The organism is Clavibacter sp. B3I6 (assembly GCF_030816895.1).
GTDB lineage: Bacteria > Actinomycetota > Actinomycetes > Actinomycetales > Microbacteriaceae > Clavibacter.
Map to the genome: position 1 here is coordinate 626,929 of NZ_JAUSYL010000001.1, position 56,475 is coordinate 683,403.

Annotated in this window: 46 protein-coding genes, 2 tRNA genes and 1 pseudogene (2 of these 49 cut by a window edge); 23 read left to right on the forward strand and 26 right to left on the reverse strand. The window is 74.1% G+C overall.

Annotated elements, in window-relative coordinates; all coding sequences use genetic code 11:
- From ileS to QFZ62_RS02940, 5 genes and pseudogenes are all read right to left on the reverse strand, one after another.
- A protein-coding gene (gene ileS, locus QFZ62_RS02925) for an isoleucine--tRNA ligase (RefSeq protein WP_307501458.1) crosses the window boundary here: on the reverse strand, positions 1-3,138 show its 5' portion. Its footprint begins 183 nt before the window's first position; only the first 3,138 of its 3,321 coding nucleotides appear in the window; its start codon is at positions 3,136-3,138; the stop codon falls past the left edge of the window.
- Positions 3,139-3,427: 289 nt separating this feature from the next.
- Positions 3,428-4,039, reverse strand: coding sequence for an L-lactate permease (locus QFZ62_RS15565; RefSeq protein ID WP_373425933.1), 612 nt, complete (start codon positions 4,037-4,039; stop codon positions 3,428-3,430).
- Between the two features lie 91 nt (positions 4,040-4,130).
- A pseudogene (locus QFZ62_RS15570) lies at positions 4,131-5,132 on the reverse strand (L-lactate permease); the annotation flags it as partial.
- A 5-nt stretch (positions 5,133-5,137) separates the two neighbouring features.
- Positions 5,138-6,091: an L-lactate dehydrogenase gene (locus QFZ62_RS02935; protein WP_307501460.1), complete on the reverse strand. Its 954-nt coding sequence runs from the start codon at positions 6,089-6,091 to the stop codon at positions 5,138-5,140.
- Between the two features lie 2 nt (positions 6,092-6,093).
- Entirely contained in the window at positions 6,094-7,032 is a 939-nt protein-coding gene (locus QFZ62_RS02940; RefSeq protein WP_307501463.1) for a universal stress protein, read from the reverse strand.
- Between the two features lie 109 nt (positions 7,033-7,141).
- On the opposite strand from QFZ62_RS02940, the gene QFZ62_RS02945 reads away from it, so the two are divergent.
- The gene (locus QFZ62_RS02945) at positions 7,142-8,785 is read left to right on the forward strand and encodes a GAF domain-containing sensor histidine kinase (protein WP_307501465.1); all 1,644 of its coding nucleotides are present in this window, start codon (positions 7,142-7,144) and stop codon (positions 8,783-8,785) included.
- A 99-nt stretch (positions 8,786-8,884) separates the two neighbouring features.
- Positions 8,885-9,526: a response regulator transcription factor gene (locus tag QFZ62_RS02950; RefSeq protein ID WP_307501468.1), complete on the forward strand. Its 642-nt coding sequence runs from the start codon at positions 8,885-8,887 to the stop codon at positions 9,524-9,526.
- Positions 9,527-9,569: 43 nt separating this feature from the next.
- Here QFZ62_RS02950 and QFZ62_RS02955 read toward each other — a convergent pair whose 3' ends face one another.
- Positions 9,570-10,220, reverse strand: coding sequence for an FMN-dependent NADH-azoreductase (locus QFZ62_RS02955; protein ID WP_307501471.1), 651 nt, complete (start codon positions 10,218-10,220; stop codon positions 9,570-9,572).
- Between the two features lie 104 nt (positions 10,221-10,324).
- Here QFZ62_RS02955 and QFZ62_RS02960 point away from each other — a divergent pair, with 104 nt between their 5' ends.
- A complete protein-coding gene (locus tag QFZ62_RS02960; protein WP_307501473.1) occupies positions 10,325-10,759 on the forward strand; it encodes a helix-turn-helix domain-containing protein in 435 nt (144 codons plus the stop codon).
- Positions 10,760-10,806: 47 nt separating this feature from the next.
- Here QFZ62_RS02960 and QFZ62_RS02965 read toward each other — a convergent pair whose 3' ends face one another.
- Positions 10,807-11,535: a GDSL-type esterase/lipase family protein gene (locus QFZ62_RS02965; protein WP_307501476.1), complete on the reverse strand. Its 729-nt coding sequence runs from the start codon at positions 11,533-11,535 to the stop codon at positions 10,807-10,809.
- 578 nt (positions 11,536-12,113) lie between these two features.
- Between QFZ62_RS02965 and QFZ62_RS02970 the strand changes: the two genes are divergently transcribed.
- Positions 12,114-12,494, forward strand: a complete 381-nt coding sequence (locus tag QFZ62_RS02970) for a hypothetical protein (protein WP_307501479.1) — start codon at positions 12,114-12,116, stop codon at positions 12,492-12,494.
- Between the two features lie 34 nt (positions 12,495-12,528).
- Here QFZ62_RS02970 and QFZ62_RS02975 read toward each other — a convergent pair whose 3' ends face one another.
- On the reverse strand, positions 12,529-13,014 hold the full coding sequence (locus tag QFZ62_RS02975) for a MarR family transcriptional regulator (RefSeq protein ID WP_307501481.1): 486 nt from the start codon (positions 13,012-13,014) through the stop codon (positions 12,529-12,531).
- A 608-nt stretch (positions 13,015-13,622) separates the two neighbouring features.
- Between QFZ62_RS02975 and QFZ62_RS02980 the strand changes: the two genes are divergently transcribed.
- Positions 13,623-14,069, forward strand: a complete 447-nt coding sequence (locus tag QFZ62_RS02980; RefSeq protein WP_307501483.1) for a hypothetical protein — start codon at positions 13,623-13,625, stop codon at positions 14,067-14,069.
- A gap of 121 nt (positions 14,070-14,190) precedes the next feature.
- Here QFZ62_RS02980 and QFZ62_RS02985 read toward each other — a convergent pair whose 3' ends face one another.
- Positions 14,191-14,796 (reverse strand): DoxX family protein, encoded by a 606-nt coding sequence (locus QFZ62_RS02985; protein ID WP_307501485.1) that lies wholly within the window; start codon positions 14,794-14,796, stop codon positions 14,191-14,193.
- A gap of 192 nt (positions 14,797-14,988) precedes the next feature.
- Here QFZ62_RS02985 and QFZ62_RS02990 point away from each other — a divergent pair, with 192 nt between their 5' ends.
- The 3 genes from QFZ62_RS02990 (at position 14,989) to QFZ62_RS03000 (ending at position 17,350) form a co-directional block, all read left to right on the forward strand.
- Positions 14,989-16,158, forward strand: a complete 1,170-nt coding sequence (locus QFZ62_RS02990) for an acetate/propionate family kinase (protein WP_307501487.1) — start codon at positions 14,989-14,991, stop codon at positions 16,156-16,158.
- Positions 16,159-16,396: 238 nt separating this feature from the next.
- Positions 16,397-16,780 carry a hypothetical protein gene (locus tag QFZ62_RS02995; protein WP_307501490.1) on the forward strand — a complete coding sequence of 128 codons (384 nt, stop codon included), beginning with the start codon at positions 16,397-16,399 and terminating at the stop codon, positions 16,778-16,780.
- Between the two features lie 63 nt (positions 16,781-16,843).
- On the forward strand, positions 16,844-17,350 hold the full coding sequence (locus QFZ62_RS03000; protein ID WP_307501492.1) for a universal stress protein: 507 nt from the start codon (positions 16,844-16,846) through the stop codon (positions 17,348-17,350).
- A gap of 216 nt (positions 17,351-17,566) precedes the next feature.
- Here the strand turns inward: QFZ62_RS03000 and QFZ62_RS15575 are convergent, their stop codons facing one another.
- From QFZ62_RS15575 to QFZ62_RS03020, 5 genes are all read right to left on the reverse strand, one after another.
- Entirely contained in the window at positions 17,567-17,962 is a 396-nt protein-coding gene (locus QFZ62_RS15575; RefSeq protein ID WP_373425968.1) for a BON domain-containing protein, read from the reverse strand.
- Positions 17,959-18,786, reverse strand: coding sequence for a universal stress protein (locus QFZ62_RS03005; protein ID WP_307501494.1), 828 nt, complete (start codon positions 18,784-18,786; stop codon positions 17,959-17,961). Before QFZ62_RS03005 ends, QFZ62_RS15575 begins: the two co-directional genes overlap by 4 nt.
- Before the next feature lie 170 nt (positions 18,787-18,956).
- Positions 18,957-19,490, reverse strand: coding sequence for a universal stress protein (locus tag QFZ62_RS03010; protein ID WP_307501496.1), 534 nt, complete (start codon positions 19,488-19,490; stop codon positions 18,957-18,959).
- Positions 19,491-19,612: 122 nt separating this feature from the next.
- Positions 19,613-20,461 carry a universal stress protein gene (locus QFZ62_RS03015; protein ID WP_307501500.1) on the reverse strand — a complete coding sequence of 283 codons (849 nt, stop codon included), beginning with the start codon at positions 20,459-20,461 and terminating at the stop codon, positions 19,613-19,615.
- Between the two features lie 129 nt (positions 20,462-20,590).
- A complete protein-coding gene (locus tag QFZ62_RS03020) occupies positions 20,591-20,767 on the reverse strand; it encodes a hypothetical protein (RefSeq protein WP_307501503.1) in 177 nt (58 codons plus the stop codon).
- A gap of 151 nt (positions 20,768-20,918) precedes the next feature.
- Between QFZ62_RS03020 and QFZ62_RS03025 the strand changes: the two genes are divergently transcribed.
- Positions 20,919-23,432: a phosphoketolase gene (locus QFZ62_RS03025; protein ID WP_307501505.1), complete on the forward strand. Its 2,514-nt coding sequence runs from the start codon at positions 20,919-20,921 to the stop codon at positions 23,430-23,432.
- A 207-nt stretch (positions 23,433-23,639) separates the two neighbouring features.
- On the opposite strand, the gene QFZ62_RS03030 is transcribed toward QFZ62_RS03025, so the two are convergent.
- Positions 23,640-24,242 (reverse strand): class I SAM-dependent methyltransferase, encoded by a 603-nt coding sequence (locus tag QFZ62_RS03030; RefSeq protein ID WP_307501508.1) that lies wholly within the window; start codon positions 24,240-24,242, stop codon positions 23,640-23,642.
- A gap of 55 nt (positions 24,243-24,297) precedes the next feature.
- The gene (locus QFZ62_RS03035) at positions 24,298-24,903 is read right to left on the reverse strand and encodes a TetR/AcrR family transcriptional regulator (RefSeq protein ID WP_307501510.1); all 606 of its coding nucleotides are present in this window, start codon (positions 24,901-24,903) and stop codon (positions 24,298-24,300) included.
- A 104-nt stretch (positions 24,904-25,007) separates the two neighbouring features.
- On the opposite strand from QFZ62_RS03035, the gene QFZ62_RS03040 reads away from it, so the two are divergent.
- Genes QFZ62_RS03040 through QFZ62_RS03055 form a run of 4 tightly spaced genes read left to right on the forward strand, consistent with a single transcriptional unit; the run spans position 25,008 to position 30,284 of the window.
- A complete protein-coding gene (locus QFZ62_RS03040; protein ID WP_307501513.1) occupies positions 25,008-26,654 on the forward strand; it encodes an ABC transporter substrate-binding protein in 1,647 nt (548 codons plus the stop codon).
- Positions 26,651-27,706 carry an ABC transporter permease gene (locus QFZ62_RS03045; RefSeq protein ID WP_307501515.1) on the forward strand — a complete coding sequence of 352 codons (1,056 nt, stop codon included), beginning with the start codon at positions 26,651-26,653 and terminating at the stop codon, positions 27,704-27,706. Before QFZ62_RS03040 ends, QFZ62_RS03045 begins: the two co-directional genes overlap by 4 nt.
- The gene (locus tag QFZ62_RS03050; protein WP_307501518.1) at positions 27,703-28,563 is read left to right on the forward strand and encodes an ABC transporter permease; all 861 of its coding nucleotides are present in this window, start codon (positions 27,703-27,705) and stop codon (positions 28,561-28,563) included. Before QFZ62_RS03045 ends, QFZ62_RS03050 begins: the two co-directional genes overlap by 4 nt.
- The gene (locus QFZ62_RS03055) at positions 28,560-30,284 is read left to right on the forward strand and encodes an ABC transporter ATP-binding protein (RefSeq protein WP_307501522.1); all 1,725 of its coding nucleotides are present in this window, start codon (positions 28,560-28,562) and stop codon (positions 30,282-30,284) included. Before QFZ62_RS03050 ends, QFZ62_RS03055 begins: the two co-directional genes overlap by 4 nt.
- An 18-nt stretch (positions 30,285-30,302) precedes the next feature.
- Here the strand turns inward: QFZ62_RS03055 and QFZ62_RS03060 are convergent, their stop codons facing one another.
- Complete coding sequence (locus QFZ62_RS03060) at positions 30,303-31,730, reverse strand: helix-turn-helix domain-containing protein (protein WP_307501525.1); 1,428 nt, start codon at positions 31,728-31,730, stop codon at positions 30,303-30,305.
- 111 nt (positions 31,731-31,841) lie between these two features.
- Here QFZ62_RS03060 and QFZ62_RS03065 point away from each other — a divergent pair, with 111 nt between their 5' ends.
- From QFZ62_RS03065 to QFZ62_RS03080, 4 genes are all read left to right on the forward strand, one after another.
- On the forward strand, positions 31,842-33,809 hold the full coding sequence (locus QFZ62_RS03065; protein WP_307501528.1) for a phosphoenolpyruvate carboxykinase (GTP): 1,968 nt from the start codon (positions 31,842-31,844) through the stop codon (positions 33,807-33,809).
- A 136-nt stretch (positions 33,810-33,945) separates the two neighbouring features.
- Positions 33,946-36,585 (forward strand): valine--tRNA ligase, encoded by a 2,640-nt coding sequence (valS, locus tag QFZ62_RS03070; protein ID WP_307501531.1) that lies wholly within the window; start codon positions 33,946-33,948, stop codon positions 36,583-36,585.
- Entirely contained in the window at positions 36,582-37,034 is a 453-nt protein-coding gene (locus tag QFZ62_RS03075) for a GNAT family N-acetyltransferase (RefSeq protein ID WP_307501534.1), read from the forward strand. The genes valS and QFZ62_RS03075 overlap by 4 nt, the downstream gene beginning before the upstream one ends.
- Positions 37,034-37,297 carry a hypothetical protein gene (locus QFZ62_RS03080; protein ID WP_307501537.1) on the forward strand — a complete coding sequence of 88 codons (264 nt, stop codon included), beginning with the start codon at positions 37,034-37,036 and terminating at the stop codon, positions 37,295-37,297. Before QFZ62_RS03075 ends, QFZ62_RS03080 begins: the two co-directional genes overlap by 1 nt.
- A gap of 87 nt (positions 37,298-37,384) precedes the next feature.
- On the opposite strand, the gene QFZ62_RS03085 is transcribed toward QFZ62_RS03080, so the two are convergent.
- Positions 37,385-38,188, reverse strand: coding sequence for a methyltransferase domain-containing protein (locus QFZ62_RS03085; protein WP_307501540.1), 804 nt, complete (start codon positions 38,186-38,188; stop codon positions 37,385-37,387).
- A 39-nt stretch (positions 38,189-38,227) separates the two neighbouring features.
- Between QFZ62_RS03085 and QFZ62_RS03090 the strand changes: the two genes are divergently transcribed.
- Positions 38,228-40,291, forward strand: a complete 2,064-nt coding sequence (locus QFZ62_RS03090; protein ID WP_307501543.1) for a M3 family metallopeptidase — start codon at positions 38,228-38,230, stop codon at positions 40,289-40,291.
- A gap of 84 nt (positions 40,292-40,375) precedes the next feature.
- On the opposite strand, the gene clpX is transcribed toward QFZ62_RS03090, so the two are convergent.
- Complete coding sequence (gene clpX, locus QFZ62_RS03095; protein ID WP_307501545.1) at positions 40,376-41,656, reverse strand: ATP-dependent Clp protease ATP-binding subunit ClpX; 1,281 nt, start codon at positions 41,654-41,656, stop codon at positions 40,376-40,378.
- A 151-nt stretch (positions 41,657-41,807) separates the two neighbouring features.
- Here clpX and sfnG point away from each other — a divergent pair, with 151 nt between their 5' ends.
- Entirely contained in the window at positions 41,808-42,950 is a 1,143-nt protein-coding gene (sfnG, locus tag QFZ62_RS03100) for a dimethylsulfone monooxygenase SfnG (RefSeq protein WP_307501548.1), read from the forward strand.
- Between the two features lie 64 nt (positions 42,951-43,014).
- On the opposite strand, the gene QFZ62_RS03105 is transcribed toward sfnG, so the two are convergent.
- The 4 genes from QFZ62_RS03105 to QFZ62_RS03120 form a co-directional block, all read right to left on the reverse strand.
- On the reverse strand, positions 43,015-43,695 hold the full coding sequence (locus tag QFZ62_RS03105) for an ATP-dependent Clp protease proteolytic subunit (RefSeq protein WP_307501550.1): 681 nt from the start codon (positions 43,693-43,695) through the stop codon (positions 43,015-43,017).
- A gap of 36 nt (positions 43,696-43,731) precedes the next feature.
- Positions 43,732-44,319, reverse strand: a complete 588-nt coding sequence (locus QFZ62_RS03110) for an ATP-dependent Clp protease proteolytic subunit (protein ID WP_307501553.1) — start codon at positions 44,317-44,319, stop codon at positions 43,732-43,734.
- Positions 44,320-44,563: 244 nt separating this feature from the next.
- Positions 44,564-46,018 carry a trigger factor gene (gene tig / locus QFZ62_RS03115; RefSeq protein WP_307501556.1) on the reverse strand — a complete coding sequence of 485 codons (1,455 nt, stop codon included), beginning with the start codon at positions 46,016-46,018 and terminating at the stop codon, positions 44,564-44,566.
- 65 nt (positions 46,019-46,083) lie between these two features.
- Positions 46,084-46,159, reverse strand: a tRNA-Pro gene (locus QFZ62_RS03120).
- Between the two features lie 191 nt (positions 46,160-46,350).
- Here QFZ62_RS03120 and QFZ62_RS03125 point away from each other — a divergent pair.
- The 3 genes from QFZ62_RS03125 (at position 46,351) to QFZ62_RS03135 (ending at position 52,850) form a co-directional block, all read left to right on the forward strand.
- Positions 46,351-46,421: transfer RNA gene (locus QFZ62_RS03125), tRNA-Gly, on the forward strand.
- 638 nt (positions 46,422-47,059) lie between these two features.
- The gene (locus QFZ62_RS03130; RefSeq protein ID WP_307501558.1) at positions 47,060-52,159 is read left to right on the forward strand and encodes an SCO7613 C-terminal domain-containing membrane protein; all 5,100 of its coding nucleotides are present in this window, start codon (positions 47,060-47,062) and stop codon (positions 52,157-52,159) included.
- Positions 52,160-52,364: 205 nt separating this feature from the next.
- The gene (locus tag QFZ62_RS03135) at positions 52,365-52,850 is read left to right on the forward strand and encodes a Dps family protein (RefSeq protein ID WP_307501561.1); all 486 of its coding nucleotides are present in this window, start codon (positions 52,365-52,367) and stop codon (positions 52,848-52,850) included.
- 84 nt (positions 52,851-52,934) lie between these two features.
- Here the strand turns inward: QFZ62_RS03135 and QFZ62_RS03140 are convergent, their stop codons facing one another.
- From QFZ62_RS03140 to QFZ62_RS03150, 3 genes are all read right to left on the reverse strand, one after another.
- Positions 52,935-53,924, reverse strand: coding sequence for an Fpg/Nei family DNA glycosylase (locus tag QFZ62_RS03140; RefSeq protein WP_307501563.1), 990 nt, complete (start codon positions 53,922-53,924; stop codon positions 52,935-52,937).
- Positions 53,925-53,929: 5 nt separating this feature from the next.
- Positions 53,930-54,418 carry a ribose-5-phosphate isomerase gene (locus QFZ62_RS03145; protein ID WP_307501565.1) on the reverse strand — a complete coding sequence of 163 codons (489 nt, stop codon included), beginning with the start codon at positions 54,416-54,418 and terminating at the stop codon, positions 53,930-53,932.
- A 114-nt stretch (positions 54,419-54,532) separates the two neighbouring features.
- Positions 54,533-55,159: a DsbA family protein gene (locus tag QFZ62_RS03150; RefSeq protein ID WP_307501567.1), complete on the reverse strand. Its 627-nt coding sequence runs from the start codon at positions 55,157-55,159 to the stop codon at positions 54,533-54,535.
- Between the two features lie 150 nt (positions 55,160-55,309).
- Here QFZ62_RS03150 and pepN point away from each other — a divergent pair, with 150 nt between their 5' ends.
- A protein-coding gene (pepN, locus tag QFZ62_RS03155; protein WP_307501570.1) for an aminopeptidase N crosses the window boundary here: on the forward strand, positions 55,310-56,475 show its 5' end (the start). It continues 1,378 nt past the right edge of the window; only the first 1,166 of its 2,544 coding nucleotides appear in the window; it begins with the start codon at positions 55,310-55,312; the stop codon falls past the right edge of the window.

The window sequence follows — 56,475 nt, forward strand, 5'->3', positions numbered from 1 at the left end:
GTCGCTCACGTCGAGCCCCGCGCCCTTGCGGGCGTCCTGGACGTTGCGCACGACGTCGCGCGCGAGGCCCTCGGCCTCGAGCTCGGGCGTGAGCGCGGTGTCGAGCAGCAGGAAGCCGCCGCCCGGCAGGAGCGCGAGCGCCTGGTCGGCGCGGTCGCCCGCCACCTCCAGCACGAGCTCGTACTCGCCGGCCACGAGCGGCACGCCGCCCGCGACGACCTCGCCGTCCGCCTCGGTCCAGTCGCCCTGGCGCGCGGCCTGGATCACCTGCTGCACGCCCTTGCCGAGGCGGGGCCCCGCGACGCGCGCGTTGACGGTGAGGCGGCGCGTGATCCCCGCGTCAGCCGCGCTCGTGGGCGTCAGCTCCTCGACGGAGACGGCCTTGACGTTGAGCTCGTCGCGGAGGATGTCCTCGAACCGGGCGAGGCCCTCGGCGTCGTCGCTCACGACCGTGAGGCGCGCGAGCGGCTGACGCACGCGGAGGCCCGACTGCTTGCGGAGCGACAGCGCGGTGGACGCCACCTGCCGGACGCGGTCCATGACCTCGACGAGGCGGTCGTCGGCGGGCAGCTCCTCGGGATCCGGCCAGTCCTCCAGGTGGACGCTGCGCCCGCCCGTGAGGTCCTTCCAGATCCGCTCGGACACGAGCGGCAGGAGCGGCGCCGCGACGCGCGTCACGGTCTCGAGGACCGTGTACAGCGTGTCGAACGCCTGCGTGCCGCGGACGGTGCCGTCGGCCCGGGCCTCGACGCCCGCCCAGAACCGGTCGCGGCTGCGGCGCACGTACCAGTTGGTGAGCACGTCGGCGAAGTCGCGGAGCGCGGCGGCCGCGAGGGTCGAGTCGAGCGCGGTCATGTGCTCGGTGACCTCGGTCACGAGGCGACGGGTGCGGGCCAGGATGTAGCGGTCGAGCACGTCGTCGCTCGTCGTGTCGCGGCGCGCGTCGTACCCGCCGGGCGCCGCCGAGTTGGCGTAGAGCGAGAAGAAGTACCAGGTGCTCCAGAGGGGCAGGAGGACCTGGCGGACGCCCTCGCGGATGCCCTCCTCGGTGACGACGAGGTTGCCGCCGCGGAGCACGGGGCTCGCGAGGAGGAACCAGCGCATGGCGTCGGATCCGTCGCGGTCGAAGACATCGTTGACGTCCGGGTAGTTGCGGAGCGACTTCGACATCTTCTGGCCGTCGTTGCCGAGCACGATGCCGTGGCTGACGACGCTCGAGAACGCGGGCCGGTCGAACAGGGCCGTGGACAGCGCGTGCAGCGTGTAGAACCAGCCGCGGGTCTGGCCGATGTACTCGACGATGAAGTCCGCGGGGCTGTGCTCCTCGAACCACTCGCGGTTCTCGAACGGGTAGTGCACCTGCGCGAAGGGCATGGAGCCCGAGTCGAACCAGACGTCGAGCACGTCCTCGATGCGGCGCATGGTGGAGCGGCCCGTCGGGTCGTCGGGGTTCGGGCGGGTGAGCTCGTCGATGAACGGGCGGTGCAGGTCCGTCGGGCGGACGCCGAAGTCGGCCTCGAGCTCGTCGAGGCTCCCGTACACGTCGACGCGCGGGTACGCGGGGTCGTCGCTCTTCCACACCGGGATGGGGCTGCCCCAGAACCGGTTGCGGCTGATGGACCAGTCGCGCGCGTTGCCGATCCACTTGCCGAACTGGCCGTCCTTGACGTTCTCGGGCGTCCACGTGATGTCCTGGTTGAGGCGCACCATGTCGTCGCGGAAGTCGGTGACGCGCACGAACCAGCTGGAGACGGCCTTGTAGATGAGCGGGTTCTTGCAGCGCCAGCAGTGCGGGTAGGAGTGCTCGTAGCTGGCCTGGCGGATGAGCCGGCCCTGCGCCTTGAGCATGCGCGTGAGCGTCCTGCCGGCGTCCGACCACAGCTCCCCCGCGACCTCGGGCACCGTGTCGACGAACCGGCCGCCCTCGTCGAGGGACAGGATCACCGGGATGCCGGCGGCGCCGCACACCTGCTGGTCCTCCTCGCCGTAGGCCGGCGCCTGGTGCACGATGCCCGTGCCGTCGGTGGTGGTGACGTAGTCGGCGACGAGCACCTGCCACGCGTTCTCCGTGCCGAACCGCTCGACATCCGCGTAGTAGTCCCAGAGGCGGTCGTACGAGATGCCCTCGAGCTGGCGCCCGAGGACGGTGCGGGAGACGGCGGCGCGGGCCTCGTCGGCGGACGCGTAGCCGAGGTCCTTCGCGTAGTTCCCCACGAGGTCCTGGGCGATGAGGTACTCGGATCCGAGCACCTCCGCCGCGAGCTGCACGGAGGACGCGCGGGGCAGCGAGTCGGGCGCCTCGGAGTCGGGCGTGCCGGCGGGACCCGCGGGCACGACGGCGTACGTGATGTCGGGGCCGACCGCGAGCGCCATGTTCGTGGGCAGGGTCCAGGGCGTGGTCGTCCAGGCGAGCGCGCGGACGGCGGTGAGGCCGAGCGACTCGGCCTTGGCGCCGACGAGCGGGAACGTGACGGTGACGGACTGGTCCTGGCGCATGCGGTAGACGTCGTCGTCCATGCGCAGCTCGTGGTTGCTCAGCGGCGTCTGGTCGTGCCAGCAGTACGGCAGCACGCGGAAGCCCTCGTAGGCGAGGCCCTTCGTGTGCAGCTCCTTGAAGGCCCAGATGACCGACTCCATGAAGTCGACGTCGAGCGTCTTGTAGTCGTCCTCGAAGTCGACCCAGCGGGCCGAGCGGGTGACGTACTCCTCCCACTCGCCCGTGTACTCGAGCACGGAGCGGCGCGCGACGGCGTTGAAGCGCTCGACGCCCATCTCCTCGATCTCGCTCTTCTCGGTGATCCCGAGCTGGCGCATCGCCTCGAGCTCGGCGGGGAGGCCGTGCGTGTCCCAGCCGAAGCGGCGGTGGACCTGCTTGCCGCGCATGGTCTGGAAGCGCGGGAAGGCGTCCTTGGCGTAGCCGGTGAGGAGGTGCCCGTAGTGGGGCAGGCCGTTGGCGAAGGGCGGGCCGTCGTAGAAGACCCACTCGTCGCATCCCTCGCGCTGCTCGACGGAGGCGCGGAAGGTGTCGTCGCGCTTCCAGAACGCGAGGATGCCCGTCTCGATCTCCGGGAAGCGCGGGCTCGCCGCGACCTGGTCGGGGGCGTGCGGGTCGTCGGGGACGGGACGGGGGTAGGTCATGGCATCTCCTGCGGCGTCGGCTCTCCGCGAGGACGCCCGGATCCGTGTGCGGATCCCCGAGCGCGGTACCACCCCGCTTGCCACGCGACGCGCGGCCACTCTCCAGAGGCGATGACGGGCCCGACCCGTTCGGTTCTACCTGCTCCGCGACGTGCGTGCGGTGCGCTCTTCCGAAGGCTCCCCGGTGATGGCCGGATCGGCGCCTGTGCCCTAGATCCTAGCGCGCGGGCATACCGTGCGGATCACGGCGGGCCCGCCCCGCCCGGCGTCCTGCGCCGGGCGGAGCCCCTCACACGAGCAGGGTCAGCCCGAGGGTCCAGACGCTCAAGACCGCGAGGATCCCGAGGCTGTAGCCGATGGACGCGCGGAGGATCTCGCTCTCCCGACCGGTGAGCCCGACGGCGCCCGCCGCGATGGCGATGGACTGGGGCGAGATGACCTTCGCCGCCGCGCCGCCCGCGGTGTTCGCGGCGACGAGCAGGGTCGCGTCGACCCCGATCCGGCCGGCCGTCGTGGCCTGCAGCTGCCCGAACAGCGTGTTGTTGTTCACGACAGAGCCGGTGAGGAACACGCCGACCCAGCCGATCACGGGTGCGAGCAGCGGGAACCAGGCGCCCGCTCCCGCGAGCGCGCCGCCGATGCCCGCGGATCCGCCGGAGAGGTTCGCGATCTGCGCGAGCACGAGGATCGCGGCGATGAGCAGGAGCGCCTTCCGGAGGTCGCGCCAGGTGCCGCGGAGCTGCTCGAGCACCACGGCGCGGGTGAGCGCGCGGGAGGTGAGCGCGGTGATCACGACGGCGAGGAGGATCGCCGTGCCGGTGGCGCCGAGGGGCGTCCAGCTCCACGCGTTCGCGACGACGACGCCGCCCGCGGTCGTGATGCGGCCGGTCACGCCGGGCATCGGCACCGTGACGACGGCCCAGGCGAGCGGCCCCGCCGGGCGCGGAGAGCGCCTTGAAGGCGGGCGTGCTCCACACGAAGACGAGCACCGTGAGCACGTAGAACGGGCTCCAGGCGGCGAGGACCTCGCGGGCCGAGTGCCGCACGGGCTCCGCCGCCGGGGTCGCGACGACCGGCGCGGTGAGCGTCGCGGTCGCGGCGCCTCCCCCGCCTCCGCCGGCGGCTCGCGTGGTGTCCCCGAGGACGGGCGCGCCCCCGCGGGGCTCGCCCTCGTGGAAGACGTGCCGCGGCTGCCAGACGAGGCGCAGCGCGGCGAGCGCGACCATCCCGAGGAGGCCCGGCAGGATCGCGGCGAGCTCGGGACCGAGGAACAGGAGCACCGCGGCCTGCGTCCCGCTGAAGACCAGCGTCACGACGAGGGTCGCGGGCCAGGTCTCGCGGAGGCCGCGGAACCCGTCGAGGATCATGACGAGCAGGAACGGGATGAGGAGCGTCACCGGCTGGAGGATGAGCGCGAGGTCGCGCGAGAGGTCCATGACGTCGACGCTGCCGACCTGCGCGCCCACGATGACGGGGATGCCGACCGCGCCGTAGGCGCCTGCCGCGAAGTTGGCGACCAGGCTGATCATGGCCGCGCGCACCGGCCGGAAGCCGAGCGTCACGAGCATGGCGGCGCAGATGGCGATCGGCACGCCGAACCCGGCGACGCCCTCGAGGAACGCGCCGAAGCAGAAGCTGATGAGGAGCACCTGGATCCGCTGGTCGGGCGAGATCGCGGCGATGGACGCGCGGATCACGTCGAACTTGCCGCTCGCGACCGCCAGCCGGTAGAGCCAGACGGCCATGAGGATGATGTACGCGATCGGCCAGATGGCGCTGAGGAGGCCGAGGAGGCCGGCGCCCGCGAGCGCCGGGACCGGCATGCCGAACGTCGCGAGGGCGACGACGACCTCGGCGACGAGCGCGACGCCCGCCGCCTGCAGCCCGGTGAGCTTCACGACCACGAGGCAGAAGAGGAACAGGAGGATCGGGATCGCGGCGACCAGCGCCGAGAGCCACGGGAGGCCGAGCGGGTCGGGGTCCTGGGTCCACATGGCGCTCAGGCCCCCACGGTGGCGAGCACGGCGGCGAGCGCGTCGGCGGAGACGTGCAGCTTCTCGAGCTCCGAGCCCGAGAACGGCGTGTTCCGGATGGGGACCGCGCCCGTCGCGCCGACGATCGACGGCACGGACAGCGCGATGCCGTCGATCCCGTGGAAGTCCTCGAGCACGGTGCTGACGGGCAGCACGGCCCGCTGGTCCTGGAGGATCGCCTCGGCGATGCGGGCGCTGGAGAGGCCGATGGCGTGGTTGGTCGCGCCCTTGCCGCGGATGACGCGGTACGCGGCGTCGCGCACGTCGACGGCGATCATCTCGAGCTCGTCGACCGTCATCCGCGGGTGCCCCTCGGACTCCCACTCGAGGATGGGGACGGTGCCGATCATCGCCTCGTCCCAGAGCGCGAACTCGGTGTCGCCGTGCTCGCCCACGATGTGCGCGTGCACGCTGCTCGTGGAGACGCCGGCGCGGCGCGCGAGCTCCCAGCGGAGGCGCGAGGTGTCGAGCACCGTGCCGGAGGAGAACACGCGGGAGCGCGGCAGGCCGGAGACGCGGGACGCGACCACGGTCATCACGTCGCAGGGGTTCGTGACGAGGAGGTAGACGGCGTCGGGGGCGACCTCGAGGAGGCCGGGCATCATCCCCTCGATGATCCCCGCGTTGACGCCCGCGAGGTCGGTGCGCGACTGGCCGGGCCGCTGCTTGGCGCCCGCCGTGATGACGACGACGTGCGAGCCCTCGGCGACGCGCAGGTCGGATCCGCCCGTGATCTCGCTGGCGCCCGTGAACTGGGTGCCGTGCGCGAGGTCGAGCACCTCCGCCTCGACGCGCTCGGCGGCGATGTCGTAGAGCGCGACGTGCCGCGCGGATCCGCGGATGAGGGCGGCGTACGCGACGCTCGCGCCCACGCTCCCGGCGCCGACGACGGTCAGCTTGCTGTTCTCTCTCGTGCTCATGGTCAGGCCTCTTCGATCTCGATGGCGGGTCGTGCGGATGCGGATGCGTCGTCGGATCCGAGGGGCGCGGATGACCCGGGGAGGATCATCACGGGGACGTTGGCGTTGAGGAGGACCTCGTGGAGGGTGCCGCCGATGCCCGGCGCGGGCGTGCGGCGGGACCGGCCGATCACGAGCAGGGCCCGGTCGCGGGACAGGTTGAGGATCGCCTCGGCGGGACGCCTGGAGGTGAGGTGCCGGGTGACCTCGAGGCCGGGGTCGACGGCGTGCGCCGCGTCGAGCGCGTCGTGCAGCACCCGGTCGCCGCGACGGCGCGCGTCGGGTCCGCCCTCGGCGGGGATCGCGTGGACGAGGCTCACGCGGCAGCCGGACGCCGACGCCTCCTCCGCCCCGGCCTCGGCGAGCTCGGCGGAGGTGGCGGTGCCGTCGAGTCCGACCACGACGCCGTCGCGCAGCCGCAGGTCGGCGGAGGGGACCACCACGAGCGGGCCGGGCACGAGGGCGGCGAGCTGCACGCTGCGCACGCCGTACAGGCGACCCCGGGCGTAGCCGGTCTTGTCGGAACCGACGACCACGACGTCGTCGGCGCCCGCGGCCCCGGCGAGCGCCAGGGCGACGGGGCCGTCGACGAGCCGCGTCGTCACGGCGACGCCCGGGTGCTCGGCCGCGACCCGCGCGGCCGTCGTGCTGAGGAGCCGCGCGTGCTCGCGCTCGCTCTGCTGGGCGTAGCCGGATCCCATCGCCCCCGCGTCGTCGTCGACGACGCCGACGAGCTGCACCTCGGCGCCGGTGCGCGTCGCGCGTCGGACCGCCCACGCCAGGGCGGTGGCGCTCGCCGAGGAGCCGTCGATGCCCACGAGCAGGCGACGGCCGAGATGCGCCGGGAGGCCGGCGACGGGACCCTCCGCGGGTCGCGCCCGTGCGGTCGTGGTCTGATCCATGGTCGTCTCCGTTCGCCGAACAGCTGGTAGGTTTCGAGCGTCGCGCGGCCGGTCACGGTCGCGTAGGGCCGGAGGTCCCGTCGGGATCGCCGGACGGGAGGGGGCATCCGTGCGCACCGAGCACTCGCTGGGCTTCCCGGAGCTCCCCCGCTCCGAGTTCGAGCGGGCCATCGGCGAGCTCGTCGACAAGGCCCAGGGCGTCCTGCGCACGCAGGGCCGGCTCCGCAGCCTGCTGGCCGCGACCCGGTCCGTCGCCGAGGACCTCGACCTCGAGGTCGTGCTGCGCCGCATCGCGCAAGCGGCCGTCGACCTGGTGGGCGCCCGCTACGGCGCGCTCGGCGTGATCGGGCCGGACGGGCGGCTGGAGCAGTTCATCCACGTCGGCATCGACGACGAGCTGGCGGCCCGCATCGGCCACCTGCCGCGCGGGCTCGGCGTGCTGGGCGCGCTCATCGAGGATCCGCGTCCCGTGCGGCGGGAGCACCTGGCCGAGGACGCCCGCTCGGCCGGGTTCCCCGCGCAGCACCCGCCCATGGACAGCTTCGTCGGCGTCCCCATCCGCGTGCGCGACGAGGTCTACGGCAACCTCTACCTCACCGAGCACCCCACGGGCGCGTTCAGCGCGGAGGACGAGGAGCTGCTCATGTCGCTCGCCGCGGCGGCGGGCATCGCCATCGACAACGCGCGCCTGTTCGGCGAGTCGGAGCGCCGGCAGGGGTGGGCCCTGGCGCAGGCGGAGGTCTCCTCGGCGCTCCTCGACGAGGACGGCGACGATCCGCTCGGCCTCATCGCGTCGTCCGTGATCCGGCTGACCGACGCCGCGGTCGTCGCGGTCGTCACCCGCACCCCCTCCGGCGCGTACACGACCGAGGACGCGTGGGGCCAGGACGCCGACGCGTACGTCGGCCGCGTGTACAGCGCGGACGAGACGCCGGCGGCCCAGGTCATCGCCTCGGGCAACCCCGCCCTGTCGCTGGGGCTCGCGCATCCCGGGTCGCCCGACGGCGAGGCGTCGACGGGCAGCTCCATGACGGTGCCGCTCGCGCGGCCGAGCGGGCTCGACGCGGCGCTCATCGTGTCGCGCGCCGCCGGATCCGCCCGGTTCGTGGACCTCGACCTCGACATGATCGCCGACTTCGCCGCGCACGCGAGCGTCGCGCTGGAGCTCCGCGGGGCCCGGGCCTCCCGGGCGCGGGTGAGCCTGCTCGAGGACCGCGGGCGCATCGCGCGCGACCTGCACGACAACGTGATCCAGCGCCTGTTCGCGGCCGGGCTGTCCCTCAACGGGCTCGACCTCGACGCGCTGCCGGGCCACGCCCGCGCCCGGATCGACGGCGTCTCCGGGCTCCTCGACGACGCGATCGCCGAGATCCGCACCTCCGTGTTCGCGCTGCGCGCGTCCCAGCCGCGCGCCGTCGGCGCCCGGCACCGGCTGCTCGACGTCGTCAGCGAGGTGGCGGGCGCGTTCCCCACCCCGCCGCGCATCGCCTTCCACGGGCACGTGGACGACGTCGTGACGGGCGAGCTGCTCGACGACGTGGGAGGCGGTCGTCCGGGAGGGGCTCGCCAACGCCGTCCGGCACGCCGGCGCGACCGCCGTCGTGGTCGAGGTCGGATGCGAGGACGGCGAGACGGTCGTGCGCGTCGTCGACGACGGCGTGGGCCCCGCCGGGCGCACCCGCGCGAGCGGCACCGCGAACCTGGGCGCGCGGGCCGCGGCGCGGGGCGGATCCGGCTCCCTCGAGCCCGGTGACGACGGCGGCAGCGTGCTGACCTGGCGGGTCCCCGCGGTCCCGCCCGGGGCGCCGCGACACGAACCCGACCACGACCCGCACCCCGAGGAGACGGCCCCATGACCCGCGTGTTCCTGCTGGACGACCACGAGCTCGTGCGCCGCGGCATCGCCGACGTGATCGAGCGCGCCGACGACCTGACGGTGGTCGGCGAGGCCGGGACGGTGCGCGACGCGGTGGCCCGCGTCGACGCGCTCCGGCCCGACGTCGCCGTGCTCGACGTGCGGCTGCCCGACGGGTCCGGCGTGGACGCGTGCCGCGCCATCCGCTCCGGCCACCCGGACCTGCCGTGCATCATGCTCACGGCGTTCGACGACGAGACGGCGCTCGAGGCGGCCGTCCTCGCGGGCGCGCAGGGCTGGCTGCTGAAGGACATCCGCGGAGCGGGCCTCGTGGAGGCGATCCGCCGCGTGGCCGCGGGCGCGGACCTCATGGACCGCGACGTGGTGCGCCGTGCCCGCGAGCGGCTGATGGCCGTGGCGGCCGAGCCCGGGGACGACGTGCGGCTGACCCTCCGCGAGGGCCAGGTGCTCGCGCTCATCACCGAGGGGCTCACCAACCGGCAGATCGGCGAGCGCCTCGGCCTCGCCGAGAAGACCGTGAAGAACTACGTCTCCGGTCTGCTCGACAAGATCGGCGTCGAGCGGCGCACGCAGGCGGCGGTCTACGGGCTGACGCACCCGCGGCGGCCGCGGACCTGACCGGCCCGTCGGGCGCCGCCCGGCGCACCCGGCCGGGGTCGGCTCAGCCGGCCATGCGCGTCGCGAGGCGGCGACCGTGATCCCCGGCGCGCGTCTCGGCGAGGGTGCGGAGCTCCGCGGCGATCTCCGTGAACTGGTCCATCGCGGGGTTCACCCCGACGAGCGTGAACTCGCGCGTGACGACCTCCACGTCGAGCTGCCAGACGTCCTCGAGGATGCGGCGCATCCAGGCGGTCGCGTGGTCCCAGCCCTCGCGGGGGGTCCCGGCGGCGTAGTTGCCGCCCTGGACGGTCACGAGGACGGCGGGCTTCCCGGCGATGGCGGAGGGCTGGCCGGGAGCCATGCGCGGATCGGTCGACACGAGGTCGACGTAGGTCTTGAAGTGCTGGGAGACGCCGAAGTTGTAGAGCGGGACGGCGAAGAGCAGGGCGTCCGCCGCCGCGAGCTCGTCGGTCAGCGTCGCCGCCAGGGCCGCGGCGGCCTGCTGCTCGGGGGTGCGGGCGTCGGAGGGCGTCATCGATCCTGCGACGGCCTCCGCCCACGAGGTCGACGGGATGGGGTCGGTGCCCAGGTGACGGCGGGTGATCTCCGCATCGGGGTGGGCGGCGCGCCACTCGCGTTCGACGATGTCGCCGAGGGCGCGGCTCGTCGAGCCGTCGATGCGGATGCTGGCGTCGAGACGGAACAGGGTCATTTTTCTCCTTCGGAAAGCGATGGTTACGAGGAGTGACTATGTACTGTGGGTTCCTGTTACCTCAAGCGAGCCCCCGTTACCTCGCCGTCACCCAAGGAGCACCGATGTCGATCGACGCGCGCGGACAGGCCCTGCAGGACCGGCTCGTGGAGTCCATGCCGCAGATGCGCGCGCTCTGCTCGGGCGAGAGCCCGGAGCTCTTCCGGTCGCTGATGTCGCGGGTCGGGGACAAGTGGACGCTGCTGGTCATCGGCGTCCTCGGGACGGATCGCCAGCGCTTCACGGAGATCGCCGACATGATCCCGGGGATCTCGCGCCGGATGCTCACCGTCACCCTGCGCGCCCTCGAGCGCGACGGCCTGGTGACGCGCACCGTCTACGCTCAGGTCCCGCCGCGGGTCGAGTACGAGGTCACCGACCTCGGTCACTCGCTGCAGCGCGTCGCGTTCACCGTCGGCGAGTGGGTCGGCGAGCACCAGCACGTGATCGCCGACAACCGCCGCCGCTTCGACGACGTGGCCGCACCCGAGTCCGCCTGAATCCGGCGCCGGGCGAGGAGCGCACCCCGCCGGGGAGGCCGCGGGAGTCAGGCGGGGGGCGCGGAGATGTGGTCCGCCATGACCGACGCCCACGCCGCGTAGACGCGGCCGTAGGACGTGTCATCCCCGTCGGGGGTGTCGAAGCGATGCGCGAGCGGGCTCGGGAAGGGGACGGACGTCGTGTCGGGCACCGTGGCGATCACGTGACGGGTGACGTCGTCGAGGAGGCGCACGTGGCGTCCGATGCGGGACCGCATCCGCTCCGGCGTCTCGTGGGCGAGATCCAGCGGGGGGATCTCGGCGATGAGGATCTGCGCCGTGGACGCCAGGCGCGTGCGCAGATCCCGGAGCACGGCCTGGAGGCACCGCCGCCACGTGCGGGGCGTCGTGAACCGCAGGGAATCGCCGATCCCGAGCATCACCACCACCACATCGACGACGATCAGCTGCGGGTTCTCGCGGATCAGCCGAGGTGCGGTGCGGACGGTGAAGTCGGGTGTCGCCATGGCCTGCCAGTGCACGCCGCGGCGGGTGGAGCGCGCCATCCGACGCGCGAGCTGGGCGGCGACGGTCAGGTCCACGGTGAGCGTCTGGTAGCCGATCGCGGTGCCCTCGCCCATGACGGCGAGCAGCAGAGGATGCGGGCCGGGTACCCGCCCCGAGCTGGAATCGGGCGGGAACGGCGCCCGCGTCATGCGTCGTCGCATGACGCGGTAGGGGACGTAGCCGAGGACCGCGGCCCGCGCAGCCGAGATCAGTCTGGAGCTCGAGGACATCGACGCACCCTTCCGCGATCACGATCTGCCGCCATCACGAGCACGGTCCTGGGTCGAGCGGGGAGGAAGAGCCCGCCCAGGGGTGTGATGGTCGCCCTGGCGGGCTCCAGCATGCAGCCGTCGCTCGTTCGGCACGCACGCGACTCGCAGGACCGGCCGCGTGCCGCCCATGGGGGACGGGCGGGAGGGGACGGGCATGCGGGGCCACCAGCTCCGGACAGGCTGGCGTACTCGAGAACCTGGTCCGATGTCCTCACAAGAGGGGACTTTCGCAACAGTTTGTGACTATGCATGCCCCACTTGTCTCCGCCCTCTGGTGCTTTGGCTGGCGAGGGCCTACGTTCCAACCAGTCCCTGAGCAATTACCCGTTGCTGGGGATCTCGCATCCCGTCGCCGGAGCACGTCCCCTGGCGACGTGATCTCGAACACAGCAGTCGTCAGGCCCGAACCCGGACGGCTGTGAGCTGGGCCCGGTCAGTGCTCGTGCGCTCGCCGGGCTCGGACTCGGTGGTACGACGCCCCACGCGTGCCCCCGTACGTGCCCGCACCTCGCCGCACCCCGATCGAGATGTCGCCCATGCATCCAGAAGCACCACCGCCCTCCCGGCCGCGGTTCATCCGCCGCGACGACATCCAGCTCATGGTCGCCGTCGCCTGGAACGACGAAGGACGTCGTCGAGGCCTGCGCCCGCTGGCGTGGCAGATCGGAGACGGCGACTTCGTCCACTTCATCGGGACGGCCGACGCCTACTCCCCCGCGAGCCGCCAGGAGATCATCGAGGACTGGATCGCCGAGCTGGGCGTCGCGGACGACATCGACCCCGTCCACGAGCTCCTCCGTCGTGACGGGTCGGAGATGGTCTGGACCGGGAGCATCGGCGCGATCGGCATGCAGTTCCGATTCCCCGCACCACCCGTGACGAGGAGGCTGCGCTCATCACCCATGCCCGAGGGCTGAGCGAGGCGCGCTGGACGTACGACGACGGCCGACCTCACGGACGCGTGGTGGTCTCGAGGAGTCGGACGAGGAGGTCGGCAGCCCGATCCAGATCGGCACATCGCATGTCCTCGCGCGCGTCCGCCATCGCGTGGCGCACCCACGTGGCACGCACACGCGCGACGTCGGCCAGCACCTCGATGCCCGCCGGCCCCATCGACAGCGCCGACTCCGCGCCGTCGGAGGTCTCGATGAGGAACCCGCGCAGGAGCAGCGACGCCAGCCCCGGGATCGCCGCGGATCGGGATGTCCGGGACCCCCTCATGAGCTCCGTCCTCGTGACACGGCCGCCGCGGGCCACCTTCTTGAGGAACACCACCTGCAGGCCCGTCAGGGAGATCCACTCGGGGAGGAGCTCCTCCTCGATCGCCTCCGTCAGTGACGTGATGGCGATCGCGAACCGCGCCTCCGCGTGCTGCCCGGGCGGACCGCTGATCCGGCCCTCCCGCTGCGCGGGCACATGGTCGTGGGGGTCGCTCATCTCCGGACGCATATGCCTCGTGGACCTCTCGATGCCGGGAGCGATCCCCGGCGTTGCGGACGACGCCGTCCGCGGGGTCTGGGAAGAGGGCCTGTAGACGCGACCCTAACCGTGATCGCGCTCCCACGACCGTTACGACGCTCATCTCCCGACTTCCGCGTCCCCGTCGGCCGCTGAGCGGACTTCCACCCGAGCACCGGTCGGCGCGGCGGACCGGGGCGCTCCATCAGGGCGGCCGGCCGGGTCGAGCACCTGGTGCGCGCCGTCATCCCCGTCCCCGTCTCCGGCGCCGCGCCCGAGCGGATCGTCGAGCTCCCCGCCCGCCGCCATCCGCCCGGACCGACCGACACGGGTTCCCAGGGGAGCGAAATCAGCAGTACTGGGTGCCCTGCGGATCCGGGCCCTCCCCGTCCGCAGGCCGCACCCGGGAGGTCGGAGACGGACTGCGGGCCCCTCCGACACGAGTGCCTGTGCTTGCATCAGGCGCGCCGTCGCCCGAGCAGCGGTGCCGCCACAGGGCGAGCGCACCTCACCCCGCGGACGATGAGCGGCGGCTCGTCCGACAGGAGGCGACCGACCCGGACGCGTCGCACCGAGGAGATCGCGACATGTCCGACGGAACGCCGCGCCGGCCACGACCCGTGCCGCACGTGACGCAGCGCATCGCCGTGTCGGAGGGTCTCGCCCTCGGCTTCGCGGTCAGCGGTCGGTGGAGCATCCCCTTCGACACGCTCGCCATCCATCGCGCCGTGGTCACCGCCTACCTGGACTGGCCCCAAGCCCCCGTGTTCCCCCAGGTGCACGCTGAGCTCTCCTCGGGACTGTCCGGCGTCCACGCCCTGATGCGCGCCGACGACACCGCGCACACCTTCGCCCTGTACTGGGCCCGGGACACCGGCACCGACGGGGACCTCAGCCCCCGATCCCGGTTCGACGACTGGACGCCCGACTCCGCCGAGGACGTGGACTACGCGGTCGAGTCCATCGCCGGACCCGTCACCCGGACCCAATGGCACGCCCTCGCCGCCACCGTCATCACGCGGCTCTCGGAGTGACGGCGCTCCCGCGCGTCCACGCGCGCCATGCAGGCCAGGGCCGGCGGCGTGCGCGAACCCGGGCACGCGCACGACGGGAGGGCCGGGACCCTCGCGGATCCCGGCCCTCCCGAGGCGCGGGTCAGATGAGCCAGCGCTGGTCCCGCACGACGGGCAGGCGGCGCCAGGCGCGGCCGAGACCGAGGGTGTCGCCGGCCGACAGGGACGCGATCGCGACGAGGGCCAGCGCGTACACGATGTGGTAGTCGACGAGCGGGTTGGTGGACGCGGTGCCGGCCGTGAACGGCCACTCGGCCAGGTACATCATGAGCATGACGGCCGAGCCGACGACGGCGCTCACGCGGAGGCCGATGCCGAGCACCACCGCGAGGCCGATGCCCAGCATCGCGAGCATGAAGAGCACGTCCACGACGGGGTTCGCGAGCCCGGCGAAGAACGGCGCGAGCGGACCCGTGACGGCGGGGCTCGTGAGGAAGCCCTGCGCGGGCGTCCCGCCGTTCACCCACGCACGCTCCACCGGGGTGGAGAAGCCGAGGCCGAAGGTCTTGTCGAGGAAGGCCCAGAGGAAGACGAAGCCCGTCGCGATCCGGAGCACGGCGAGGGCGATGCGGCCCCGCCCGGTCGTGACGCGGGTGCGCTCGTCGACGGCGAGGGCGGATGCGGATGCGGCGGTGCTCGTGGTCCGTCCCGCCCCGGATGCGGTGGTGGTGACGGTGTGGGCGGTCATGGTCGTTCCCCTTCGGTGCGATGCGGCGGATGGTGCCTGATGGATCCAGGCTCGTCCCGCCCGGCGCGGGCCGGCAGGGCCCAAGGTCCCGCGACGCGCGCGACGTCCGGGCCCGCGCCCGGGTCCGTGCCCGGGTCCGTGGGGGGACGTTCGCCCCTGGTCGCCGACCGCGCGGATCCGCAGAGTCGTCGCATGCCCACCCCGCCTCCCGTCGCGCCCGCCGACGCCTCCCCCGCCGCCCTCGTCCTCGTGCTCAACGCCGGGTCCTCGTCGCTCAAGTACCGCGCCGTCGACCCCGCCACCGGCGCCGCCCGCGTCTCGGGCACCATCGAGCGCATCGGCGAGCACGGCGGCGACGTGCCCGACCACGAGTCGGCGGTGCGCGTCGCCCTCGAGCGCCTGCAGGGCGAGGACGCGGACCCGCCGGTCGCGGTGGGCCACCGCGTGGTGCACGGCGGATCCCTGTTCGACCGCGCCGTGGTCGTCGACGCCGAGGTCGAGGCCGCCATCGACGACCTCTCCGCCCTCGCTCCCCTGCACAACCCCGCGAACCTGGCCGGGATCCGCGCCGCTCGCGCCGTGCTGCCCGACGTGCCGCACGTCGCCGTCTTCGACACCGCGTTCCACCGCACGATCCCCGAGGCCGCGTCCACCTACGCGATCGACGCGGACCTCGCCGCGCGCCACGGCATCCGCCGCTACGGCTTCCACGGCACCTCGCACCGCTTCGTCTCGCGCGCGGCGGCGGAGTTCCTGGGCCGGCCGATCGAGGAGACGCGCATGATCGTGCTGCACATCGGCAACGGCGCGTCCGCCTGCGCGGTCGACCGGGGCCGCTCCATCGAGACCTCGATGGGCATGACGCCCCTCGAGGGGCTCGTGATGGGCACCCGCTCCGGCGACATCGACCCGGCCGTGCTCTTCCACCTGCACCGCCGGGCGGGCCTCGGCTTCGACGAGCTGGAGGCGCTGCTCAACCGCGGCAGCGGGCTGCTCGGGCTCACCGGATCCGGCGACATGCGCGACGTGCAGGCCGCCGAGCTCGACGGCGACCCGCGCGCCGCCCTCGCGCTGGAGGTCTACCGGCACCGGATCCGGCGCTACGTGGGCGCGTACACCGCGGAGCTCGGCGGCCTCGACGCCGTGGTCTTCACCGCGGGCGTGGGCGAGCACGACTCGCTGCTGCGCCGCCGGAGCCTCGCGGGTCTCGAGCACCTGGGCATCGCGGTGGATCCCGACCGCAACGAGCTCGCCTCCACCCATGCGCGTCGCATCTCGCCGGAGGGCTCGCCGGTGCAGGTGCTCGTGGTGCCGACGGACGAGGAGTGGGAGATCGCGCGGCAGGCGGTGGAGGTGATCTGAGGATCCGCGGTGGCGCCCTGCGCCCTGCGCGACCGGTCTCCCCTCGCGTCCGGGCCAGCGCCTCGTCGGACCCGACTCGCTGCCCGGCCGTACTGAACCCCCGTGGTCCCGCGCCGCGCCCGCGGGCGCTCCCCGCACGCCGCCGCGAGTCGGCGCAGGCGCGAGGGTCGCCGGGACTCGGCACGGGGGTGCCGGCCGGGCGTTCGACGGGATCGGGTCGCTGGTATTGACTGGGGCCATGGATCACGAGGACGCACCCCGGGACGATGACGCGTCCGGGACCCCGGACGAACCCGAGCCCCGCCAGCTGACGGTCGAGGAGGTCGACGAGCTCGACCGGGAGCGGGCCGACGAGGACTCGACGGAGAGCATCCTCGCCGACGCCGATCGTCGGGACGAGCGCGCGGACATCCGCGACGCCGTGTCCGACGAGCGCGAGCGGGTCGCCGACAAGGAGGCGTTCACCGCTCCCGGCGGGTCCTACGCGGGCCAGGGCGAACGCCGTGCCGCGGCGCAGGACCGGCTCCACGCGAAGGGGGACCGGGAGTCCTCGGCCGACGACCGCGTGCGCCTCACGAGGGATCGGTCCGCGGACGGCGCCCCCGTCGACGACCCCGCCTGACCGCCCCCGCGGGCAGGACCTTCGGCCCTGCTGGCGGCAGCCGAGACGGACGTAGCGTCGACCATGACCTTCGTGAAGGACACCCACAGCCCCTCCGCCGACCTGCGCCCCCTCGTCGTGGGCTTCGACGGCTCCCCCGCCGCGCTGATCGCCCTCGAGCGCGGGATCGTCATGGCCCGCGCCCTCGGTGCCCCGCTGCGACTCGTCGCCGCGTGGCAGCTGCCCGTCCAGTACAGCGGCTACGGCGTCGTGGACTGGTCCCCGGAGGAGTCCACGCGCGAGATGGTGGCGGACGCCGTCCGCACCCGCTTCGGCGATCACGTGCCCGAGTGGATCAGCACCGAGCTGCACCAGGGCGGTGCCGGCGGCGTGCTCATCGAGGCGAGCCGCGATGCGCAGATGCTGATCGTCGGCAGCCGCGGGCACGGCGGCTTCGTCGGCCTCCTCCTCGGCTCCGTCAGCGCCGCCGTCGTCGGGCATGCCCGGTGCCCGGTGCTGGTCATGCACGACGACCGGATCGTCGACGCGACCACCGACGGAGCACCTGCACCGGCGGCGGTGGCCGCGTGACCTCCGTGCCGGACGCCGTCGGGACGGGAGGTCCGACGCCGGCACGCGTGAGGGCGCGGCCGGGCCCCCGAGCCATGGCGTCTCGGTGCGGAGACGCTCCCGCGCACGCGCTCGGGAGCACCTCATCCTGCGGATCGTCGCCCGGGACGGCGTCGTCGAGGCGCGCTGGGCGCAGCTGACGCGGAGGCTCGGCCGCCCGGGCCGACGCGTCCCCGGCTAGAGCCACACGGCGATGTCGTCGACGACCCGGTCCACATGCGGCGATCCCAGGGACTCCGCCTGCTGGCGTTCGTCGTGGGAGCGGACACGCCCGGTGAGGGTGACGGTCGTGCCCGCGGTGGTCGCGTGGACGCGGGCGGCCTCGACGGTGGCGTCGCGGATCAGCGCCGCGCGGATCCGAGCCGAGGTCTCCCTGCTCGCGGGGCGCTGGCTGAGCGTGATGTCGTCGATGACGGCGGCGACGCCGGTGAGGCGGGCGACCGCGCGGCGCGCCGCGGCGTCCTGATGGGAGGCTGCATCGACGCTGATGCAGCCCTGGGGCGAGTGTCCCTCCGCCGGCCGGCTGCGGGCAGTGCCCGAGGTCCCGTCGCCTCCGGCGGATCGTGCGCTCAGCCCAGGGCGGCGACGAGCGGCGAGGCGGGCGCGTCGGTCGCCCGGCTGCCGTCGCCGAGCGCTTCCGCGCCGGCGCTGACCGGGTCCTCGTGCTCGACGAGCGGCGCGTGCATGACGAGGACGGGGCAGGCCGCGTGCTCGGCGCAGGCGGAGCTGACGGATCCGAGGAGGAGTCCGACGAAGCCGCCGTGGCCGCGGCTGCCGACGACGAGCATCTGCGCCGCGCGGCTCTCCGCGATGAGGACCTGCGCGGGGTGTCCCTCGACCGTCGCGCTGGAGAACCACGCGGGGATCGTGGAGCCGAACCGGCGACGGGCGGCCTGGTCGACGACGCGTCGGAGAGCCGCGGCCGGATCCCGCGTCGCGAGCGGGAGCTGGCCGTGCGTCAGCGGCTGCTGCCATGCGGCGACGAGGCGGACGGGTGCGGCGAGGCCCCGGCCGATGAGCAGGGCCCGGTTGAGCGCGGACTCGGCGGCGGGTGAGGCGTCGTAGCCGACGACGATGGGGCGCGCGTCGGGGGACGCGGCGGTGCGGGGCGCATCGGACCGGGTGGTCTCCCCGTCCAGCAGATCGCGCGCGGCGTGCACGACGAGGTCGCGGAGGTAGCTGCGCAGCGGGACGCCGGGACCGACGACGGCGTCGTAGCTGCCCTGCGCGAGCCGGACGACGTCATCGCGCGGGGCATCGGGGAAGCGGGCGCCGAGCGTGGTGACGGCGTCGAGCACGATGGCGTCACGGTCGCGGTCCACCGGCACGGGCGGTCGGCCGCGGTCCGAGGAGCGCCGGGAGGGGCGGGAGGCGTCGGACGGGGTGCGAGCGGACATGGGGGCTCCTGATGGATGGGTGACCGATCGGTCATGCCCCCAGGCTCGTCCCGGATCCCCGCCTCCCGTAGAGGCGGAGGTCCCGGCGGCCAGCACGCCGGCGCGAGCGGTCGGGGCGAGGGCGGTGCCCGCCGGGTGGGGAGCGCCGGGTTGGTCGACGGCCGCTGTGGTCACGCGCGGGGGTCGCGGGTGCGGGGCACGACGAGGACGGGGCAGCGGGCGTGCCGTGCGCAGCGGTCGCTGACGGAGCCGAGCACCATGCCGGCGAAGCCGCCGAGGCCGCGTGTGCCGACGACGAGCATGCGGGCGTCCGCGGAGAGCTCGATGAGCACCTCGGCGGGCTGCCCGAGGACGCTGCGGACCTCGCCGTCGACCTCCGGGTGGCGGAACAGCTGCGCGGCGGTCTCCTCCTGGAGGGCGACGCGCACGGACTCGCCGATCTCGGGGAACGACGCGGCGTAGCCGTCGTGGAAGACGGCGCCGCGTGGGGCGGTGTCGATGGACCAGGTGCGGACGACGACGACCGGCGCGGACAGGTCGCGCCCGAGCTCGAGGGCGACCTCGAGCGCGGCCTGCGCCCCCGCGGAGCCGTCGTGGCCGACGACGATGCTGCCGGTGGTCGCGCGGGCGGTGCCGGCGGGGAGGACGGTCGGCTGCGCGAGCGGCGAGTCGACGGGGGTCGGAAGGGCGCTGGTGGTGGTCATGCCCCATGGTGCGTCCGCGGGCGATCCGAGCGGCAGGGTCGTTGGTCCTCCCGGTGCTCCGGTCGTCCGGGGCGGCGGGTCCGACGCGCCCTCGACCTCGGAGCGGGCTCGACCGGACCCGATCAGGCCGCGGTGCCCGGCCGCGCGGCGCGCTCGCGGGCCGGGTCGTGCATCACCAGCACCGGGCAGTGCGCGTGCTCCGCGCACGACGCGCTCACCGAGCCGAGCAGGAGGCCCACGACGCCCCCGTGGCCGCGGCTCCCGACGACCAGCATCTGCGCCGCTCGGCTCTCCTCGACGAGGGCGTGGGCGGGGGGACCCTGCGGCGTCGCGATGGAGATCCAGGCGGGGATCCGGTCGCCGAACCGCGCGCGGAGGGAGTCGTCGATGACGGAGCGCACGTCCTCCTCGGGCGTCGTGTCGCTGCTCGGGAGCTGCTCCGACACCATCGGGAAGCGCCACGCGGAGACGACGCGCAGGGGCACGCCCAGGGCCTCGGCCATCACGAGCGCGCGGTCGAGCGCCGCCTCGGAGGCGGGGGATCCGTCGACGCCCGCGACCACGGGTCGCGCGTCCGCGGACGGGACCGCCCGGGTCGGTGCCGGCTCGGCCGCGGTGGACGCGGGGGTGCCGGTCGAGGGGGCCGCGCCGGTCGGAGGCCGGGTCGCCTCTCGCGACCACCTCCCCACCGGCACGGGCGGCCGGGCCGGTGCCCGGTCGCGGTCCGCGCCGATGGTCCGCTCCTCCGCCGCCAGGCGCGAGCGCGCGTCGTGCACGACGAGGTTCCGCAGGTACCCGCGGACGGGGACGCCGGTGCCGACGATGGCGTCGTGGACGTCGCCGACGACCCGCATCACGCTGTCGCGCGGCACCGCGGGGAAGCGCGTCGCGAGGGATGCCGCGGCCTCGGCGATGACGGCCTGGCGGTCGCCCACTGGGGACGGCGTGCGGGAGACGGTGCGTGCGGACATGGGGTGCTCCTCGGGATCTCGGGCGGCCGGTCGGCCACGTCCCCAGGGTCGCGCGGGTCGCCCGGGGCCGACAGGGGCGGAGGTCCCACGGGACGATGCGCCCGTGCGCGCACCGCCGGGCACGCCGCGCTACCGGTCGGCCTGCTCGCGCTCCGCCCGCGTCCGGTGCGTGTCGTAGGCGACGTCGTGCTCGCCGGGGGCGAGGGGCTCGGCGAGGTGGCCGGTGGCGGCCAGGTGCGCGCGCGTCCGGCGCTTGAGCTGGTTCCAGTGCTCGGGGTCCTTCGTGTGCGCGGTGCGATCGGTCATGGCGTGCCTCGTCCTTCATCGGGTGATCCCAGGCAAGCGCGGTCCCGCCGCCCGCGACAGGGCCATCGGTCCCATGGGCTCCAGGCACGGTCCGGACGCCGCGGGACCTTCGCCCCTCCCCGGCCGTCGGCCGCACGCGCACGCTGGCGCCATGAGCACCAGCGCCTCCCCCGTCCCCGTCACCCCCGCCATCCCCGCCGCCTTCCCGCACCGCGCACCCGCCGCGCTCGCGGACGAGGAGCTCGCCCGCCTCGAGACGTGGTGGCGCACCGCGAACTACCTCTCGGTCGGCCAGATCTACCTGCTCGACAACCCGCTGCTCCGCCGCCCGCTCACCCGCGGCGATGTGAAGCCCCGGCTCCTCGGGCACTGGGGCACGACCCCGGGACTCAACTTCATCTACGCGCACCTCAACCGCGTGATCCAGCAGCGCGACCTCGACACCGTCTACGTCATCGGCCCGGGCCACGGCGGACCCGGCATGGTCGCGAACGCCTACCTCGACGGCACCTACACCGAGGTGTACCCGCGCATCAGGCAGGACGAGGAGGGCGTCCGCCGCCTGTTCCGCCAGTTCTCGTTCCCCGGCGGCATCCCCAGCCACGTCGCGCCCGAGACCCCGGGCTCCTTCCACGAGGGCGGCGAGCTCGGCTACGCGCTCTCCCACGCCTACGGCGCCGCGTTCGACAACCCGGGCCTGCTGGTCGCGGCGGTCGTGGGCGACGGCGAGGCGGAGACCGGCCCGCTCGCCACGAGCTGGCACTCGAACAAGTTCCTCGACCCGCTGGAGGACGGCGTCGTGTTGCCGATCCTCCACCTCAACGGCTGGAAGATCGCGAACCCGACGGTCCTCGCCCGCATCCCCGAGTCGGAGCTCCTCGACCTGATGCGCGGCTACGGGCACACGCCCTACGTCGTCTCGGGCGGCTTCCACGGCGAGGATCCGGCCGCCGTCCACCGCCGCATGGCCGAGACGATGGACCTCGTGCTCGAGCAGATCGCCGACATCAAGGCGGCCGCCGCCGCGGGCACGCTCGACGGCCGCCCGGCGTGGCCCATGATCATCCTCCGCACCCCGAAGGGCTGGACCTGCCCCCCGGAGATCGACGGCCACCCGGCCGAGGACGACTGGCGCGCCCACCAGGTGCCGCTCGCCAGCGCCCGCGACACCGAGGACCACCTGCGCGTGCTCGAGGGCTGGATGCGGTCGTACCGCCCCGAGGAGCTGTTCGACGACGCGGGCGCCCCCGTCGCGCTCGCCACCGCGCTCGCCCCGGTCGGCGAGCGCCGCATGAGCGCGAACCCCGTCGCCAACGGCGGCCTCCTCAAGCGCGACCTCGACCTGCCCGACTTCCGGGACTACGCGGTCGAGGTGCCGACGCCCGGCGGATCCGTGCACGAGCCCACGCGCGTGCTCGGCGACTGGCTCACCGACGTCGTGGTGCGGAACCCGCGGGACTTCCGGATCTTCGGCCCCGACGAGACCGCGTCCAACCGGCTCGGCGGCGTGCTGCGGGTCACCGACAAGCAGTTCGCGGGCGAGATCCGCCCCACCGACGAGCACCTGGCGCGCGCCGGCCGCGTGATGGAGATGCTGAGCGAGCACCAGTGCCAGGGCTGGCTCGAGGGCTACCTCCTCACGGGCCGCCACGGCCTGTTCACGTCGTACGAGGCCTTCATCCACATCGTCGACTCGATGCTCAACCAGCACGCGAAGTGGCTGAAGGTGTCGAAGGGGATCCCGTGGCGCCGCCCCATCGCGTCGCTCAACTACCTGCTCTCCTCGCACGTCTGGCGCCAGGACCACAACGGCCTCTCGCACCAGGACCCGGGCTTCATCGACCACGTCGTGAACAAGAAGGCCGACGTCGTGCGCGTCTACCTGCCGTTCGACGCGAACACCCTGCTGTCCACCTACGACCACTGCCTGCGCTCGGAGGACTACGTGAACGTCGTGGTCGCCGGCAAGCAGCCGACGTTCGACTGGCTGTCGATGGACGACGCCGTCGCGCACATGACGCGGGGCATCGGCATCTTCGACTGGGCCGGCACCGAGGTCCAGGGGCGCGCGCCCGACGTGATCATGGCGTGCGCCGGCGACGTGCCGACGCTGGAGACGCTCGCCGCGGTGTCGATCCTCCGCGAGGAGATCCCGGGGCTCGCGATCCGCGTCGTGAACGTCGTGGACCTCATGCGCCTCCAGTCGGAGGGCGAGCACCCGCACGGCCTGTCCGACGCCGGCTACGACGCGCTGTTCCCGGCCGGGATCCCGGTGGTCTTCGCGTACCACGGCTACCCGTGGCTCATCCACCGCCTCACCTACCGCCGCGCCAACAACGCGCAGCTGCACGTGCGCGGCTACAAGGAGGAGGGATCCACGACGACGCCGTTCGACATGGTGATGCTCAACGACATGGACCGGTACCACCTCGTCATCGACGCCATCGACCGGACCCCCGGGCTCAGCCGCACGCAGGGCCCGCTCCGCCAGCGCATGCAGGACGCCCGGCTCCGTGCGCGCCAGTACACGCGCGAGCACGGCGAGGACATCCCCGTCGTCGCCGACTGGACGTGGGCCGACAGCGTCGCGGGCGGCGTGCGCGCGGCGAACGTCGGCGTGGGCCAGCTGTCGGTCGCGTCGGCCACGGGCGGGGACAACGAGTAGCCGCCGGCCCCCGACGGTCCGCCTCGTCCGGGCCCCGCGCCTCCGCCGCGCCTAGCCGCCGAGCTGGGCGCGGTACGCGTCCGCGCGGTACGGCAGGTCGAGCTCGTCGCGGCCCGCCGTGTCCGGGTGGCCGGCGAGGAGGGTCCGGACGTCGTCGAGGCGGCGCGCGCGCTCGTCGTCGGGGAGGACGATGACGCGGCTGATGGATCACGCGAGCGCCACCACGTCCTCCGCCGCCATGCGGTGGACGTGTGGGAAGGACGCGTGCTCCACGGGGCCGAAACCGGGGAACGGGCCGGGCTCGACGGCGCGGCCCGTGGAGCGTCCGCCCGGCTGGAGCAGCGCGTCGAGCTCGCGGACCCAGTCGACCTGCAGGTCCATGGCGTTCCAGACGATGCCGAGCAGGCCGCCGGGGCGGAGGACGCGCGCGGCCTCGCGGGCCGCGTCACCCGCGTCCATCCAGTGCCACGCCTGGGCGACCAGCACCGCGTCCTCCTGGCCGTCGTCGAGCGGCATCGACTCGCCGCTGCCGGCGCGCACGTCGACGTCCGGCGACGCCGGGGTGAGCACCGCGCGCATCCCGGCGTCCGGCTCGACCGCGGTGACCCGGAGCCCGCGGGCCGCGAGGAGCCGCGTGAGCTTCCCGGTCCCCGCGCCGAGGTCGACCACGCGGCGTGCCCCGGCGGGGAGCATCCAGGCGAGGGCGGCGTCGGGGTAGCCGGGACGGACCCGGTCGTACTGCGCGGCGACCGCGCCGAACGAGGCGGCGAGGGCGGCGTGGTCGGGCTGCGGGGCGGCGTCGGCGGTCATGCGCCCATCCTGGCCCGCGGCGCGGGCGGGTCGGGGGGTCCGAGTCCGGCGCGCGTCAGGCGAGCGTCTGGGCGAGACCGGCGCGGAGCGGATCCAGGGCCCGGCGCACCGCGTCCTCGAGCGGCCCACGGCCGACGCCCTCCCCCGCCCACGCGATCACGGCGGCGGCCGTCGTGGCGGCGAGCGAGGCGGCGGCGATCCGGACGGGCGCGGCCGACGCGCGGTGCGCGGACGCGCGCGCGAGCGCCTGGGCGACGGGATCCACGAGCGGCGCCGCGCGCGTCACGCCCTCCCCCGCGACGTCGGGGCCGAGGCCCATCACCTCGTGCTGCGTGAGGGCGAGCGGCAGCCAGCCCTCGCCGCGGGTGCGGGCGGCCCCGACGAGCGCGTCGACGACGGCGTCGACGGCCGGCACCCCCGGATCCGCGGACGCGAGCGCCTCGCCGAACGCGCGCAGCGTGTCGTCGAGGCCCGCCCACAGCAGGTCGGCCTTGGAGGCGAAGTAGTTGAAGAACGTGGCCCGGCTCACCCCGGCGCGCTGCGCGATCTGCTCCACGGTGGTCGCGGCGTACGTGTTCTCGAGGAAGAGCTCCGCGGCGGCCTCCTCGAGGGTCGCCCGGGACGAGCGGCGCGGGCGGCCGGCGGGACGGGCGGAGGTCATCCGCCCATCCTGGCGGATCCGGGTCGCCGGGTGCGCGTATTGTTGGACGCGGTACAGAAACCACCCGCACCAGCGCCCGAGCGGCGCGCACATCGGAAGCACCCATGATCCCCATCTCGCGCGCCCGCGCCCTCGCGGGCCTCGGCGCCCTCGCGGCGTCCGCCCTCGTCCTCTCCGGCTGCACATCGGACACCCCGGAGGCGTCGACCACGCCCGTCTCGGGCGGCACCCTCGTCTACGCGTCCGGCGACGCCGAGCCCGAGTGCCTCGACCCGCACGTGGGCGGCAACTACCCGCAGGCCCTCGTCTCATCCCAGTTCCTCGAGCCGCTCGTGTCGCTCGACGGGAAGGGCGGGATCACGCCGTGGCTCGCCGACAGCTGGACCTGGAGCGACGACGGCCTCGGCCTCACCCTCGAGCTCCGCGAGGGCGTCTCCTTCACCGACGGCACGCCGTTCGACGCGGAGGCCGTGATCGCGAACATCCGCCACGTGCAGGATCCCGCCACGCTCTCCTCCACCGGGTACCTCGCGCTGCAGGCGATCACCGAGGCCACCGCGGTCGACGCCTCGACCGTGCAGCTCACCCTCTCGACGCCCGACAGCGCCCTGCTCGAGTCGCTCTCGCAGCCGTGGCTCGCGATGGAGTCGCCCGCCGGGATCGCCCGCGGCACGGACGCGAACTGCGCCCAGCCCATCGGCACCGGCCCGTTCAGCGTCGAGCGCTGGGACCGCCAGCAGTCCATCTCGCTCGTGCGCAACGACGACTACTCCTCGCCGCCCGCGGACGCGGCCCACGAGGGCCCCGCCTACCTCGAGCGCATCGACTGGCGCTTCCTGCCCGACGCCGCCTCGCGCTACGCGGCCCTGCAGAGCGGCGAGGTCGACGTGATCGACAACGCGCAGCCCGACGCCATCGCGTCCGCGTCCTCGGCCGACACGCTCCGCGAGCTCGACGCCCCGCGGCCCGGCGCCTCCAACCGCATCGAGCTGAACTCGGGCCAGGCGCCCTTCGACGACGAGCGCGTGCGCGAGGCGTTCATCCGCTCGGCGGACGTCGACCCCGGCATCGCCGCGCTCTTCCAGGGCTCGGCCGAGCGCTCGCACTCGCCGCTCGCGAGCACCGAGCCCGCCGCCGTCTCCGACCCCGACCTGTTCGCCATCGACGCGGACCGCGCCGCCGAGCTCCTCGACGCGGCCGGCTGGTCGACGAAGGACGCCGACGGGATCCGCACGAAGGACGGCCAGCGGCTCACCCTCCGGTTCCCCGTGAGCACCAACCAGTCCATCCCCGCCGAGCAGTCGCTGTTCGAGCAGATCCAGGCGACGACCAAGGCCGTCGGCTTCGACGTGCAGCTGGAGCCCATGGACCTCGGCACCTGGTACGAGGCGCTCGGCGACGACGAGTACGAGCTGGTCAGCGCGCCGTACACGAAGGCCGGGCCGGACGTCCTCCGGATCCTCTACGACACCTCCGGCATCACGCCGGCGCCGAGCGGCTACTTCGCGAACCACGCGAAGGTGTCGGTGCCCGCGATCGACCAGGCGCTCGCCGAGGCGCGCTCCACGACGGACCTCGAGCGCCGGACGGAGCTCTACGCCGACGTGCAGGAGCGGGTCATGGCCGGGTACTGGATCCTGCCGCTCTACGACCAGCAGAACCACTTCCTGTCCGGCACGGCCGTCCAGGGACTCCGCGCCCTGCCGTCCGTCGCGACCCCGACGCTGTACGACACCTGGCTCGCCCGGTGACGAGGGCCCGCGCCCTCACCGCATCCGGCTCCCGTCGACCCGCGCTCCTGCGGGCCGTCGGGGCCCGGATCGGCGGCGCGGTCCTCGTGCTCTGGGCGGTCGCGACCGTCACGTTCCTCGCCGTCCGGCTGATCCCGGGCGACCCCGCGCAGGCGATCCTCGGCGGGCCGGGCTCGCAGGCGCCGGCCGAGGCGGTCGCCGCAGTGCGCGCCGAGTACGGGTTCGACCAGCCCCTCCTCGTGCAGTACCTCGCGCAGCTCGGCCGGCTCGCGCAGGGCGACCTCGGCCGCTCGTACGCCCTCCGCGAGGACGTCGCGGCGGTGCTCGCGCGGCAGCTGCCGGGCACGCTGCTGCTGGCGGTGCTCGCGCTCACCGTGGCGTGGATCCTCGCGCTCGGGCTCGCGCTCGTCTCCACGGGCGCGGGGCGCGTCGCCGGGGCGGTCGGCGCCGGCGTCGAGATCGTCGCCGCCTCGCTGCCGCACTTCTGGATCGGCGTGGTGCTGATCCTCGTGTTCTCCACCGGCCTCGGCTGGCTGCCGGCGGTCAGCGGATCCTCGCCCGCCGGCCTCGTGCTCCCCGTGCTGACGCTCGCCATCCCGCTCGCGGGGTTCCTCGGCCAGATCATGCGCGAGGCGCTCCTCGACGCGCTCGACTCCCCCTTCGCCCTCGCCGCCCGCGCACGCGGCGAGTCCGAGGCCGGGGTGCGCCTGCGGCACGCGCTCCGGCACGCCGCCGCCCCCGGCATCGCGCTGTCCGGGTGGGCCTTCGGGTTCCTCATCTCGGGCGCCGTCGTCGTGGAGCAGGTGTTCGCCCGCCCCGGCCTCGGCCGCACCGCGCTCTCGGCGGTCATGAGCCGCGACGTGCCGGTGATCGTCGGCGTCGTGCTCGTGGTCGCCGTGGTCTACATCGTGCTCACCGCGGTCACCGACCTGCTCGCGCGCCTCGTGGACCCGCGGCTCGTCGACGCGCGCACCGGACCGGTCCCGTCCGCGGCACCCGCCGGCGACCCCGCCGCGGCATCGCCCGCCACCCCCGCGGCGGCCGGCCGATGAGCGACCCCCGCGCCGAGACGCTGCTCGCCACCGCGCCCTCCCGGCCGCCCGTGCGGGTCCTCGCCATGGTCGGCACCGGCGGCGCCGCGCTCGTGGTCGTCCTGCTGCTCGCCGCGGCCCTCGCCCCCGGCCTCCTCGCGCCCGGCGACCCGCTCGCCATCGCGCCGGCCGAGGCCTTCCGCGCGCCCGGCCCCGGCCACCTCCTCGGCACCGACGAGTCCGGCCGCGACGTGCTCACGCGCGTCGTGCACGGCGCGGGACCCAGCCTCGTCATCGGCGTGAGCGCCACCGCGATCGGCCTGGGCCTCGGCGCCGTGCTCGGGCTCGCCGCCGCGCTCCTCGGCCGCGTCGCCGACTTCGCCGTCAACCGGGTGATCGAGGTCGTGTTCGCGTTCCCCGGGCTCCTGCTCGCCCTCTTCCTCATCGTGATCCTCGGCCCGGGCATCGGCAGCGCCACGCTCGCGGTCGGCATCTCGGCCGCGCCCGGCTACGCGCGGATCATCCGCGGGCGGGTCATGTCGGTGCGGCGCTCCGCGTACGTCGAGGCCGCCACCGTGCTCGGACGCCCGCCGCTCGTCGTGCTCGCCCGGCACATCCTGCCGAACACCGCCGCGCCGCTGTTCGTGCTCGGGACGCTCGGCGTCGGCCAGGCCATCGTGTGGGCCTCGTCGCTCAGCTACCTCGGGCTCGGGACGGTGCCGCCGAATCCCGAGTGGGGCGCGATGCTCGCCGCGGGCCGCACCTACATCGGCTCCGCGCCGTGGCTCACGGTCGTGCCGGGGCTCATGATCGTCCTCACCGCGACCGCGTCGACCGTGCTCGGCCGCGCGCTCGAGCGACGGGTGCGCGCCTCGTGAGCGGGCCCCACGACGTGCCGGGCGCCCCCGCGACGCCGCTCGCGCTCCGGGTCGAGGACCTCCGCGTCTCCTTCGGCGGCGAGGGCGTCGTCCACGGCGTCTCCCTGCGGATCGCGCCCGGCGAGTGCCTCGCGCTCGTCGGCACGTCGGGCTCCGGCAAGAGCGTCACCGCCCGGAGCCTGCTCGGCCTCGCGGGTCCCGGCGCGGACGTCCGCGCCGGCGTGCTCGAGATCGGCGGCCGCGACCTCCGCGACGCGGGCCCGCGCGAGTGGCGCGGCGTCCGCGGGACGGGCGTCGGCCTCGTGCTGCAGGACGCCCTCTCGTCGCTCGACCCGCTCCGGCCGATCGGCCGCGAGATCGGCGACGCGCTCCGCCTCCACGGGATGCGCGACGCCCGGGCCCGGCGGGCGCGCGTGCTCGAGCTGCTCGAGCGGGTCGGGATGCCGGATCCCGAGGTCCGCGTCCACCAGCGCTCCGGCGAGCTCTCGGGCGGCCTCCGCCAGCGTGCGCTGCTCGCGGCCGCCCTCGCGCTGGATCCGCCGCTCCTCGTCGCCGACGAGCCCACGACCGCGCTCGACGCCACGGTGCAGGCGCGGATCATCGACCTCCTCGCCGACCTCCGCACGCGCGGCCAGGCGACCCTCCTCGTGAGCCACGACCTCGCCGTCGTGGCGCGCCTCGCCGACCGCGTCGCGGTGATGCACGACGGCCGCATCGTGGAGGAGGGCCGGACGGCGGACGTCCTCCGCGCGCCCGCCCACCCCCGGACCCGCGCCCTCGTCGCCGCCGTGCCGACGGGGGTGCCCCGCGGCGTGCCGCTGTCGGCGGCGCGCCTCGAGGCCGCCTCCGCGCAGGCGGCCGCCTCCGCACACGCGACCTCCTCGACGTCCCCGTCCACGGCGGCATCCCCTCCCGGGGCCGCGACGCCGCCCGACGACCGCGTGGTCCTCCGCGCCTCGGGCCTCACCCGCTCCTACCGCGGTCCGGCTGGATCCGTCCGCACGGCCGTCGACGACGTGTCGCTCGAGGTCCGCCGCGGCCGCACCCTCGGCCTCGTCGGCGGGTCCGGCTCCGGCAAGACCACCGTCGCCCGGCTGCTGCTCGCGCTCGAGGAGCCCGACGCCGGTGACGTCACGCTCGACGGCGAGCCGTGGAGCGGGATCCCCGAGCGGGCGCGCCGCAGCCGCCGCCCGCGCGTCGGCGCCGTCTACCAGGACCCGCTCGCGTCGTTCGACCCGCGCTGGAGCGTCGACCGGATCCTCCGCGACGCCCTCGCCGTCGCGGGTCCCCCGGGCGTCGACGCCTTCGACTCGCCCGGCACCCTCCTCGCGCAGGTCGGCCTCGACCCGGCGCTCCTCGCCCGCCGCCCCGCGCGGCTCTCCGGCGGACAGCGTCAGCGCGTCGCCATCGCGCGCGCCCTCGCGGCCCGGCCCGACGTGCTGATCTGCGACGAGCCCGTCTCCGCGCTCGACATCGCGGTGCAGGCGCAGGTCCTCGACCTCCTCGACGAGCTGCAGCGGCGCCTCGGCCTCGGCCTCCTGCTCATCTCGCACGACCTCGGCGTCGTCGCCCACATGAGCGACGAAGTTGTGGTCATGGCCGACGGGCGCATCGTCGAGCGCGGATCCGCCGCCGACGTGCTCGAGCGCCCGACGCACCCCGTCACGCGGGCGCTCCTCGCGGCCGTCCCGCGGCTGGATCCCGGGGCCGCCCCGCGCTGACCGGCGGGACGGGCCGCGTCAGGCGCCGGCGTGCCGGTCGAGGAACGCGTACAGCTCCCGGTCGTCCACCCCGGGGAAGGACCCGCGCGGCAGCGGCGCGAGGATGTGCGCGTGCAGCCGGGCGCTCGGCCACGCGCGGTCGCGCCACCGGTCCGCGTCCTCCGGATCCGCCCGCCGGCAGCACGACTCGTCCGGGCAGCGCGACGCGCTCCGCGCCGTCGTCTCGCGGCCGCGGAACCACTTCGCGTGCGCGAACGGCACGCCGAAGGTGATCGAGTACTCGCCCTCGGCCGTGGAGCCGGTCTGCGTCGAGCACCAGAACGTGCCCGCGGGCGTGTCCGTGTACTGGTGGAACTCCGTGGTGCGGTTGGTGCGGTCGAACGCGCCGCGGGCCGCCCACTCCCGGCACACCGGCTGCCCCTCGACCGCGCCCGTGACGTCGACCGGCAGCGGCAGCCCGTCGTTCTCGTACGCCTTGTAGACCGCGCCGTCGCCGCCGACCCGGAGGAAGTGCACGCGGAGGTCGAGGTGCGTGGTGCTGATGTTCGTGAGCCGGAGCGCCGCCGCCTCGTGCGTCACGCCGAACGCGTCGCGGAAGTCCTCCACCGCGAGGTCCCGGCGCGCCTTGGCCTCGGCGAGGAACGCGACCGACTGGGTCAGCGGCATGAGGCACGCGGCCGCGAAGTAGTTGATCTCCAGCCGCTGACGCAGGAAGTCGGCGTAGCTCGCGGGCTCCTCGTGGCCGAGCACCCGGTGGGCCATCGCCTGCAGCGCCATCGAGCGGAGGCCGTGTCCGCCGGGGATGGACGCGGGCGGGAGGTAGATCCGCCCCTCGCCGATGTCCGTCACGGAGCGCGTGGAACGGGGCAGGTCGTCCACGTAGATGAGCTCGAAGCCGAGCCCCTCCGCCATCCGGCTGACGCTGCGGTGCGACAGGGCGCCGCTGCGGTGGCCGACGTCGGCGAGCATCCGCTCGGCCAGCTCCTCGATCGCGGGCAGGTGGTTGTCGCGCGCGCGCATCATGAGCCGCTGCTCCGTGTTCGCCCGCCTCGCCTCCTCGGGCGTCGCGATGGACTCGCGCGCGCGGCGGGCGAGCTCGCGATGCAGGCCGACGAGCGCCTCGAGCGTCTCCTGCGGCAGCGCGCGGCTCGCGGGCACGGCGGGGAGGCCGAGCCCGCCGTACAGGGACGAGCGCTGCGCCCGGTCGAGCTCGATCTCGAGCGCGGACCGGGCATCGGGGGCGTCGGCCGCGAGCAGGTGCGTGACGTCGACGCCGAGCGCCCCCGCGATCCGCCCGAGGGTCGAGAGGCGGGTCTCGCGCCGGCCGTTCTCGATCATGCTCAGCTGGCTCGGCAGGATCCCCGCGCGCTCCCCCAGCGCCTGCAGCGTGAGCCCCGCGCCCTTCCGCGCGTGCCGGATGCGGCGGCCGATGACGAGCTGGTCCATTCCTTCACCTCTCCGTGAACATCGGGGCTTCTTCACGCCGACGGATCCCCGAACCCCATCCTGACGCGCCGCAGGCTGGAACAACAGACCGATCGACGAGGACGGACCGACATGACCACCATCCAGGACGCACCCCCGCACACCGACGCCAGCCGCACGCGCGCCGTCGTCCCCGCCGGCCGCCCCGACGCGGCCGCCGTCGCCCCGACGCCCGGCACCGCGCCCCTCCCGCCCGGCGCCGCGGCCCCCGCGCACTGCCGCGACCCCCGCGTCGCCGACTGGGTCGCCGAGGTCGCGCGGCTCACGCTCCCCGACCGGGTCGTCTGGTGCACCGGCAGCGTCGCCGAGTACGACCGCCTCACGCGCCGCATGGTCGAGGACGGCACCCTCATCCGGCTGAACCCGGAGTGGCGGCCGCACAGCTTCCTCGCCCGCAGCGACCCGGCCGACGTCGCGCGCGTCGAGGACCGCACCTTCATCTGCTCGGCCGACCCCGCGGACGCGGGCCCCACCAACAACTGGCGCGACCCCGCGGAGACGCGTGCGGAGCTCCGCGACCTCTTCGCCGGATCCATGCGCGGCCGCACCCTCTACGTCGTCCCGTTCTCCATGGGCCCCCTCGGCGGCGCGATCTCGCAGCTCGGCGTGCAGATCACCGACAGCCCGTACGTCGTCGCGAGCATGGCGCTCATGACCCGCATGGGCGACGACGCGCTCCGCCTCATCGGCCCCGACACGGCGTGGGTGCGCGCGCTGCACGGCCTCGGCGCGCCCCTGGTCGACGACGCCGGCCGCCGCAGCCCCGACGTGCCGTGGCCGCACAACGCCGACAAGCGCATCTGCCACTTCCCCGAGGACCGCGAGATCATCTCGTTCGGCTCGGGCTACGGCGGCAACGCGCTCCTCGGCAAGAAGTGCTTCTCGCTGCGGATCGCCTCCGCCATGGCGCGCGACGAGGGCTGGCTGGCGGAGCACATGCTCCTCATCCGGATCACGAGCCCGGAGGGCCGCCGCTTCCACGTGGCGGCCGCCTTCCCGTCGGCCTGCGGCAAGACGAACCTCGCCATGCTCACGCCCTCGATCCCCGGCTGGACGGTGGAGACGCTCGGCGACGACATCGCCTGGCTCCGGCCCGACGCCGCCGGCCGCCTGCGCGCCGTGAACCCCGAGCGCGGCCTCTTCGGCGTCGCCCCCGGCACGGGGGAGGACACCAACCCCGTCGCCATGTCGACCGTGTGGGGCAACGCGATCTTCACCAACGTCGCCCTGCGCCCCGACGGCGACGTCTGGTGGGAGGGCATGACCCCGAGGCCGCCGGCCGGCCTCGTCGACTGGCGCGGGGAGCCGTGGTCGCCGGCCTCCGGCACGCCCGCCGCGCACCCGAACGCCCGCTTCACGGTGGGGATCGAGCAGTGCCCGTCGCTCGCGGACGACTGGGACGACCCGGACGGCGTGGTCGTGGACGCGATCCTGTTCGGGGGCCGCCGCGCCACGAACGTGCCGCTCGTCGCGGAGGCGGACGGCTGGGAGCACGCCGTCTTCGTCGGCGCGACCATGGCCTCCGAGCGGACGGCGGCGGCGGAGGGACGGGTGGGCGAGCTGCGGCACGACCCCTTCGCGATGCAGCCGTTCTGCGGCTACGACATGGCGGACCACTGGCGGCACTGGCTCGAGGTCGGCCGGGGGCTCGGCGACGGCGCGCCCCGCGTCTTCCAGGTCAACTGGTTCCGGAAGGGCGAGGACGGCTCCTTCCTCTGGCCGGGCTTCGGCGAGAACGCGCGCGTGCTCGAGTGGGTCGTGCGCCGGATCGAGGACCGCGTCCCCGTCCGCCCGTCCCCGGTCGGCGGCCTGCCGGTCCCCGAGGACCTCGACGTCGCCGGCCTCGACCTCGCGGACGGTGCGCTGGAGGAGCTCCTGGCGCTGGATCCCGCCCTCTGGCTCGAGGAGCTCGACGCCGTGGACGCCCACTTCGCCCGCTTCGGCGACCGCGTCCCCGCGGAGCTCACGGACCGCGTCCACGCGATGCGGCGCGCCTTCCGGGAGGCCGCCGCCGACGCGCCGGCACAGGCCCCCGCCTAGCCCGGCCGCCGGATGCGCGGGTCCCCGCCTGCCCCCGCATCCGGCCGCCGCGCCCCCATCCGGTAGCGTGAAGTCCGCACAGCAGGCACCTCACCATCGACACGGTGCCGTCCACATCGAGGGAACCGGAGCACGCATGGCAGACGAACGACGTCCGGACACCGTCGGAGGGGAGACCGGCCACATCGCCCGGGTCCCCGAGAAGCCGGCCCTCGAGGGCCTCGAGGCCAAGTGGGGCGACCGCTGGCAGGCGGACGGCACGTACGACTTCCGCCGCGACGAGGCCGCCGCCGGCACCGTCTTCTCCATCGACACCCCGCCGCCCACGGCGAGCGGATCCCTCCACATCGGGCACGTGTTCAGCTACACGCACACCGACGTGATCGCCCGGTACCGCCGCATGCGCGGCGAGAGCGTCTTCTACCCGCTCGGCTGGGACGACAACGGACTCCCCACCGAGCGCCGCGTGCAGAACTTCTACGGCGTCCGCTGCGACCCGACGCTCCCCTACGACCCCGGCTACCGGCCGTCCGAGACCGGCGGCACGTCGAAGCCCGGCGACCAGCAGCCCATCTCCCGCCGCAACTTCATCGAGCTGTGCGAGCGCCTCACCGAGGAGGACGAGAAGCAGTTCGAGGACCTCTTCCGCACGCTCGGCCTCAGCGTCGACTGGCGCCAGAGCTACCGCACCATCGGCGCCGAGGCGCAGGTCGCGTCGCAGCGCGCGTTCCTCCGGAACCTCGCCCGCGGCGAGGCGTACCAGGCCGACGCGCCCACGCTGTGGGACGTCACCTTCCGCACCGCGGTCGCGCAGGCCGAGCTCGAGGACCGCGAGCAGCCGAGCGCCTACCACCGCCTCGCGTTCCACCGCCCGGACGGCGACGTGATCATCGACACCACGCGCCCCGAGCTCCTCGCCGCGTGCGTGGCCCTCGTCGCGCACCCCGACGACGAGCGCTACCAGGGCCTGTTCGGCACGACCGTCACGACGCCCGTCTTCGGCGTCGAGGTCCCCGTGCTCGCGCACCACCTCGCGCAGCCCGACAAGGGATCCGGCATCGCGATGGTCTGCACCTTCGGCGACCTCAACGACGTGGTGTGGTGGCGCGAGCTGCAGCTCGAGAACCGCGCGATCGTCGGCTTCGACGGCCGCGTCGTCTCCGAGGCGCCCGCCGCGATCACCACCGACGCCGGCCGCGAGGCCTACGCCGCCATCGCCGGCAAGACGGTGTTCTCCGCCAAGGCCGCGATGGTCGAGCTCCTCACGGAGTCCGGCGAGCTGATCGGCGAGCCCCGCAAGATCACCCACCCCGTCAAGTTCTACGAGAAGGGCGACAAGCCCCTCGAGATCGTCTCGACCCGCCAGTGGTACATCCGCAACGGCGGCCGGGACGAGGAGCTGCGCCAGGGCCTCATCGGCCGCGGCCGCGAGATCGGCTTCGTCCCCGACTTCATGCGCGTGCGCTACGAGAACTGGGTCGGCGGCCTCAACGGCGACTGGCTCGTCTCCCGCCAGCGCTTCTTCGGCGTGCCGCTGCCCGTCTGGTACCCGCTCGACGCCGACGGCAACCCCGAGTTCGACCGCGCCATCACGCCGTCGGAGGACCAGCTGCCCGTCGACCCGTCCTCGGATGCCGCCCCCGGCTACTCCGAGGACCAGCGCGGCGTGCCCGGCGGCTTCCAGGGTGAGCTCGACGTGATGGACACCTGGGCCACCTCCTCCCTCACCCCGCAGCTCGCGGGCGGCTGGGAGCGCGACCCGGAGCTGTTCGACCTCGTCTTCCCGTTCTCGATGCGGCCGCAGGGCCAGGACATCATCCGCACGTGGCTCTTCTCCACGGTGCTGCGCGCCGAGCTGGAGCACGGCGACGCGCCCTGGCGGACGGCCGCGATCTCCGGCTGGATCCTCGACCCCGACCGCAAGAAGATGTCGAAGTCGAAGGGCAACGTCGTCACGCCCGCGGCCACGCTCGAGCAGTTCGGCTCCGACGCCGTGCGCTACTGGGCCGCGTCCGCGCGCCTCGGCGTCGACGCCGCGATGGACCCGCAGAACCCGACGCAGATCAAGATCGGCCGCCGGCTCGCGATCAAGGTCCTCAACGCCGCGAAGTTCATCCTGTCCTTCGAGGCGCCGGAGGGCGCGCGGGCGACCCACGCCATCGACGTCGGCATGCTCGCCGCCCTCGCCGAGGTCGTCGAGACCGCGACCACCGCGCTCGAGGAGTACGACCACGCCCGCGCGCTCGAGGTGACCGAGAGCTTCTTCTGGACCTTCTGCGACGACTACCTGGAGCTCGTCAAGGACCGCGCGTACTCCGCCGACGCCGACCCGGCCGACCGGGGATCCGCGGTCGCCGCCCTCCGCGAGGCCCTCGACGTGCTGCTGCGCCTGTTCGCGCCCTTCGTGCCGTTCGCGGCCGAGGAGGCCTGGAGCTGGTCGCACGACGGCTCGATCCACACCGCCGCCTGGCCGACCGCGCCGGCCCCGGACGCGCCGACGACCGGCGGAGCCGCGGACCCGCGGCTGCTGGCCCTCGCCGGCCGGGCGCTCGTCGGCATCCGCCGTGCCAAGACCGACGCCAAGGCCTCGCAGAAGACCCCCGTCGCCGAGGCGGTGGTGTCCGCGTCCGCCGAGGACATCCGCTCGCTCGAGCTGGTCGCCCGCGACCTGCGCGCCGTGGGCCGCATCACCGACCTGACGTTCATCGAGGGGGACGGCCCCGCCGTCGCCCGCATCACGCTCGCACCCGTCGAGCCCGAGGAGAACCGCGCATGACCATCTCGATCCGCCCCGTCCGCGACGGCGACTTCTTCCCCTGGTTCGACCTGTTCGCCGAGTACGCGGCGTTCTACGGCACCGAGCTGACCGACGACGCCGCGGTGCTGGCCTGGAGCCACCTCATCGACGACGCGCACGCGAGCTCGGCTCTCGTCGCGGTCGACGACGCGCACGAGGGCGCCCTCGTCGGCCTCGCGCACTCCCACCGCTTCTCGCGCCTCTCCCGCGGCACCGACGGCCTCCTGGTCGACGACCTGTACGTGCGGGAGGTGTCGCGTCGCCAGGGCGTGGGCGAGCAGCTGCTGGCCGCCGTCGCCGACGTCGCCCGCCGCGAGGGCGCGACGATGCTGCGCTGGATCACCGCGGAGGACAACGCCGACGCGCAGCGCCTCTACGACCGGGTCGCCCGGCGCACCACGTGGGTCACCTACGAGCAGGACGTCTGATGCAGCTCGGCACGCGCTGGCCCATCGGCGGCACCGCCCCGGCGGACCTGCCCGAGGTCGTCCTCCTCGCGGTGAAGACGGTCGAGAAGGACATCGTCGACCTCGCCACCGACACGTCCCAGTGGCGCTGGACCCTCACCTGGCTCGAGCGGAAGCCCGTCGTCGAGCTCGACGACGGCACCGTGATCCGCTACGACCCGGTCGAGGACGCCGCGACCATCACGATCCCCGGCGAGTCGACGGACGACCCCTTCGACGACTGAGGCGTCCCGCACGACCCGCTCCGCGACGGACGCGCCGGCCCTCGGGCCGGCGCGTCCGTCGCGTGCGGGGCGGCGTGCCCGTCGGCGTCAGCGGCGCGCGAGGATCTCCCCGTGCGGCATCGCGAGGAACCCGTCCGCGTCGGCTGCCCAGGCCTGCCACCCGGCCCGGATGGCCTGCAGGTCGTCGTCGCTCGCGAAGCCGCCCTCGAGCGCCTGGCCGGCGAACGACGAGGCGACCGCCCGATCGGCCCACGCGCCGCCCCACCACGCGCGCTCGTCGTCGGACGAGAAGCACCACACGGATGCGCTCGACGCGATGTCGGTGAAGCCGGCCGCCCGCGCCCACGCCTTGAGACGGGATCCGGCGTCGGGCTCCCCGCCGTTCGCGCGGTGCACCGGCAGGTAGACGTCGGCCCACAGGCGGAGGCCGTCGGTCTCCGGGAACAGCGCGACCTTCGAGTAGATGACGTCGCGGGCCGCGACGAGCCCGCCGGGGCGCGTGACGCGGCGCATCTCCGCCAGGGCGCGGACGGGATCGGCGACGTGCTGCAGCACCTGGTGGGCGTGGACGACGTCGAAGGAGGCGTCGGCGTAGGGCAGCTCGTACACGGATCCCGTGACGAACGCGACGTTCGCGGTGCCGCGGGTCGCGGCCAGCTCGGACGCCTGCCGCACGACGTCCTCCGACATGTCGAGCCCCACGACGCGGCCGGGCGCCACGGCGTCGGCGAGCTCCACCGTGATCGTTCCGGGTCCGCTCCCGACGTCCAGGACGTCGAGGCCCGGCCGGAGGTGCGGTTCCAGGTAGGCGGCGGAGTTCCGCACGGTGCGCGCGCTGTGCACGCGGAGGACGCTCTCGTGGTGGCCGTGGGTGTATCGCTCGCTGTTCACCCTCCGAGCCTAGGTCGGCGCCCGGCCTAGGCTCGCCGTATGACGACGTCCCCGAACCCCTTCCTCGAGCCGAGCTCGCTCCCCTACGGCATGCCCCCGTTCGCCGACATCCGCGAGGAGCACTTCCGCCCCGCGTTCCAGGCCGGCATCGCCGAGCACCTCGCGGAGGTGCGGGCCATCGCGGGATCCACGGAGCCGCCCACGTTCGAGAACACCCTCGTCGCGCTGGAGCGCTCCGGCCGCGTCCTCGACCGCGTCGGCCACGTCTTCTTCACGCTCTCGTCGGCCGACAGCTCCCCCTTCACGCGCGAGCTCGACGCGGAGATCGCGCCCGAGCTCGCCGCGCACGAGGACGCGATCCGCCTCGACTCCGCCCTCTACGCCCGCATCCGCGCGGTGCACGACGCCCGACACGACTCCGGCCTCGACGCCGAGTCCGTCTACCTCGTCGAGCGGTACCTCGCCGAGTTCACGGTGGCGGGCGCCGGCCTCGACGACGCCGCGAAGGACCGCCTGCGCGACCTGAACCGCCGCCTGTCCACGCTCACCACGCGCTTCGAGTCGAACCTGCTCGAGGACACGAACGACCTCGCCGTGGTCGTGGACGACCCGGCCGAGCTCGACGGCCTGGGCGCGGGCGCCGTCGCGGCGGCCGCGCAGGCCGCCGCCGACCGCGGGCTCGAGGGCAAGCACCTCATCACGCTGGTGCTCCCGACCGGGCACCCGTACCTGTCGCAGCTCACCGACCGCGGGCTGCGCCGACGGATCATGGAGGCGTCGCTCGCCCGTGGCGCCCGCGGGAACGCGCACGACAACCGCCCGCTCGTGCTCGAGATCACGCGGCTCCGCGCCGAGCGCGCCGCCCTGCTCGGGTTCCCGAGCCACGCGGCCGCGGTCACCGCGGACCAGACGGCGCGCACGCCCGAGGCGGTGGCGGACATGCTGGGCCGCCTCGCTCCCGCCGCAGCCCGCAACGCCCGGGCCGAGGCTGTGGAGCTGCAGCGCGTCATCGACCGGACCCAGGAGGAGCGCGGCGAGCCGACGTTCGAGCTGGCCGCCTGGGACTGGGCGCTCTACAGCGAGAAGGTGCGCACGGAGCGCTACGACGTCGACACCGAGCGCATGCGCCCGTACCTCGAGTCCGAGCGCGTCCTCCAGGACGGCGTGTTCCGCGCCGCGACCCTGCTCTACGGCGTCAGCTTCTCGGAGCGCCCCGACATCGTCTCCTACCACCCGGACGCCCGCGTCTTCGAGGTCCGTGACGAGGACGACTCACCCGTCGGCCTGTACGTCCTCGACCTGCACACGCGCGACTCGAAGCGCGGCGGCGCGTGGATGAACCCGCTCATCTCGCAGAGCGACCTCCTCGACACGCCCACGGTCGTCCTCAACAACCTCAACGTGCCGAAGCCGCCCCCGGGACAGCCGACGCTCCTCAGCTACGACGAGACGAACACGCTCTTCCACGAGTTCGGGCACGCCCTGCACGGGCTCTTCGCCCGCGTCACTTACCAGCGCTTCGCCGGCACCAACGTGTTCCGCGACTTCGTCGAGTTCCCGAGCCAGGTGAACGAGATGTGGATGCTGTGGCCGGAGATCCTCGCCTCGTACGCCGTGCACCACGAGACCGGCGAGCGGATGCCCGACGAGCTGGTCGCCGCCGTGCAGGCGTCGAGCGCGTTCAACGAGGGCTTCCTCACGAGCGAGTACCTGGGCGCCGCGCTGCTCGACCAGGCGTGGCACCGGATCGGCGTCGACGACGTGGTCGAGGACGTGGACGCGTTCCAGGCCGACGCCCTCGCCTCCGTCGGCCTCGACGTGCCGGCCGTCCTCCCCCGCTACGCGTCGAGCTACTTCCAGCACACCTTCGCGGGCGGCTACGACGCCGGCTACTACTCGTACATCTGGAGCGAGGTCCTCGACGCCGACACCGTCGAGTGGTTCCACGAGAACGGCGGCCTGACGCGCGCGAACGGCGACCGGTTCCGTTCGCGCCTCCTCGGCGTCGGCGGATCGAAGGACCCGCTGGAGGCGTACCGCGACTTCCGCGGCCGCGACGCCGTGATCGAGCCGCTGCTCGAGCGCCGCGGTCTCGCTGACTGATCCGCCGCGCGACACGACGAGAGCGCCGCATGCCTCACGGGGTGCGGCGCTCTCGTCGTCCGGCCCGTCGGCGGCCCGGGCGGATCAGGCGGACTTCTCCGCGCGGAGCATCGAGGCGCGCGGCACGATCGTGGGCGCGGCGTTCTGCACGACCGACTCGCGGGTGATGACGACGCGGCCCACCTCGTCGTCCGAGGGGATGTCGAACATGACCGGCCCGAGCACCTCCTCGAGGATGGCCCGGAGGCCGCGGGCGCCCGTCTGGCGGAGGACGGCGAGGTCGGCGATGGACTCCAGGGCGCCCTGCTCGAACTCCAGCTCCACGCCGTCGAGCTCGAACATCCGCTGGTACTGGCGCACGAGCGCGTTGCGCGGCTTGGTGAGGATCTCCATGAGCGCGCGCTGGTCGAGCTGCGTGACCGTCGTGACGACGGGGAGGCGCCCGATGAACTCGGGGATGAGCCCGAACTTGTGGAGGTCCTCCGGGAGCACCTCGCCGAACACGTCGGCGTTGACGTCCTTGCGGTGCAGCGGGGCCCCGAAGCCGATGCCCTTCTTGCCGGCGCGCTGGCTGATGATGTCCTCGAGGCCCGCGAACGCGCCGGCCACGATGAACAGCACGTTGGTCGTGTCGACCTGAATGAACTCCTGGTGCGGGTGCTTGCGTCCGCCCTGCGGCGGCACCGAGGCCACGGTGCCCTCGAGGATCTTCAGCAGCGCCTGCTGGACGCCCTCGCCCGACACGTCGCGGGTGATGCTCGGGTTCTCGGCCTTGCGCGCGATCTTGTCGACCTCGTCGATGTAGATGATGCCCGTCTCGGCGCGCTTCACGTCGTAGTCCGCCGCCTGGATGAGCTTGAGGAGGATGTTCTCCACGTCCTCGCCCACGTAGCCGGCCTCGGTGAGGGCGGTCGCGTCCGCGACGGCGAACGGCACGTTGAGCCGCTTCGCCAGCGTCTGCGCGAGGTACGTCTTGCCGCAGCCGGTCGGGCCGATGAGGAGGATGTTGCTCTTGGCGATCTCGATCTCGTCGCCGACCGTCTCGGCCGGCCCGATGGTGCCGACGGCGCGGACGCGCTTGTAGTGGTTGTAGACCGCGACGGACAGCGCGCGCTTGGCGGCCTCCTGCCCGATGACGTACTCGTCGAGGAAGCCGAAGATCTCCTTCGGCTTGGGGAGGTCGAACTCGCCCGTGGTCTCCTCGCTGGCCTCGGCCAGGCGCTCCTCGATGATCTCGTTGCAGAGCTCCACGCACTCGTCGCAGATGTAGACGCCCGGTCCTGCGATCAGCTGCTGGACCTGCTTCTGGCTCTTCCCGCAGAAGGAGCACTTGAGCAGATCCGCGCTCTCGCCGATGCGTGCCATGGAAGCCTCCCCGAAGTCGTGCGGTGTTCCACGAGCCTAACCCGTGCATCGGACATGGCCCGGACCCCTGGGAGCACGGCCCGTCGCGTGGTATCCGTCACACGGCGCAACAGTCCAGGTGCGCGGCGGCATCCGCACCCACCATGTCCGCATGACCGATGACACCGCCCCCGCATCCCCCGACGCGCTGTCCTTCGCCTACTGGGTCCCGAACGTCTCGGGCGGCCTCGTGACGAGCGACATCGAGCAGCGCACCCACTTCGACTTCGACTTCAACGTCCGCGTCGCGCAGCTCGCCGAGCGCAGCGGGTTCGACTACGCGCTGAGCCAGGTGCGGTACGCCGCCTCCTACGGCGCCGACCAGCAGCACGAGTCGACGTCGTTCTCGCTCGGCCTCCTGCTCGCGACCGAGCGCCTCAAGGTCATCGCCGCCGTGCACCCCGGCCTCTGGCACCCGGGCGTGCTCGCGAAGTGGATCATCACGGCCGACCACATGTCGCACGGCCGTGCCGCCGTCAACGTCGTCTCGGGCTGGCTCAAGGACGAGTTCGTGGGGTTCGGCGAGCCGTGGCTGGAGCACGGGGAGCGCTACCGCCGCACCGAGGAGTTCATCCGCGTGCTGCGCGGCCTCTGGACGGAGCAGGACTTCACGCACCTCGGCGACTTCTACCGGATCCACGACTTCACGCTGAAGCCGCCGCCCGTCGCCGTCCCGGGGCGCGCGCACCCGGAGATATTCATGGGCGGCAACAGCACCGACGCCCGGCAGATGGGCGGGCGCGTGACGGACTGGTACTTCTCCAACGGCAAGGACTTCGCGGGCTTCGAGGATCAGCGCGACGACGTGCTCGCCTCCGCGCGCGCGGCGGGCCGCACGGACCGCGTGCGGTTCGGCCTGAACGGCTTCGTCATCGCGCGCGACACCGAGCGGGAGGCCCAGGACGTGCTGGAGGAGATCATCGCGAAGGCGAACCCCGACGCCGTCGAGGGCTTCCGCCAGGCGGTGAAGCAGGCGGGCTCGTCCACCGGGGACGGCAAGGGCATGTGGTCCGACTCCACGTTCCGCGACCTCGTCCAGTACAACGACGGGTTCCGGACGGGCCTCATCGGCACCCCGGAGCAGATCGCCCGCCGCATGGTCGAGTACCGCAAGCGCGGGGTGGACCTGCTGCTGCTCGGCTTCCTGCACTACCTCGAGGACATCGAGGACTTCGGCACGCGGATCCTGCCCATCGTCCGGGAGCTCGAGCGCGAGGCGATCGAGCGCGGGGAGATCGCGGAGCCGGCGGCCTGACGCGTCCGGACGCGCGGAGAGGGGCGGTCGGCTCGAGCCGACCGCCCCTCTCGTCCATGCGGGCCTAGCGGGCGGGGAGCGCCGCCGTCAGGTTCTTGCGCGAGGTGAGCACCTGGTCGATGAGACCGTACTCGAGCGCCTCGTTCGCGCCGAGGATCTTGTCGCGCTCGATGTCGCGGTTGATCTGGTCGCGGTCGCGGTTGGTGTGGCTCGCGAGCGTGTCCTCGAGCCAGGAGCGCATGCGCATGATCTCCGCCGCCTGGATCTCGATGTCGGACGCCTGTCCGCCGCTCGACTCGCCCGTGGCGGGCTGGTGGATGAGCACGCGCGCGTTGGGGAGCGCGAGGCGCTTCCCGGGCGCGCCGCCCGCCAGCAGCACGGCGGCCGCGGACGCCGCCTGGCCGAGGCAGACGGTCTGGATCTGCGGCGAGACGTACTGCATCGTGTCGTAGATCGCCGTCATGGCCGTGAAGGAGCCGCCGGGCGAGTTGATGTACATGACGATGTCGCGGTCGGGGTCCATCGACTCCAGCACGAGCAGCTGGGCCATGACGTCGTCCGCGGACGCGTCGTCGACCTGCACGCCGAGGAAGATGATGCGGTCCTCGAAGAGCTTCGCGTACGGGTCCTGGCGCTTGTAGCCGTAGGCCGTGCGCTCCTCGAAGCTGGGGAGGATGTACCGCGACGACGGGCTCGTGGCGGTGGAGCCGGCGCTGCGGGCGCCGCCGAAGGTGGGGAGTTCCATGTTCTCTTCTCTTACCTGTCTTCTCTGTCGCGGGCTCTAGGAGGTCTCGGTGCCGCCGCCGCCGATGACGTCGGTCGCCGACTCGCGGATGTGGTCGACGAAGCCGTACTCGAGGGCCTCCTGGGCGGTGAACCAGCGGTCGCGGTCGCCGTCCTCGTTGATTTGCTCGGCCGTCTTGCCGGTCTGGCCCGCGGTGATCTCGGCGAGGCGCTGCTTCATCGAGAGGATGAGCTGGGCCTGCGTCTGGATGTCGCTCGACGTTCCGCCGAATCCGCCGTGGGGCTGGTGCAGCAGGACGCGCGCGTTCGGCGTGATGTAGCGCTTGCCCTTGGTGCCGCTCGTGAGGAGCAGCTGGCCCATGGACGCGGCCATGCCGATGCCGACCGTGACGATGTCGTTGGGGACGAACTGCATGGTGTCGTAGATGGCCATTCCCGCGGTGATGGAACCGCCGGGCGAGTTGATGTACAGGAAGATGTCCTTCTCGGAATCCTCCGCCGCCAGCAGCAGGATCTTCGCGCAGATCTCGTTCGCGTTGTCGTCGCGGACCTCGGATCCGAGCCAGATGATGCGGTCCTTCAGCAGTCGGTCAAAAACACCGGGTACCAGTGTCGGTTCGGCCATTGTTCGAGCTCCCATTCATTCGTCGCTTCGAGTCATGAATCTATCGGAGCGGCATCGCCCCGATCGCCGTGTTCGCCGCGGGCGGAGCGCACAGCCGCCGCAGGCGGAGCGCACAGCCGCCGCGGGCGGAGCGCACGGCCGCCGCGGGCGGAGCGGGGCCGTCGCCGGACGCACGAGGGCCCGGGGAGCGTGTGCTCCCCGGGCCCTCGTGGTGCGGGACGCGCTGGGCGTCCCGCGGATGCGACTACTCGGAGTCGGCGGCCTTCTCGGCGGCCTTCTTCTTCGCGGGCGCCTTCTTCTTCGGCTTCTCGACGGGCGCCTCCTCGGCGGCGGGGGCCGCGGCCTCCTCCTCCGCGGGAGCGTCGGCGACGACGGCCTCGGCGTCCGCGTCGGCGGGCTCCTCGACGACGGCGTCGGCGTCGCGCACGACGGGCTGCGTGAACTCGGTGACGTCGACGGCCTTGCCGTCCGCGTCCACGACCTTCGCCTTGTCGAGCACGACCGCGAGGGCCTTGTTGCGCGCGACCTCGCCGACCATGGCGGGGATCTGGTTGTTCTGCTGCAGGACCTGGACGAACTCGTTCGGCTCCATGTTGTACTGCTGCGCACCCTGGATGAGGTACTGGGTCAGCTCGTCCTGGCTGACCTTCAGCTCCTCCTTCTCGGCGATGACGTCGAGGAGCAGCTGCTGGCGGAACGCCTTCTCGCTGGACTCCTTGACCTCGGCGCGGTGCACGTCGTCCTCGAGGCGGTTCTCGTTCTCGAGGTGGCGGTGCACCTCGTCCTCGACGAGCTTCTCGGGGACGGGGATCTCGACGCCCTCGAGGAGCTTGTCGACGATCTGGTCGCGGGCCTGAGTGACCTGGCCGAAGACCTTGGACTTGCCGACCTGGACCTTGAGGTCCGCGCGCAGCTCGTCGATGGTGTCGAACTCGCTGGCGATCTGCGCGAAGTCGTCGTCGGCCTCGGGCAGCTCGCGCTCCTTGACGGACTGGACGGTCACGGCGATCTCCGCGGTCTCGCCCTCGTTGTCGCCGCCGAGGAGCTTCGACTCGAAGGTCGTGCTCTCGCCGGCGGTGAGGGACTCGAGGGCCTCGTCGATGCCCTCGATGAGGTCGCCCGAGCCGAGCTCGTAGGAGATGCCGCTCGCGGTGTCGACGGCGTTGCCGGCGATGGTGGCGGTGAGGTCGATCTGGACGAAGTCGCCCGTCTTGGCGGGGCGGTCGACCGTGATCAGCGTGCCGAAGCGGCTGCGGAGGCTGTCGAGCTCGGTGCCGACCTCGTCGTCGGTGACCTCGACGGAGTCCACCGTGAGCTCGAGGCCCTCGTAGGCGGGCAGCTCGAACTCGGGGCGGACGTCGACCTCGATCTCGAGCAGCAGCTCGCCGGTGAGGTCCTTGCCGGGCCACTCCTTGACGTCCGCCTCCGGGCGGCCGAGGGGGCGGATGTCCGTTTCCTTCACGGCGGCCTGGTAGAAGCCGTCCATGCCGTCGTTGACGGCGTGCTCCAGCACGGCCTCGCGGCCGACGCGCTGGTCGATGATGGCGGGCGGCACCTTGCCCTTGCGGAAGCCGGGGATGTTGACCTGCTCGGCGATGTGGCCGTATGCGTGGTCGATGTGCGGCTTCAGGTCTTCGGGGGTCGCAGAGATCGCGAGCTTGACGCGCGTGGGGCTCAGCTTTTCGACCGTGGTCTTCACGTGTGGAGTTCTCCTGTAATCGCGGTACGCGCCTCGGCTGAGACGGCATTTCGTCGTCGGGGATGTGGTCGGGGCGACAGGACTCGAACCTGCGGTCTTCCGCTCCCAAAGCGGACGCGCTAGCCACTACGCTACGCCCCGGCTGCCACGCATTCCCTCGGCCGAGGCGGGCGCCGTGCGCCTCGACGTGCAGGCGCGCGGAAGCCGATCCGACCGTGGCACAGCCTATCCGACTCGTGCCGGGCGCTGGTCACCGGTGGCGGGAGGCTGCGCTACGCTGGATCCCGCGCATCCGGCGCACGGCCCCTCGGGGGCGGCGGTGCCGGCATCGCGGGGATGTAGCTCAATGGTAGAGCCTCAGTCTTCCAAACTGATCACGCGGGTTCGATTCCCGTCATCCCCTCTCCTGCCCCTCGTGCGGCTCCTCCTGTCAGGTCATCCCCGGCCCCTGCATCGACGCGTCGCTCGTCGCCGTCCGTCCCCTCCTCCCCAGGTCCTCGCCACGGAGGCGGCCCCCGTTCGGGGTCGCACGGCCCCTCGGCGACCGGCTTGCCGATAGCGTCCTGAGCGGCGGCCGGGGGCGGATCGCCCACGGAGCGAGGGGGCGGCATGGTCACGGAGGACGCGGGCGCGGCGCGGTGGACGGATCGGTCATGGCCGGCCAGCCCGGAGCACCTCCTCCGCACCGACCTCTGCCCCGCGTGCTTCGCCCCTCTCGGCGCCCTGGTCTGCGCGCGATGCGGGCTCGACGTAAGGGCACCCGAGGCCGCCGAGGTGCTGGCCGCCTCGCAGGGCATCGTGCGTCTCGCCCGGGATCGGGATCGACTCCTCGGCTCGATGCGGGGATGGGCCGCGGCCCGGCTCGCCGTGACGGCTCCGGCGGCCTCGACGGCCTCGGTCGCCTCGACGGGAGCGGCGGCATCACCTGCCGCAGCGCCAGCGGAAGCGCCAGCGGCGTCGCCCCCGCCCCGGCCCGCCGCTGCGGAGGCGACGCCCGCCGGCCTCGCTCCCCCCGCATGGCGCTCGGCCACTCCGTCGGCGGTGCCGCGCGTCCCCGCGGCCGCGCCCACCGCCGCGGCCGTGCCCGCCGCACCGGAGCGGCCCCTGCCGAGCGATCCCCCTCGTCGCCGGCTCAGCGTCCCCGTCGTGCTGCTGAGCATCGGCGTGGTGCTGCTCTCCGTCGCTGCGGTCTTCTACGTCGTCTACGCCTTCGTCACCTACGGGCTGCTGGTGCGCGCCGCGATCACGGGCGGCGTGACGCTCGCCGCGTTCGTCGCGTCGGCGATCCTGTCCCGGCGGGGGCTCGTCGGCACGGCGGAGGCTGTGGGCGTCGTGGGCGTCGTCCTCCTCCACCTCGACGTGTGGGCGGTGCGCGCCTACGACCTGGGCGGCGCCGGATCCGCGGACCCCTTCGCGTACTCCGGCATCGGGACCCTCCTCGCCTCGGCCGCCCTCCTCGCGTCGCGACCGGTCGTCCGCGTGCGATCCGTGGGCCTCGCCGCCTGGGCGGGCCTGCCCGTCGCCGCGGGGCTGCTGGTCGCCGCAGTGCCCGCCCTGGACGCCGGCACGCGCACCGCGTGCGCGCTCGCGGCGGCCTCCGCCGTCGCGCTCCTGCACGCCATGCCGCGCGCCCGCGCCGTCGTGGCCCCCGACGGCCTCGAGCGGCTCGTGCTGCGGATCACCGGAGTCGCCGCCGCCGCGGGCGCGCTCGTCGCCGGAGCAGCCAGCGCCGCCGATCGGGACGCCGTCCCCGCGGTCCCTCTCCTGGTCGCGGCGGTGGCGGCAGGGTCCCATGCCTGGATCCTGTCGTCGTCCTCGTCGCGCACGCCGCGGGTCGCGGATCCGCAGGAGGCGCCCGCGGCGGACGGTGGGGTCGAGACGACGGAGACGACCGGCGTGCGGCCGCTCCGCGTCATCGCGGCCTCGGTCGCCGGCGCGAGCGCCGCGCTGGCCGTCCCCATGACCGCGGTGACGGGCGGCGCCGCCCTCCTCACGCTCTGTGCGCAGGTCGCCGCCGCCGCGCTCGTCGTCGCGGTGCTCGACGTGGCGGCCCGGCGGATCGGGGCGCCCCGCCTCGCGGAGAGCGCGCGGGTCGCCCGAGCGGCGGCGGGCGTCGTCGCGATCGTCGCGGCGCTCCCCGTGGCGCTCTCCGCGACGGCCGGCGTCGCGGGAGCGGTGATCGCCGGGCTCCCCCCGTGGGCGCTCGGACCCGGCCGCGATCCCGTCCTCGAGCTCGGGAGGGACAGCGGGATCCTCGACCTCGCCGCGGACGCCCGTGCCGCGTCCCTGGGCCTCGTGCTCGTCTGGCTGCTGGCGGTGGGCGCGTCGGCGGTGGGTCCCCGGACGGCCGCCCGTCGGGGTCCGCTCGCCTGGGCCGGCGCGTCCGTGGTCGTCGCCGCCGTGCCGGCGCTCGGCCCGCTCGCCGCCGTGGTCGCCGCGTACGTCGCGGTGGCCCTCACCGCGTCCGCGCTGCGCTTCCGGGTCGGAGCATCGGCCGGGCCGGCCGCCACCGCTCCCGATGCGGTGGACTCGGACGCCCCCGCCCGGATCCCGGCCCCAGCCCCGGTCGGGCGACCCCGCCCTACCGATCCGCGCACGGCCCCCCTCACCGCGCTGGGGATCGCCGCGGGTTCGATGGCCTGGCTCGCCTCGTGGGGCAGCACGCCGACCTGGTGGGCGGCGACTCCCGTCCTGCTGACCCTGCTGATCGCCGCCTCCCGGGCCGCGCGCACCCAAGGCGCACGTCGCCTCTCGACGATCACGGCCGTGCTCGGCGCGCTGCTGTCCGTGGCCGCCCTGGCGCCCTCGCTGCGCGACGCCGGCGCGATCGGCCGCGCTCCGCTCTCCGCCGACCTCGGCCCGGTCGCCGACCCCGCGGTCCTCGTGCTCATGGCGGCCGGTCTCCTCCTGCTCGGTGCGGGCATCCTGCGGAGCGCGCCGGGCGTCCGGGGGCGCGCCGTGCTGGCCACGGCGCTCCTGCCCGCGCTCGTCGCCTCCGTCCTGGTGTCGGCGACCGGCGCGGACCACGCGGGAGGGGCGCTCACCGCGGCGCCCGCCTGGCCGATCATCGGCCAGATGCTCCTCGTTGCCGCGCTCGCGTCCTGGACGGTCGGCGGGCGGGCCCGGCGCCCGCTGCCCGCGCGTGTGGGACCGCCGCCCCAAGCCCTGCCGCCGTCGATGCCCTCCGTCCCGGGCGTCACGCTTGGCGCCGCCGGCCCCGATTCGTCGGCAGGCGCCCCTGCGCCCACCGTCGGCACGACGCCACCGACCGATGCCGAGCGGATCGCTCCCCCGGCTCCCGGGCGCGGGTGGCGGCTGGCCACCGCCGGCCTCCTCGCGCCCGTGCTCCTGGCGGCCGTGGCGACGGTCGCCGCGCTCGCGCCCCCGGACAGCGACGTGCCGGGAGCGGTCCCCGCGGCCGCGGCCCTCGCGGTCACCCTGCTGGGCCGGGTCGCGTACCTCCGCACGTCCACGGACCTCCGCGTCGCGCTCGACACCGGCGCGGTCGCCGTCGGAGGCGCCGGCTTGATCGTCGCGGTCGCGGGTAGCGCCTTCGACGGGACAGACGACCGGCTGTGGATACCGCTGCTGATCCTGGCCGTGACCGCGCTCGTCCTGGCGTCCGCGCCGGACGGCCTGCTCCTGTCCCGGAGCGTCCGTCGCGCATGGGCCTGGACGGCGCTCGGCCTCGGGATCGCGGCGCTGTGGGCGCGGCTGCTCGCCGCCGACATCCGACTGCCCGAGGCGTACGTGCTGCCCGTCGCCGGGACCCTGCTCCTGGCCGCGGCCCTCGTCCACCGGGCGGCCCTCCGCCTGGACGCGCACGAGGGCGAGGGCGAGGGCGGCGGGCCCCGCGTGCGCCGAGGCGTGTCGGCGCTCGTGCTCGCGGGCATCCTCACGGCCGCGCTCCCGCTCTCCCCCGCGGGACGTGCGGACGACGTGATCCGCCCGCTCGCGCTGACGGTCGTGCTGGCGGTCCTGGCCCTGGTGCCCGCCGCTCTCATGCGCCGTGCCCCCGGACCCGTGCGACCGCTCCTGCGGGCCACGGTCACCGGCGGCGCGCTCGGGCTGCTGGCCGTCGGCTCCACCCGCGCCCTCCGACTCGCGGCCGGGTACGTCGACCGGACTCCCGCGGTGGACGTGCAGCTCCTCGTGACGGCGCTGCTCCTCGGCGCCACCGGCGTCCTCGTGCTCCGCGCCGCCCGTGACTCCGCGGACACGCGTGTCGCCGGTGCGGCCCTGGGTGCCGTGCCCGTGCTGACCGCCCTGGTGCTCGTGCTGTCGGTCCGGCCCGGGCAGGGCGTGATGCGGCCGCTCATCGCCGCCGTGCTCCTCGTGTCGCTCACGGGTCTGCTGCTGGCATCCCGCTCGTCGCATCGGCGGGTGCTCGACCGTGTGGCCGCCGTCGCGCACCTCGCGCTCGTCGTCGTCGCCCTGTCCGCCTGGCGCGGGGCCTCGCCCATCTCGGACGCGGGCGCGCTCGTCGTGCCCGCCGTCGTGGCGGTGCTGGTGGCTGCCCTGGGCGCCGTGGAGAGAGTCGCCCGGCACGCCGCTGCCGCGTCCGGCGTGCCCTCGCCCACGCTCCCGCGCATCGCGGCCGACGTCGCCGTCGGCCTCCTGACGGCGATCACCGTCGTCATGGCAGGCGCCACGGACGCGCGGGGCCTCCCGGCGGTGCTGCTGCTGTCCGCCACCGCCGTGGTCCTCGTCGCGCTCGACCCCTGGTCCGCGGCGCGACGGCGGATGGGCTGGGTGGCGCTCGCGCTCGGAGCGGCCGCGCTGTGGGTCGCGCTGGGTCGCGGTGCCGTCGCGGCGGTCGAGCCCTACGTGCTGCCGCCCGCCGGGGTGCTGCTGCTCGTGGCCGCCGCCCTCGAGCTCGGACTCCCCGGCGGTCTCCGGCTCGCCCGGCCCCCGCAACGCCGGCGTGCGAGCGGGGCGCCGCTCGTGCTCGCGGCGCTGCTCCTCGCGGTCGTCCCGACCGCCGCGGCCTCCTGGGGCGGCGATCCCGTGCGGGCGCTGGTCCTCGGCGGGGTCGCGGGGGTCGTCCTGATCCTCGTCGCCGCGTCGATCGGCCGCTCCCCCTCCGCGCCCGCAGACCCGTCCGGCGCCTCGCCGACGGATCCGCGAGCGCTCCTCCTCGCGGCGGGCGGCCCCGCGGCGCTCGCCGTGCTCCTCGTCGGCTACGGCCGACCGCTCGCGCAGCTGGTCCAGGGACTCCCGCCGACCGTCGGCCGCACGGACCTGTGGTCGATCGCGGCCGGGATCGTGCTGGTCCTCGCGGTCGCGCTACACGGGCCCAGGTCGCCGCGCACCACGTCGCGACCCGACGGGCCGGGCGACATCCGCACGGCATCCGCCCTCGCATCGGTGGAGGCCGCGACTCCCCGGGCCCTGGCCCTCGCGGCCGTGCTCGCCACCGCCGCCGTGGGCACCGCCGCCGTCGTCCTCGCGGATGCGGCCGGCCTGGCCGGCACCACGGTCAGATGCGCCGTCCTCGTGACCCTGCTCGGCCTGCTGCACGTCGCGGCGGCAGGCACCGGCCCGGGTACGCCGCCCGCGGGCGACGAACGGCGGACCGGCTCCGACGCGATGGCCGGAGAGGCCGTGTCGGCCTCCCCTGCGCTCCGCGACGGCGGCATCGCGGTGACCGCCCTGGTCGCCACCGCACTCGCGTCCGGCATCCTCGCGGCGACGGGTGCGGCGGATCCGATCGAGTGGGTCGCCGTTCCCCTGGCCCTCGCGCTCCTGGTCGTCGGCGCTCGCCGGCTGTCGCACGACGCGGGAGCGGGCAGCATGCGCCACCTGTCCCCCGGGCTCCTCGTCCTCCTCGTGCCGCCGCTCCTCGCCGACCTCGGCCCGAGCCCGGCATGGCGCATCGTCGGTCTCGGCGCCGTCGCCCTGGCCACGCTCCTCGTCGGGGCGTCCCGTCGCCTCCGCGCGCCGTTCCTCATCGGCGCCGCGGTGCTCCTCGTGCACGCGGTCGCGCAGCTCTGGCCGTGGATCCGCGACGCCTCGGCGACCGTCCCGTGGTGGGCGTGGGCCGGGATCGGCGGCGTCGTGCTCATCGCGGTCGCCGCGCGCTACGAGCGGCGCATGCGCGACCTCCGCGAGGTCGCCGCGCGGGTGTCGGCGCTGCGCTGACCGGGACGCGGACGCGGGATGCGCGGGGCCCGCACGCGGTGGCACGGACCGGATCCGGAGTCACCAGGCGCCCCGCTCGAGTCCCGTGCTGCCCGCGCCGGGCCCCGGTAAGCGATGCCTCAGCTTGCTTGCGGCGCCGCCCGCGGTGCGCGAGATTGAGGGCACCGTCCGCAGACCGCAGACCCGTCACGCTCGAGGAGAACCCATGACCGACACCGTCCACGTCCCCACCAGCTCCGCCTCGGCCGACGTCGCCGCCGGCGTCGCGCAGTTCCTCAGCCCCGTCGTCGTCAACCTCCAGGCCCTCGCCGTCAACGGCAAGCAGGCGCACTGGCACGTCCGCGGCGCCAACTTCATCGGGGTGCACGAGTTCCTCGACGTCCTGGTCGCCCACGCGCAGGGCTGGGCCGACACGGCCGCCGAGCGCGTCGTCGCGCTCGGCCTGCCGATCGACGCGCGCATCGAGACGGTCGCCGCCGCCACGACCACCGCGCCGCTCACCCCCGGCTTCCGCCAGTCGAGCGCCACGATCGCCGAGGTCATCGCGCAGATCGACGCGACGATGGAGCTCGTCAACCGCGCCGTGCAGGAGCTGGGCGAGATCGACGTCACCAGCCAGGACGTCGCCATCGAGATCGCCCGCGGACTCGAGAAGGACCGCTGGTTCCTCTTCGCCCACATCAGCGAGTAGCGCCGGCAGCGCAGCAGCCGCCGCCGACGGTCGAGGGGCCCGGATCCGATCGGATCCGGGCCCCTCCGTCATCTCGACGGCAGGTCACGCCTGGCAGTACGGGCACCAGTAGAGCTTCCGCCCCGCGGCCTCCTCCATCACGATGTTCGTCCCGCACACGCGGCAGGGCAGCCCCTCCCGGTGGTAGACCCAGTGCCGGTCTGCGCGGTTGCGGAGCGCCGCCTCGAGCTTCCGGCCGCGCAGACCGTCCATGGTCATCATCTGCCCGACCTCGACGCCCTTGCGGAGGAGCCGTGACCAGTCCTTCCAGAGCCCGCGCACGACGTCCTCGGGCACGTCGCGGCCGGGGGTGTGCGGGTTCTGCCGAGCGCGGAACAGGAGCTCCGCGCGGTAGACGTTGCCGATCCCGCTGACCACCGACTGGTCCATCAGCAGCAGGCCGATGGCCGTGGGCTTCCTCCGGACGGTCGCCGTGAAGCGGTCCTCGGATCGCCTGCCGCCGTCGACGAGGGGATCCGGCCCGAGCTTGTCGATGGCCTGCTGCACCTCCTCGGGGCTGGCCACGACGCAGGCGGTGGGCCCGCGTAGGTCCGCGACCGCGCGCTCGGTGAGCAGGCGCACGCGCACCTGGCCCACGGGCTCGGGAGGCCACGCCTCCGCGGAGAACGGGTCGTGGACCTTCTCCTGCTCGGCCATGCGCAGCCGCGCGCGCCGCGGGGCGCCGATGCTGGCGAGGGAGTCCTCGGCGTCGGAGTCGACCGGCGCGTCGTCGACGCGGTCGTCCACGGGGACGTCGCCACGCATCCCGTTCTGCCCCATCCGGTTGAGCGTCGACACGTCGCCCGCGAAGTCCCACGCGCCGTAGAGGCCCAGGTGCACGCGGAGCCACACCCCGCCGTCGAACTCGAGGAACATCTGCTTGCCGACGGCCTTCGCGGCGACGAGGCGGCGGCCGTCGAGCACGGCCGCGCCCTCGGCGAACCGGCCCTGCGGCGAGGACGCCCGCACGACGTCGCCCACGAAGTGCGCCTCGAACTGCTTGGCGATCCGGTGGATCGAATGACCCTCGGGCACGGCGGCTAGTCGGTGACGGGGTGGCCGGCGATGGCCCCCGTCGTCTCGTACTCGGCGAGCTGCGCGATGCGGCGCGCGTGCCGCTCCTCCTCGGAGAACGGCTCCGCGATGAACGCGTCGATGAAGGCCGTGGCCTCCTCCACGGTGTGCTGCCGCGCGCCGATGGAGATCACGTTGGCGTCGTTGTGCTGCCGGGCGAGGACGGCGGTCGACAGGTTCCAGACGAGCGCCGCGCGCACGCCCTCGACCTTGTTCGCCGCGATCTGCTCGCCGTTCCCGGATCCGCCGAAGACCACGCCGAGCGCGGTCTCCCCCGCCCGCTGGTCGGCGACGACGGCGCGGGCCGCGCGGATGCAGAACGACGGGTAGTCGTCGAGCGGGTCGTAGGCGCTCGGCCCGTGGTCGACGACGTCGTGCCCGGCGGCCGTCAGGTGGTCGGTGAGGTACCTCGAGAAGTCGAGGCCCGCGTGGTCGGTCGCGATGTGGATGCGCATCGGTGCACTCCTCCTGCCGGCGTGCGGCGTCATGCCCGCGGCGCGGGCGGTGCCGGTGCCACGCGGCCGGACGCACATGAGCGTCCGGCCGCCGCGCACGCGACGGGAAAGGGATCAGTCGAAGATCGGGCCCACGGTGCGCGAGCGCTTGATCTCGAAGAAGCCGGGGTACGCGGCGACCGCGACGACGCCGTCCCACAGCTTGACGGCCTCCTCGCCCTTCGGCGCGGGCGAGATGACGGGCCCGAAGAACGCGACCCCGTCGACCGAGATGACGGGCGTGCCGACGTCCTGGCCGACGCGCTCGATCCCGTCGAAGTGGCTGGCGCGCATGGGCTCGTCGTAGCGGTCCGTGCTGCTCGTCTCGGCGAGCTCCGCGGGCAGGCCGAGCTCGGCGAGCACCTCGGGGATCACGACGTCGGCGTCCTTCTGGTCGCGCAGGTGGATCCGGGTCCCCAGCGCGTCGTACAGCGGCTTGACGTGCGCGGCGCCGTGCTCGGCCTCGACGGCGGCGACGAGGCGCGTGAAGCGGAGCGCGCGCGGGAGGAAGGCGGCGAAGCCCGGGTCGTCGGCCTTGTCCTCGTTGAGGACGGCGAGGCTCATGATGTGCCACGTGATGTCGAGGTCGCGGTGGCGGGCGACCTCGTCCACCCAGCGGGAGGTCATCCACGCCCACGGGCAGGAGGGGTCGAACCAGAACTCGACGGCGGTCGTGCGGGGGCTGTTCTGTACGTCGGACATGCCGCCAGCCTAGGTCAGCCGACGGAATAGGATCGGCTCCGAAGCGGCGCAGCTCCGCCCGCGGCACCCCCGGTCCCCGACCCCGGTGCACCGTCACGCGAGGCGCGCCGCACGCACGGCCCACCCACCTCACGGACGAGCAGGAGCACCATGCCAGGAGAGAACCTCACCCGCGTCGAGGCCGAGGAGCGTGCCGCGCTCCTCGACGTGTCCGAGTACGACGTGACGCTCGACCTCACGCGCGGAGCCGAGGTGTTCGGATCCACCACCACCGTGCGCTTCACCGCGACCGCGGGCGCGTCCACCTTCATCGACGCGATCACCCGCACGGTGCACGCCGTGACGCTCAACGGCCGCGAGCTCGACCCGGCCGAGGTGGACGACGGCGTGCGCATCCGCCTCGACGACCTGGCGCAGGAGAACGAGCTGACGGTCGTCGCCGACGCCCTGTACACGAACACGGGCGAGGGCCTGCACCGCTTCGTGGATCCCGTCGACGACGAGGTCTACCTCTACTCGCAGTTCGAGGTGCCGGACTCGCGCCGCATGTTCGCGGTGTTCGAGCAGCCCGACCTCAAGGCGGTCTTCCGCTTCACGGTCACGGCGCCCGCGCACTGGGAGGTCGTGTCGAACTCCCCGACGCCCGCCCCCACGGCCGCCGCGGACGGCGCTTCCACCTGGACCTTCGAGCCGACGCTCCGCATGTCCAGCTACATCACCGCGCTCATCGCGGGCCCGTACGGCGTCGTCCGCAGCGAGCTCACCTCGAGCGACGGCCGCACCATCCCCCTCGGCGTCTTCGCGCGGAAGTCGCTGATGGAGCACCTCGACGCCGACTACGTCTTCGAGAAGACCCGCGAGGGCTTCGCGTTCTACGAGGAGCGGTTCGCCTACCCGTACCCGTTCCCCAAGTACGACCAGCTCTTCGTCCCGGAGTTCAACGCCGGCGCGATGGAGAACGCGGGCGCCGTCACGTTCGTCGAGAGCTACGTCTTCCGCTCCAAGGTCACCGACGCGGTGAAGGAGCGCCGGGTCACGACGATCCTGCACGAGCTCGCGCACATGTGGTTCGGCGACCTCGTCACCATGAAGTGGTGGGACGACCTGTGGCTCAACGAGTCCTTCGCCACCTACATCTCGACCCTGGCCACCGCCGAGGGCACCGAGTGGACCGGCGCCTGGACCACGTTCAACGCCGGCGAGAAGTCCTGGGCCTACAACCAGGACCAGCTGCCGAGCACGCACCCCGTCTACGCGACCATCAACGACCTGGAGGACGTGCAGGTCAACTTCGACGGCATCACGTACGCCAAGGG

What these genes read in the sequence shown, in the direction of transcription:
- QFZ62_RS03080 (WP_307501537.1), top strand. Translation starts at nt 37,034, where the DNA reads ATGCAGCTCGGCACGCGCTGGCCCATCGGCGGCACCGCCCCGGCGGAC.
- QFZ62_RS03040 (WP_307501513.1), top strand. Translation starts at nt 25,008, where the DNA reads ATGATCCCCATCTCGCGCGCCCGCGCCCTCGCGGGCCTCGGCGCCCTC.
- QFZ62_RS03015 (WP_307501500.1), bottom strand. Translation starts at nt 20,461, where the DNA reads ATGTCCGCACGCACCGTCTCCCGCACGCCGTCCCCAGTGGGCGACCGC.
- clpX (WP_307501545.1), bottom strand. Translation starts at nt 41,656, where the DNA reads ATGGCACGCATCGGCGAGAGCGCGGATCTGCTCAAGTGCTCCTTCTGC.
- valS (WP_307501531.1), top strand. Translation starts at nt 33,946, where the DNA reads ATGGCAGACGAACGACGTCCGGACACCGTCGGAGGGGAGACCGGCCAC.
- QFZ62_RS03035 (WP_307501510.1), bottom strand. Translation starts at nt 24,903, where the DNA reads ATGACCTCCGCCCGTCCCGCCGGCCGCCCGCGCCGCTCGTCCCGGGCG.
- QFZ62_RS02950 (WP_307501468.1), top strand. Translation starts at nt 8,885, where the DNA reads ATGACCCGCGTGTTCCTGCTGGACGACCACGAGCTCGTGCGCCGCGGC.
- QFZ62_RS02975 (WP_307501481.1), bottom strand. Translation starts at nt 13,014, where the DNA reads ATGAGCGACCCCCACGACCATGTGCCCGCGCAGCGGGAGGGCCGGATC.
- QFZ62_RS02995 (WP_307501490.1), top strand. Translation starts at nt 16,397, where the DNA reads ATGGATCACGAGGACGCACCCCGGGACGATGACGCGTCCGGGACCCCG.
- QFZ62_RS15565 (WP_373425933.1), bottom strand. Translation starts at nt 4,039, where the DNA reads ATGCCCGGCGTGACCGGCCGCATCACGACCGCGGGCGGCGTCGTCGTC.
- QFZ62_RS03105 (WP_307501550.1), bottom strand. Translation starts at nt 43,695, where the DNA reads ATGGAACTCCCCACCTTCGGCGGCGCCCGCAGCGCCGGCTCCACCGCC.
- QFZ62_RS02955 (WP_307501471.1), bottom strand. Translation starts at nt 10,220, where the DNA reads ATGACCCTGTTCCGTCTCGACGCCAGCATCCGCATCGACGGCTCGACG.
- QFZ62_RS03025 (WP_307501505.1), top strand. Translation starts at nt 20,919, where the DNA reads ATGAGCACCAGCGCCTCCCCCGTCCCCGTCACCCCCGCCATCCCCGCC.
- QFZ62_RS02935 (WP_307501460.1), bottom strand. Translation starts at nt 6,091, where the DNA reads ATGAGCACGAGAGAGAACAGCAAGCTGACCGTCGTCGGCGCCGGGAGC.
- QFZ62_RS02960 (WP_307501473.1), top strand. Translation starts at nt 10,325, where the DNA reads ATGTCGATCGACGCGCGCGGACAGGCCCTGCAGGACCGGCTCGTGGAG.
- QFZ62_RS03135 (WP_307501561.1), top strand. Translation starts at nt 52,365, where the DNA reads ATGACCGACACCGTCCACGTCCCCACCAGCTCCGCCTCGGCCGACGTC.
- QFZ62_RS03150 (WP_307501567.1), bottom strand. Translation starts at nt 55,159, where the DNA reads ATGTCCGACGTACAGAACAGCCCCCGCACGACCGCCGTCGAGTTCTGG.
- QFZ62_RS03005 (WP_307501494.1), bottom strand. Translation starts at nt 18,786, where the DNA reads ATGTCCGCTCGCACCCCGTCCGACGCCTCCCGCCCCTCCCGGCGCTCC.
- QFZ62_RS02940 (WP_307501463.1), bottom strand. Translation starts at nt 7,032, where the DNA reads ATGGATCAGACCACGACCGCACGGGCGCGACCCGCGGAGGGTCCCGTC.
- QFZ62_RS02985 (WP_307501485.1), bottom strand. Translation starts at nt 14,796, where the DNA reads ATGACCGCCCACACCGTCACCACCACCGCATCCGGGGCGGGACGGACC.
- QFZ62_RS03090 (WP_307501543.1), top strand. Translation starts at nt 38,228, where the DNA reads ATGACGACGTCCCCGAACCCCTTCCTCGAGCCGAGCTCGCTCCCCTAC.
- QFZ62_RS03020 (WP_307501503.1), bottom strand. Translation starts at nt 20,767, where the DNA reads ATGACCGATCGCACCGCGCACACGAAGGACCCCGAGCACTGGAACCAG.
- QFZ62_RS03000 (WP_307501492.1), top strand. Translation starts at nt 16,844, where the DNA reads ATGACCTTCGTGAAGGACACCCACAGCCCCTCCGCCGACCTGCGCCCC.
- sfnG (WP_307501548.1), top strand. Translation starts at nt 41,808, where the DNA reads ATGACCGATGACACCGCCCCCGCATCCCCCGACGCGCTGTCCTTCGCC.
- QFZ62_RS03065 (WP_307501528.1), top strand. Translation starts at nt 31,842, where the DNA reads ATGACCACCATCCAGGACGCACCCCCGCACACCGACGCCAGCCGCACG.
- QFZ62_RS02965 (WP_307501476.1), bottom strand. Translation starts at nt 11,535, where the DNA reads ATGTCCTCGAGCTCCAGACTGATCTCGGCTGCGCGGGCCGCGGTCCTC.
- QFZ62_RS03145 (WP_307501565.1), bottom strand. Translation starts at nt 54,418, where the DNA reads ATGCGCATCCACATCGCGACCGACCACGCGGGCCTCGACTTCTCGAGG.
- QFZ62_RS03060 (WP_307501525.1), bottom strand. Translation starts at nt 31,730, where the DNA reads ATGGACCAGCTCGTCATCGGCCGCCGCATCCGGCACGCGCGGAAGGGC.
- QFZ62_RS03030 (WP_307501508.1), bottom strand. Translation starts at nt 24,242, where the DNA reads ATGACCGCCGACGCCGCCCCGCAGCCCGACCACGCCGCCCTCGCCGCC.
- QFZ62_RS02990 (WP_307501487.1), top strand. Translation starts at nt 14,989, where the DNA reads ATGCCCACCCCGCCTCCCGTCGCGCCCGCCGACGCCTCCCCCGCCGCC.
- QFZ62_RS03010 (WP_307501496.1), bottom strand. Translation starts at nt 19,490, where the DNA reads ATGACCACCACCAGCGCCCTTCCGACCCCCGTCGACTCGCCGCTCGCG.
- QFZ62_RS02970 (WP_307501479.1), top strand. Translation starts at nt 12,114, where the DNA reads ATGCATCCAGAAGCACCACCGCCCTCCCGGCCGCGGTTCATCCGCCGC.
- QFZ62_RS02980 (WP_307501483.1), top strand. Translation starts at nt 13,623, where the DNA reads ATGTCCGACGGAACGCCGCGCCGGCCACGACCCGTGCCGCACGTGACG.
- QFZ62_RS03050 (WP_307501518.1), top strand. Translation starts at nt 27,703, where the DNA reads ATGAGCGACCCCCGCGCCGAGACGCTGCTCGCCACCGCGCCCTCCCGG.
- QFZ62_RS03110 (WP_307501553.1), bottom strand. Translation starts at nt 44,319, where the DNA reads ATGGCCGAACCGACACTGGTACCCGGTGTTTTTGACCGACTGCTGAAG.
- QFZ62_RS03075 (WP_307501534.1), top strand. Translation starts at nt 36,582, where the DNA reads ATGACCATCTCGATCCGCCCCGTCCGCGACGGCGACTTCTTCCCCTGG.